At 61.4% G+C, this 57671-nt stretch carries 53 protein-coding genes and 1 pseudogene (2 of these 54 running past the window's edge); 28 read left to right on the forward strand and 26 right to left on the reverse strand.

What is annotated here, in order from left to right:
- Positions 1-1016: the 3' portion of a 4Fe-4S binding protein gene (locus H097_RS17150; RefSeq protein WP_050593400.1), read on the forward strand. It extends 310 nt beyond the left edge of the window; the window shows 1016 of its 1326 coding nt (coding positions 311-1326); its start codon lies off the left edge, out of view; it ends in the stop codon at positions 1014-1016.
- A 33-nt stretch (positions 1017-1049) separates the two neighbouring features.
- Here H097_RS17150 and H097_RS17155 read toward each other — a convergent pair whose 3' ends face one another.
- The 13 genes from H097_RS17155 to H097_RS17215 form a co-directional block, all read right to left on the reverse strand.
- Positions 1050-2669 (reverse strand): methyl-accepting chemotaxis protein, encoded by a 1620-nt coding sequence (locus H097_RS17155; RefSeq protein ID WP_032861241.1) that lies wholly within the window; start codon positions 2667-2669, stop codon positions 1050-1052.
- 99 nt (positions 2670-2768) lie between these two features.
- Positions 2769-3464 (reverse strand): anaerobic ribonucleoside-triphosphate reductase activating protein, encoded by a 696-nt coding sequence (locus tag H097_RS17160; protein ID WP_032861243.1) that lies wholly within the window; start codon positions 3462-3464, stop codon positions 2769-2771.
- The gene (gene nrdD / locus H097_RS17165; RefSeq protein WP_032861245.1) at positions 3461-3616 is read right to left on the reverse strand and encodes an anaerobic ribonucleoside-triphosphate reductase; all 156 of its coding nucleotides are present in this window, start codon (positions 3614-3616) and stop codon (positions 3461-3463) included. The genes H097_RS17160 and nrdD overlap by 4 nt, the downstream gene beginning before the upstream one ends.
- 133 nt (positions 3617-3749) lie before the next feature.
- A complete protein-coding gene (locus H097_RS17170; RefSeq protein ID WP_032861247.1) occupies positions 3750-5750 on the reverse strand; it encodes a ribonucleoside triphosphate reductase in 2001 nt (666 codons plus the stop codon).
- Positions 5751-5846: 96 nt separating this feature from the next.
- Entirely contained in the window at positions 5847-6899 is a 1053-nt protein-coding gene (locus H097_RS17175; RefSeq protein ID WP_032861249.1) for a PDDEXK nuclease domain-containing protein, read from the reverse strand.
- A 133-nt stretch (positions 6900-7032) separates the two neighbouring features.
- Entirely contained in the window at positions 7033-8019 is a 987-nt protein-coding gene (moaA, locus tag H097_RS17180) for a GTP 3',8-cyclase MoaA (RefSeq protein ID WP_032861250.1), read from the reverse strand.
- Between the two features lies 1 nt (position 8020).
- The gene (locus H097_RS17185) at positions 8021-8932 is read right to left on the reverse strand and encodes a peptidylprolyl isomerase (RefSeq protein WP_032861251.1); all 912 of its coding nucleotides are present in this window, start codon (positions 8930-8932) and stop codon (positions 8021-8023) included.
- A gap of 10 nt (positions 8933-8942) precedes the next feature.
- Positions 8943-9620 carry a respiratory nitrate reductase subunit gamma gene (narI, locus tag H097_RS17190; protein ID WP_032861252.1) on the reverse strand — a complete coding sequence of 226 codons (678 nt, stop codon included), beginning with the start codon at positions 9618-9620 and terminating at the stop codon, positions 8943-8945.
- Positions 9613-10368: a nitrate reductase molybdenum cofactor assembly chaperone gene (gene narJ / locus H097_RS17195; protein ID WP_032861255.1), complete on the reverse strand. Its 756-nt coding sequence runs from the start codon at positions 10366-10368 to the stop codon at positions 9613-9615. The genes narI and narJ overlap by 8 nt, the downstream gene beginning before the upstream one ends.
- 3 nt (positions 10369-10371) lie before the next feature.
- Positions 10372-11910: a nitrate reductase subunit beta gene (gene narH / locus H097_RS17200; RefSeq protein ID WP_032861258.1), complete on the reverse strand. Its 1539-nt coding sequence runs from the start codon at positions 11908-11910 to the stop codon at positions 10372-10374.
- A gap of 1 nt (position 11911) precedes the next feature.
- Complete coding sequence (locus H097_RS17205; protein WP_032861259.1) at positions 11912-15685, reverse strand: nitrate reductase subunit alpha; 3774 nt, start codon at positions 15683-15685, stop codon at positions 11912-11914.
- 69 nt (positions 15686-15754) lie between these two features.
- The gene (locus tag H097_RS17210) at positions 15755-17152 is read right to left on the reverse strand and encodes a NarK family nitrate/nitrite MFS transporter (protein WP_032861261.1); all 1398 of its coding nucleotides are present in this window, start codon (positions 17150-17152) and stop codon (positions 15755-15757) included.
- Positions 17149-18414, reverse strand: a complete 1266-nt coding sequence (locus H097_RS17215; protein ID WP_082445629.1) for a nitrate/nitrite transporter — start codon at positions 18412-18414, stop codon at positions 17149-17151. The genes H097_RS17210 and H097_RS17215 overlap by 4 nt, the downstream gene beginning before the upstream one ends.
- A 310-nt stretch (positions 18415-18724) precedes the next feature.
- Between H097_RS17215 and H097_RS17220 the strand changes: the two genes are divergently transcribed.
- The gene (locus H097_RS17220) at positions 18725-20530 is read left to right on the forward strand and encodes a HAMP domain-containing protein (protein ID WP_032861266.1); all 1806 of its coding nucleotides are present in this window, start codon (positions 18725-18727) and stop codon (positions 20528-20530) included.
- Positions 20527-21174 (forward strand): two-component system response regulator NarL, encoded by a 648-nt coding sequence (gene narL / locus H097_RS17225; protein ID WP_032861267.1) that lies wholly within the window; start codon positions 20527-20529, stop codon positions 21172-21174. The genes H097_RS17220 and narL overlap by 4 nt, the downstream gene beginning before the upstream one ends.
- Positions 21175-21912: 738 nt before the next feature.
- Here narL and H097_RS17230 read toward each other — a convergent pair.
- On the reverse strand, positions 21913-22773 hold the full coding sequence (locus tag H097_RS17230) for a DMT family transporter (RefSeq protein WP_050593390.1): 861 nt from the start codon (positions 22771-22773) through the stop codon (positions 21913-21915).
- Between the two features lie 113 nt (positions 22774-22886).
- Between H097_RS17230 and H097_RS17235 the strand changes: the two genes are divergently transcribed.
- From H097_RS17235 to H097_RS17245, 3 genes are read left to right on the forward strand one after another with little or no spacing between them, the layout of a single operon-like run.
- Positions 22887-23774, forward strand: a complete 888-nt coding sequence (locus H097_RS17235) for a LysR substrate-binding domain-containing protein (protein ID WP_032861270.1) — start codon at positions 22887-22889, stop codon at positions 23772-23774.
- A gap of 47 nt (positions 23775-23821) precedes the next feature.
- On the forward strand, positions 23822-24502 hold the full coding sequence (locus tag H097_RS17240) for a Crp/Fnr family transcriptional regulator (protein WP_032861271.1): 681 nt from the start codon (positions 23822-23824) through the stop codon (positions 24500-24502).
- A 49-nt stretch (positions 24503-24551) separates the two neighbouring features.
- Positions 24552-25700 (forward strand): PatB family C-S lyase, encoded by a 1149-nt coding sequence (locus H097_RS17245; RefSeq protein WP_032861273.1) that lies wholly within the window; start codon positions 24552-24554, stop codon positions 25698-25700.
- A 125-nt stretch (positions 25701-25825) separates the two neighbouring features.
- On the opposite strand, the gene H097_RS17250 is transcribed toward H097_RS17245, so the two are convergent.
- The 5 genes from H097_RS17250 to H097_RS17270 all read right to left on the reverse strand — a co-directional run bounded on the left by H097_RS17250 (position 25826) and on the right by H097_RS17270 (position 31244).
- On the reverse strand, positions 25826-26041 hold the full coding sequence (locus tag H097_RS17250; protein WP_003173733.1) for a TOBE domain-containing protein: 216 nt from the start codon (positions 26039-26041) through the stop codon (positions 25826-25828).
- Between the two features lie 117 nt (positions 26042-26158).
- On the reverse strand, positions 26159-28549 hold the full coding sequence (locus H097_RS17255; protein ID WP_032861275.1) for a TonB-dependent siderophore receptor: 2391 nt from the start codon (positions 28547-28549) through the stop codon (positions 26159-26161).
- A gap of 192 nt (positions 28550-28741) precedes the next feature.
- Complete coding sequence (locus H097_RS17260) at positions 28742-29677, reverse strand: FecR domain-containing protein (RefSeq protein WP_032861277.1); 936 nt, start codon at positions 29675-29677, stop codon at positions 28742-28744.
- A complete protein-coding gene (locus H097_RS17265; RefSeq protein ID WP_032861279.1) occupies positions 29674-30192 on the reverse strand; it encodes a sigma-70 family RNA polymerase sigma factor in 519 nt (172 codons plus the stop codon). The genes H097_RS17260 and H097_RS17265 overlap by 4 nt, the downstream gene beginning before the upstream one ends.
- A gap of 107 nt (positions 30193-30299) precedes the next feature.
- Entirely contained in the window at positions 30300-31244 is a 945-nt protein-coding gene (locus H097_RS17270; RefSeq protein ID WP_032861280.1) for a LysR family transcriptional regulator, read from the reverse strand.
- Between the two features lie 122 nt (positions 31245-31366).
- Here H097_RS17270 and H097_RS17275 point away from each other — a divergent pair, with 122 nt between their 5' ends.
- From H097_RS17275 to rhaT, 7 genes are all read left to right on the forward strand, one after another.
- On the forward strand, positions 31367-32662 hold the full coding sequence (locus tag H097_RS17275) for an MFS transporter (RefSeq protein WP_032861281.1): 1296 nt from the start codon (positions 31367-31369) through the stop codon (positions 32660-32662).
- 16 nt (positions 32663-32678) lie between these two features.
- Entirely contained in the window at positions 32679-33863 is a 1185-nt protein-coding gene (rhmD, locus tag H097_RS17280; RefSeq protein ID WP_032861282.1) for an L-rhamnonate dehydratase, read from the forward strand.
- 11 nt (positions 33864-33874) lie between these two features.
- Positions 33875-34675, forward strand: coding sequence for an HpcH/HpaI aldolase/citrate lyase family protein (locus H097_RS17285; RefSeq protein WP_032861283.1), 801 nt, complete (start codon positions 33875-33877; stop codon positions 34673-34675).
- 10 nt (positions 34676-34685) lie between these two features.
- Positions 34686-36119, forward strand: a complete 1434-nt coding sequence (gene aldA / locus H097_RS17290; RefSeq protein ID WP_032861284.1) for an aldehyde dehydrogenase — start codon at positions 34686-34688, stop codon at positions 36117-36119.
- Between the two features lie 68 nt (positions 36120-36187).
- The gene (locus tag H097_RS17295; protein WP_032861285.1) at positions 36188-37072 is read left to right on the forward strand and encodes an amidohydrolase family protein; all 885 of its coding nucleotides are present in this window, start codon (positions 36188-36190) and stop codon (positions 37070-37072) included.
- Complete coding sequence (gene rhaM, locus H097_RS17300; protein WP_174553283.1) at positions 37072-37392, forward strand: L-rhamnose mutarotase; 321 nt, start codon at positions 37072-37074, stop codon at positions 37390-37392. Before H097_RS17295 ends, rhaM begins: the two co-directional genes overlap by 1 nt.
- Positions 37393-37435: 43 nt before the next feature.
- Complete coding sequence (gene rhaT, locus H097_RS17305; RefSeq protein WP_032861287.1) at positions 37436-38494, forward strand: L-rhamnose/proton symporter RhaT; 1059 nt, start codon at positions 37436-37438, stop codon at positions 38492-38494.
- 16 nt (positions 38495-38510) lie between these two features.
- On the opposite strand, the pseudogene H097_RS28820 reads toward rhaT, so the two are convergent.
- Positions 38511-38597: pseudogene (locus H097_RS28820) on the reverse strand (outer membrane lipoprotein carrier protein LolA); the annotation flags it as partial.
- A gap of 44 nt (positions 38598-38641) precedes the next feature.
- Here H097_RS28820 and H097_RS17310 point away from each other — a divergent pair.
- Entirely contained in the window at positions 38642-39412 is a 771-nt protein-coding gene (locus H097_RS17310; protein ID WP_032861288.1) for an SDR family NAD(P)-dependent oxidoreductase, read from the forward strand.
- Between the two features lie 125 nt (positions 39413-39537).
- The gene (locus H097_RS17315) at positions 39538-40860 is read left to right on the forward strand and encodes a carbohydrate porin (RefSeq protein ID WP_050593391.1); all 1323 of its coding nucleotides are present in this window, start codon (positions 39538-39540) and stop codon (positions 40858-40860) included.
- Positions 40861-40949: 89 nt separating this feature from the next.
- Here the strand turns inward: H097_RS17315 and H097_RS17320 are convergent, their stop codons facing one another.
- From H097_RS17320 to H097_RS17330, 3 genes are read right to left on the reverse strand one after another with little or no spacing between them, the layout of a single operon-like run.
- Positions 40950-41147, reverse strand: a complete 198-nt coding sequence (locus tag H097_RS17320; protein WP_275656696.1) for a cytochrome C oxidase subunit IV family protein — start codon at positions 41145-41147, stop codon at positions 40950-40952.
- A gap of 20 nt (positions 41148-41167) precedes the next feature.
- Positions 41168-41734: a cytochrome c oxidase subunit 3 gene (locus H097_RS17325; RefSeq protein WP_032861291.1), complete on the reverse strand. Its 567-nt coding sequence runs from the start codon at positions 41732-41734 to the stop codon at positions 41168-41170.
- Positions 41718-42494, reverse strand: coding sequence for a CbbQ/NirQ/NorQ/GpvN family protein (locus H097_RS17330; RefSeq protein ID WP_032861292.1), 777 nt, complete (start codon positions 42492-42494; stop codon positions 41718-41720). The genes H097_RS17325 and H097_RS17330 overlap by 17 nt, the downstream gene beginning before the upstream one ends.
- Positions 42495-42796: 302 nt before the next feature.
- On the opposite strand from H097_RS17330, the gene nirS reads away from it, so the two are divergent.
- The 11 genes from nirS to H097_RS17385 all read left to right on the forward strand — a co-directional run bounded on the left by nirS (position 42797) and on the right by H097_RS17385 (position 51765).
- Complete coding sequence (gene nirS, locus H097_RS17335) at positions 42797-44365, forward strand: nitrite reductase (protein ID WP_229752279.1); 1569 nt, start codon at positions 42797-42799, stop codon at positions 44363-44365.
- Between the two features lie 24 nt (positions 44366-44389).
- Positions 44390-44704, forward strand: coding sequence for a c-type cytochrome (locus tag H097_RS17340; RefSeq protein ID WP_032861294.1), 315 nt, complete (start codon positions 44390-44392; stop codon positions 44702-44704).
- Between the two features lie 16 nt (positions 44705-44720).
- Positions 44721-45047 carry a cytochrome c gene (locus H097_RS17345; protein ID WP_029291245.1) on the forward strand — a complete coding sequence of 109 codons (327 nt, stop codon included), beginning with the start codon at positions 44721-44723 and terminating at the stop codon, positions 45045-45047.
- Complete coding sequence (locus H097_RS17350) at positions 45044-46216, forward strand: cytochrome D1 domain-containing protein (protein WP_032861295.1); 1173 nt, start codon at positions 45044-45046, stop codon at positions 46214-46216. The genes H097_RS17345 and H097_RS17350 overlap by 4 nt, the downstream gene beginning before the upstream one ends.
- 1 nt (position 46217) lies before the next feature.
- Positions 46218-46676, forward strand: coding sequence for an Lrp/AsnC family transcriptional regulator (locus H097_RS17355; RefSeq protein WP_032861297.1), 459 nt, complete (start codon positions 46218-46220; stop codon positions 46674-46676).
- Positions 46673-47188, forward strand: a complete 516-nt coding sequence (locus H097_RS17360; protein ID WP_032861298.1) for an Lrp/AsnC family transcriptional regulator — start codon at positions 46673-46675, stop codon at positions 47186-47188. The genes H097_RS17355 and H097_RS17360 overlap by 4 nt, the downstream gene beginning before the upstream one ends.
- Positions 47181-47624 carry an AsnC family transcriptional regulator gene (locus tag H097_RS17365; protein ID WP_032861299.1) on the forward strand — a complete coding sequence of 148 codons (444 nt, stop codon included), beginning with the start codon at positions 47181-47183 and terminating at the stop codon, positions 47622-47624. Before H097_RS17360 ends, H097_RS17365 begins: the two co-directional genes overlap by 8 nt.
- Positions 47599-48132, forward strand: a complete 534-nt coding sequence (locus H097_RS17370; protein WP_032861301.1) for an Lrp/AsnC family transcriptional regulator — start codon at positions 47599-47601, stop codon at positions 48130-48132. Before H097_RS17365 ends, H097_RS17370 begins: the two co-directional genes overlap by 26 nt.
- Positions 48133-48228: 96 nt before the next feature.
- A complete protein-coding gene (gene nirJ / locus H097_RS17375; RefSeq protein WP_032861304.1) occupies positions 48229-49407 on the forward strand; it encodes a heme d1 biosynthesis radical SAM protein NirJ in 1179 nt (392 codons plus the stop codon).
- 67 nt (positions 49408-49474) lie between these two features.
- A complete protein-coding gene (gene cobA / locus H097_RS17380; protein ID WP_032861305.1) occupies positions 49475-50308 on the forward strand; it encodes a uroporphyrinogen-III C-methyltransferase in 834 nt (277 codons plus the stop codon).
- Positions 50305-51765 carry a cytochrome D1 domain-containing protein gene (locus H097_RS17385; RefSeq protein WP_032861307.1) on the forward strand — a complete coding sequence of 487 codons (1461 nt, stop codon included), beginning with the start codon at positions 50305-50307 and terminating at the stop codon, positions 51763-51765. Before cobA ends, H097_RS17385 begins: the two co-directional genes overlap by 4 nt.
- A gap of 44 nt (positions 51766-51809) precedes the next feature.
- On the opposite strand, the gene H097_RS17390 is transcribed toward H097_RS17385, so the two are convergent.
- The 3 genes from H097_RS17390 to H097_RS17400 form a co-directional block, all read right to left on the reverse strand.
- Complete coding sequence (locus tag H097_RS17390; RefSeq protein ID WP_032861309.1) at positions 51810-53252, reverse strand: outer membrane protein transport protein; 1443 nt, start codon at positions 53250-53252, stop codon at positions 51810-51812.
- 100 nt (positions 53253-53352) lie between these two features.
- Positions 53353-53862: an alkane oxidation protein activator PraB gene (gene praB, locus H097_RS27860; RefSeq protein ID WP_082445623.1), complete on the reverse strand. Its 510-nt coding sequence runs from the start codon at positions 53860-53862 to the stop codon at positions 53353-53355.
- A gap of 728 nt (positions 53863-54590) precedes the next feature.
- A complete protein-coding gene (locus tag H097_RS17400) occupies positions 54591-56693 on the reverse strand; it encodes an EAL domain-containing protein (RefSeq protein ID WP_032861310.1) in 2103 nt (700 codons plus the stop codon).
- A 408-nt stretch (positions 56694-57101) separates the two neighbouring features.
- On the opposite strand from H097_RS17400, the gene H097_RS17405 reads away from it, so the two are divergent.
- Entirely contained in the window at positions 57102-57329 is a 228-nt protein-coding gene (locus tag H097_RS17405; protein WP_223232678.1) for a hypothetical protein, read from the forward strand.
- A 32-nt stretch (positions 57330-57361) separates the two neighbouring features.
- A protein-coding gene (locus H097_RS17410; protein WP_032861313.1) for a DUF6388 family protein crosses the window boundary here: on the forward strand, positions 57362-57671 show its 5' portion. Its footprint extends 29 nt past the window's final position; 310 of the gene's 339 nt are visible here — the first part of the coding sequence; the start codon lies at positions 57362-57364; its stop codon lies off the right edge, out of view.

A 57671-nucleotide genomic window follows, 5' to 3' on the forward strand; every position in this document is an offset into this window, starting at 1 on the left:
TGGGCTTCTGCCTGACCACCCTCTACGGCCAGTTGATCAGTGTGTACGACTACGCCCAGGCCGCCCTGCTGATCCTCGGCGGCTCGACCGTCGCCGCAGTGCTGGTAGGGCTGCTGTTTGTGCGCGGCAAACGGGTCTGGTGCCGTTACCTGTGCCCGGTCAGCGGCGTCTTCGCCCTGCTCGCACGCCTGGCGCCGGTGCATTTCCAAGTCAACGAACAACGCTGGAAAGCCAACGATGGCCCGCGCCTGCCGTTGCCCAACTGCGCGCCACTGCTGGACATTCGCCGCCTGCAAGGCGCCAGCGATTGCCACGCCTGCGGACGCTGCAGTGGGCAACGCGGCGCGGTGCAATTGATTGCCCGTTCATGCAATAGCGAAATCCTCCAGGCCCCGCGCAAGCCCGCCTTGGTGTGGGATGCACGCTTGTTGCTGTTTGGTGTGATCGGCCTGGCGATGGGCGCCTTCCAGTGGACCGTCAGCCCGTGGTTTATCACGTTCAAACAGTATCTCGCGCAGTGGCTGGTGGAATACGATTGGCTGTGGCCGTTGCAGGACAGCGCGCCCTGGTGGCTGTTGACCCACTATCCCCAGGCCAACGACAGCTTCAGTTGGCTGGATGGTTTTTGCATCGTTGCGTATCTGGGCGCCAGCAGCCTGCTGCTCGGCGGAACCTTGATGGGGCTGGTGCGCCTGGCAGCCAGGTTGAGCGGTGAGCGTGCACGCTATTGGGCCCTGGCCTTGACCTTTACGCCCCTTGGCGGTGCAGGACTGTTCCTGGGGTTGTCGGCAACCACGGTGAAGTTGTTGCGCTATGAGGGATTGTTGCTGGAATGGGTACAACCGGCGCGCGGCATATTGCTGGTCGGGGCTGTTGGCTGGTGTTTGTGGCTGGCGTGGAAACAGCTGGCCGACACACCACTGGCCCAACGTTGCGCTGCCTGGACTTGCCTGCTGCTGGGTAATGGATGGGTGGGATATGGCTGGTGGCTACAATTCTGGGGCTGGAACCTGTAGGAGCCGGCAAGCCGGCGCCTACAGGTATTGAGGTTAGACGCGGAACCTGGCAACCGTCAGGTGCAACTCCCCAGCCATCTGCGCCAGTTCATGCCCCGCCGTATCGGTATGCCGGGCCCCCAGCAACACCTGCTCCGACAGATTGCGAATCCCCACCAGGTTGCGATCCACCTCTCGCGCCACCAATGCCTGCTCTTCGGTGGCGCTGGCAATCATCAGGTTGCGCTCGTTGATCTGCGAGATCGACTGGGTAATCGCTTCCAGTGCCTCGCCCGAACGCTGCGCCACGCTCAAGGTGGTGCGCACCAGGTCGCTGCTGTCCTGCATCGCAGTCACAGCCTGCTCGGTGTCCAGGCGGATATTGCCAATCATCTGCTCGATCTCCTGGGTCGAGGCCTGAGTACGATGGGCCAGGGCCCGCACTTCATCAGCCACCACCGCAAACCCACGGCCGGCATCCCCGGCCCGGGCCGCTTCGATGGCAGCGTTGAGCGCCAGCAGGTTGGTCTGGTCGGCGATGCTGCGGATCACTTCCAGCACGCCGCTGATGTCCTGCACGCGCCCGGCCAGTTGTTGGATCCGTACCGAAGTGCCACTGACGCCGTCTGCCAGGGTGTTGATCGAGGCGACTGTTTCCTGCACCTGATCACGCCCCAATTGGGCCGTCTGTGCAGACAAACGTGAAGCTTCACTGGTGCTCACCGCATTACGCGCCACCTCATCCACGGCCGCCGTCATCTCGTTGACGGCCGTGGCGGCCTGTTCGATTTCCATGCCTTGCAACTGCAGGCTGCTGCTGGTCTGGCTACTGACGGCACTCAACTCCTCGGAAGAACTGGCCACCCGGTCCACCGACATGGCGATCTGGCGCACCATTTCGTTAAGGTTGTGCTGCATTTGCTGCATGTTCTGCATCACGCTGCCGTCGGCACTGCCCGCAGTTGGCACCACGGTGGTCAGGTCGCCCTGGGCAATCTGGCTCAACACCCGCGCGGCCTCATCGGGCTCACCGCCCAGGGGCCGGGTGACGCTGCGGGTGACAATGACCGCAGCAGTTACCACCAGGGCCACGCACAGCAGGAACAACCCGAGCATATTGCGCCGCGCTTCGCGATACAGGGTTTGCGCCGCGTGCTCGCGCTCGGCAAAAATCTGCCCCTGCAAGGCCATCATCGCCTCCAGGCTCTTGAACACCGCCTGCTCGGCCGGTTGCACGTTCTGCTTGAGCTGTGCCACGCCTTGCGCATGGGCGCCCTGGCGGATCAGCGCCTGCACCTGGGTGAAGGCGCTGACATAGGCTTCGCGGTGCTTCTTCAGGTCGGCAAAGGCCGCCTGGCCGGTGGCCGTATCGAACAATGGCTCCAACTGAGTAAAGGCGTCGGTGATGCGTTGGCGGGTGGTGCTGATGGCCTGCTGGGTCGCCTGGTTGTCCTGGTCGATCAGCAAGTCACGGGTGTTGCGGCCGTTGTCGCGCACACCTGTGGCAATCACCATGATCGGGGCAATTTTCGGCCAGTCTTGCTGCACGATCAGCTCCGACTGTTCCTTGAGGGTGCCCAGGTCGTGCAAGGCGTAGAACGCCATGCCGGCCAGGGCCAAAGGTGCGATAGCAAAGCCGATCGCGATACGGCGGGCAGTGGTTAATCGAGTCATGTCATAAGCTCCCTGATGAATACCTGCCCACAAGGGGCAGCATCTTTGATAATCCGGTGGGAGTTCAATCGCCACGCTTGAAAGGGCTCCGCGAAGGGATCAACCCCGTAAAACAAATGCCGGGAACAGTGCCCGCATTTTCTCCCATAGTTCAGGCCGCAAGGCCTGTGCCGAAACACTCGGCAGTTGCTCATCGAGCATGCGTGCCGTGCGTACCAACTGCACGGCGAAGCGCTTGACACCTCGCTCGTGCAAACGCTGGGCCAGCAGCAACAGGCGTTGCGGGTCGATCAGGTGCCAATGCACGGTGGTGCGGCACTCGTAGTCCACGCCGCTGTGCAGCAGCAGGTCGAGGCTGCGCCAATTGGCGGTGCCGCTGCCCTTGACCTGGGTGATCAATTGGCAATCTTCGGCCAGGGCCTTGACGTCGAAACCAACCCAGTCGGCATGCTCCAGGGCATGGGCGAACGCTGCAGGCTTGATACCGGCGCTGTGCAGGCCGATGCGAAAACCCATCTGGCGCACTTCATCCATAGCGCCAGACAAGCCTTCCTGCAAAGTGGGTTCGCCACCGCTGAACACCACGGCGTCCAGCAGGTCCTGGCGCCGTTGCAGAAACAGCAAAACCCGGCGCCAATCCACCTCATCGCTGCCGCGTGGGGGAATCAGGTCCGGGTTATGGCAGTACCGACAACGCCAGGCACAGCCCTGGCAAAACAGCACGCAGGCGAGCATGCCGGGGTAGTCGAGGGTGGTCAGGGGCACCAGGCCCCCGACCCGTAGCGCTCGACTCATTGGCGCCCGGCCGCAGCGGCACTTTCGGTAAAGTGCACGCGCTCACGGTGCTCCGATTGTTTGCCGGGGTTAAAGGCCGAAACCGGTCGGTGGTAACCCATGACACGGGTCCAGACTTCACAGCGTTGGCGTTGTGGCTGGGAGGTTTGCATGGTGAATCTCCTTGGGGTTTGAAAACGGTTGGCTCCTGGGTAGGAGCGAACTTGTTCGCGAAGAACCAGAGGGTGCCGCGCTAAATCTGGATGCCCGCGTTATCGTTGATGTTTTTCGCGAGCAAGCTCGCTCCTACAGGGTGGCGTTAAGGGCCAGGATCTCGTCGCACTTGGGACAGAATTCATGTTCGCCCGCCAGGTAGCCGTGCACCGGGCAGATGGAGAACGTCGGTGTCACCGTCAGGTACGGCAGGCGGAAGCGTCCCAGGGCCTTGCGCACCAATTGCTTGCAGGCCTGGGCCGAGGAAATCTGCTCGGCCATATACAAATGCAGCACCGTGCCGCCGGTGTATTTGCATTGCAGTTCGTCTTGCAGCTCCAGGGCTTCGAATGGGTCTTCGGTGAAGCCCACCGGCAGTTGCGAGGAGTTGGTGTAATACGGCGCGTCAAGGCTGCCGGCCTGGAGGATCGTGGGGAAACGCTTGAGGTCTTCCTTGGCGAACCGGTAAGTGGTGCCTTCAGCCGGCGTGGCTTCCAGGTTGTACAAATGCCCGGTTTCTTCCTGGAACCGCAGCAACGTAGCGCGCACATGATCCAGCACCTGCAACGCAAACTCGCGCCCACGGGCGGTATGGGTACCCTCCTCGTCGGCGGTGAAATTGCGCAGCATCTCGTGCATGCCGTTCAGGCCGATGGTGGAGAAATGATTGCGCAAGGTGCCCAGGTAGCGCTTGGTGTAGGGGTACAAACCGGCATCCATATGGTGCTGGATGACTTTGCGCTTGACCTCCAGGCTTTCCATCGCCAGCTCCATCAGGTGGTCCAGGCGTTGCAGCAGGCCACTGGTATCGCCCTTGAACAGATACCCCAGGCGCGCACAGTTGATGGTCACCACGCCCAATGAGCCGGTCTGCTCTGCCGAACCGAACAACCCGCCGCCACGCTTGAGCAACTCGCGCACGTCCAGCTGCAAGCGGCAGCACATCGAGCGCACCTGATTGGGCTGCATATCGGAGTTGAGGAAGTTCTGGAAATACGGCAGGCCGTAGCGCGCGGTCATTTCGAACAGGCGGTCGGCGTTTTCGCTGTCCCATGGGAAATCATGGGTGATGTTGTAAGTGGGGATCGGGAAGGTAAACACCCGCCCCTTGGCGTCACCCGCCTGCATCACTTCGATATAGGCACGGTTGATCAGCTCCATTTCCGCCTGCAGGTCGCCGTAGGCAAACGGCATCTCTTCGCCGCCGATAATCGGGATCTGCTCGCGCAGGTCTTCGGGGCAAACCCAGTCGAACGTCAGGTTGGTAAACGGCGTCTGGGTGCCCCAGCGCGATGGCACGTTGAGGTTGTAGATGAACTCCTGCACCGCCTGGCGAATCTCGGGAAACGACAGTTGGTCCTTGCGCACAAAGGGCGCCAGGTAGGTGTCGAACGAACTGAAAGCCTGGGCACCGGCCCACTCGTTCTGCAGGGTGCCGAGGAAATTGACCATCTGCCCCAGGGCACTGCCCAGGTGCTTGGGCGGCCCGGCTTCGACGCGGCCGGGCACGCCATTGAGCCCTTCGTGCAGCAACGTGCGCAGGGACCAGCCGGCGCAATAGCCCGCGAGCATGTCCAGGTCATGGATATGCAAATCCGCCTCGCGGTGGGCCTGGCCGATCTCCTGGCTGTAGACCTCGTCCAGCCAGTAATTGGCGGTGACCTTGCCCGACACGTTGAGTACCAGCCCGCCCAGGGAATAACCCTGGTTGGCATTGGCCTGCACGCGCCAGTCTTCACGGTCGAGGTACTCGTTCATCGAGGTGGCGACTTCCACCAGGGTCTTGCGATCACGGCGCAGGCGCCCGTGTTGCTCGCGGTAGACGATATAGGCACGCATCGCCAAAAAGTACCCGGCGTCCATCAGCACCCGCTCGACACTGTCCTGGATCTGCTCCACATCCAACCGGGTGATCCCGCGCAACCTGGCGAGCACCGCCCCTAACAACAGATCGACCTCGGCGTCCTGATACTCGCCGGTGGCGTTACCCGCGGCGATCATCGCCTGGCGGATTTTCTCGGCGTCAAAGGCTACGAGAGTGCCATCGCGCTTGTGTAGACGGGTACTGACCAGCGGGCTTGAGGTGATCTGCATGGGGGCTCCAAAACACTACATATAGATTTAATAGTTCGTATAGACACAAGATGCAGTGATGGTACGCAGTGAAAGGTAGGTTGCAATTGACCAGGGTCAAGTTTGCGCAGAGGTATCGTCACAGGCCAGTTCACGTTCAATCTGTTCGATGCTGGGTAAGCTGGTTTGAAGTTCTGTCGGGAGGGAGGCGACCAACTGGTACTCCGCAACCCCGATGGGTCGAGCGCTGTCACGCAAGGCATATTCAGCCACTATCTTGTTTTTGCTTTTGCACAGCAGCAAACCAATGGTGGGGCTGTCTTGTGGGTGCTTGAGTTGGGCGTCCACTGCTGCGAGGTAAAAACCCAACTGCCCCAGATGCTCTGGCTTGAACTTGCCGGCCTTGAGTTCAATAGCGACGTAACAACGCAGATTCAGGTGATAAAACAGCAGGTCAATGAAGAACTCCTCGCCCCCCACATCGAGCAGGACCTGCTTGCCGACAAAAGCAAAGCCTGCCCCCAACTCCAGCAGAAAGTCGGTGACATGCCTGATCAATGCGCCTTCGATCTCACGCTCCTGCGCGTCCAGGGTCAGCCCCAGAAAATCGAAACGATAGGGATCTTTCAGCGACTCGCGGGCCAAGTCCGACTGGGGTTTGGGCAGCAGGGTTTCGAAGTTGCTGACAGCATTGCCACTGCGCTCCAGCAAACGGGTCTCGATTTGCATGACCAGAATGTTGCGTGACCAGTTGTGTTCAATGGCTTGGGCGGCGTACCAGCGGCGGGTTTCGGGGCCAGGCAGTTTATCGAGCAGTGCTATTTGGTGATACCAAGGCAATTGTGCAAGCACCGCTTGCACAAACTCAGGTTCCGGCCAAGCCTCAGCAAATGCGCGCATGTACTTGAGGTTACGCGGCGAAAAACCTTTCATATCAGGAAAAGCTGAACGCAAATCCCGCGCCAGACGCTCAATGACTTTTGCTCCCCACCCCTGTTGCGCCTGTCGGGTCAAGATGTCCTGGCCAATCTGCCAGTACAGCAGCACAAGCTCACGGTTTACCGCCAGAGATGCACGTTGCTGGGCAGAGTGGATGCGGTTTTTCAGCTCCTTCAACCAGTCGCCATATCCCTCAGGGGGTGTAGTGAAGCCGTCAGCGGATCGATTCATTCCGGGTTCCTTGTCGATATTGCGCGTTGTAGAAACGAGCAATGGTAACGACGGAAAAAAGCCACGCGGGCCAGCGGAATGCCCTTGATACAAAACAACGGGAACTACTGTTCGACAGGGCTCCGGCACTTCCTCACCCCCCACTCATGTTCATAAACCGCACCACCTGCACCTCGCCCTCCCCGGTAAAGTCATGGCGTAACGGTTTACCCCGCAACGCCTTGTGCAGCGCCTCCACCAACGGCCGGTCATCCAACGGATAGCGGCGCACCAACGCACGGAAATCCACCGCGTTGTCCTGCCCCAGGCACAGCAGCAACTGCCCCTCCACCGTCATCCGTACCCGGTTGCAACTGGCACAGAAGTTATGGGAATTGGGCGAGATAAAGCCGATGCGCGTCTGCGGATGCCGGGCCAGGCGTACGTAACGTGCCGGGCCGCCGCTGTTTTCGGTGCTGTCGAGTAAAGCGTGGTGCTCGGCAATCAATGCACGCACCTGCTCGCTGGAACAGAAGGTTTCACCACGCGAGCGCCCCACATCCCCCAGGGGCATCTCTTCGATAAAGCTGATATCGATGCCCTGGTCGATGGCGTACTGCACCAGCGCCGGGACTTCATCGAAGTTGCGCCCCTTCATCACCACGCAGTTGAGCTTGACCCGCTCGAACCTGGCATCCCGTGCGGCCTCGATGCCGTCCAGCACCTGGCGCAGGTCGCCGTTGCGGGTAATCGCGCGAAAACGTTCAGGGTCGAGGCTGTCCAGGCTGATGTTCATGCGCTTGACCCCGGCCTCTACCAGAGGCCGCGCCAACCGGCCCAGTTGCGAACCATTGCTGGTCATCACCAGCTCGCGCAGACCGGGCAATGCGGCGATATGGCGGCACAGCTCGACAATGCCCGGGCGGATCAGCGGCTCACCGCCCGTCAGGCGAATCTTGCGTACGCCCTGGCTGACGAACACCGTCGCCAGCCGTTGCAGCTCCTCCAAGGTCAATACTTGCTGGCGCGGCAGGAAGGTCATGTTTTTTGCCATGCAATACACACAGCGAAAATCACAACGATCAGTCACCGACAGCCGCAGGTAGTCAATGGAACGGCCCACTCCATCCACCAGGCTCATATCACTGCACCAACGGCGAGTCGGCGCCCTGCAACACGATACCGCGCACATCGGCCGCGCCGACCAGGGTTTGCAGGTATTGCACCAGTGCCTTCTGCCACACCCCTTGCTGCAACTGAGTGCGAATCGCCGTGGCTACCACCTCGTACGGCAACGGCTGGCCTTCGATACGTTGATCGACGCAGATCACATGCCAGCCGTAGCGGCTTTCCAGAGGTTTACTGGCCAGGCCTGGCGCCAGGGTAAACAACTGGCGCTCCAGCTCCGGCACGGTCTGGCCCTTGCTGACTTGCCCGAGCGAGCCGCCCTGGGCCTTGGACGGGCACGCCGAGTACTTCAGCGCCAGTTCAGCGAAGGCGCCGGGCGCCTCCTCCAGGCTCAGTAACAGCACTTCGGCCTGGGACAGTGCCTGATGGCGTGCCTCGGCATCGTCCGGCGCACACTCCAGCAAAATGTGCCGTACCGCCAGCAACGGCGCGCTGTGAAAGCGCCCTCGATTGCTTTCGAAGTAGCGTACACAGGTGGCTTCGTCACACTCCGGCACCTTGACTTCACGCTCCAGCAACAGGCGAGTCGCCGCCTCTTCTTCGTTCTCGCCGGCGCCGATTTCCAACTGCACACCCAATTCGCGAATCCGCTGCTGTAACAGCTCGCGGATCACCAAGGCACGGGCGGCGAGGAACACCGCCTCCTCGCGGCTTTCTGCCGGGTGATATTGCAACTCCTGGGCCATATTTTCCGGGGTGATCACCACCCCGTTGACGCTGACAACCGGCCATTCCTGCTCGCTGCTGGCGATCAGTTGCGGCTCAACCGCCACCTCGACCTCGGGCACCACCATGTCCACAGCCTTGGCCGAAGAACTGCAACCGCCACCGCCAGCACCGCCACCACATCCGCATCCTGTAGTCATGACGTTCTCCTCACTTTTGCCGCACGATTTGATAACGACGGCCCAGGTACCAGATCGGCGCGCTGACCATATGCACCAGACGGGTAAACGGGAACAGTACAAACAGGGTCAGGCCCAGCGCCACGTGTGCCTTGTAGATCAGGCTCACCGGGGCAATCGCCGCCGCCGCTTCCACCGGCCGCAGCAACACCACGTTCTGCGCCCAGTCCGCGAGCATCACCATCACCGAACCGTCCATATGCCCGGTCGACGCAACGATAGTCAGCAAACCCAGGACCAACTGCGCCAGCAACACCAGCAAGATCAGGATGTCCGACGGGCTTGATGTGGCCCGTACCCGTGGATCGGTGAGGCGGCGCTTGACCAGCATCACCAGGCCCACCAGACACAGCAGGCCGAAGAAACCACCGGAAACCATCGCCAGCAATTGCTTGTTTTCGGTACTGATCACATGGTGGTAGACCGATGCCGGCGTGAGCAGCCCGACAAAATGCCCGGCCAGCACAAACAGCACACCGATATGGAAGAAATTGCTCGCCACGCGCATGCCACGGTTATTGAGCATCTGGCTGGAGCCGGCCTTCCAGGTGTACTGCGACAGGTCAAAGCGTGCCCAACTGCCCAACAGGCAGATCGCCAGGGCGACATACGGATACACGCCAAATACCAGCAAATTCCACTTAGACATTACCCACCTCCTTGGCTGGCGCGGCGGCCAGCCCTTCGTGCTGAAAATCCACCCAGTGCAACGGCACCGCACTTTCTTCGCGGGCCTTGCCCGGTGCACTGGGCATGGCGCTGCAACGGTCCTGCTGCTCGGCCTGCATAAAGTCCACGGCCTCCTCTTCCCAGACCTTGTCCAGGGCTTCGAGGGAGTCGTCGCGCACTTCGGCGGCCACTTGCTCACGCAACTGGGCAATCGCCTGATGGGGCTCGGCGCCGCTGATCTGCAACAGCGCACGGAAGCAACTGGCGTAGGCGCTTTCGCGCTCGTCCAGGCGCGCCGCCAGCAAGGCCAGCAGGTGCGCCACATCCGCCAGGCCCTCGCGGGCCTCGATGTCTTCGCGGGTGGACAAGAACTCCAGGTACAGCGGGATGTAGTCCGGCAGCTCCTTGACGCCGATAGCGAAGCCCGCCTCCTGGTATTGGGCCATCATGTCGACCATGGCCTGGCCACGGTCCCGCGACTCGCCATGTACATGTTCGAACAACAGCAACGACAGCGAACGGCCCCGGCCAAACAACGCACCGTAGTGCTCCTGGCCATCCATCAGGTCATTGCTGCAGATCAGCTCCAGCAACTCGAACAATGCACCGCGTTGCTTGGGGCTGATTTCCCGCGATTCGATAATCGCCTGCTCCAATTCATCGCGGCCGCTCACCAGGGTCTCGGTGGGATAGTCCAGTAACAGCGAAATCACTTTAAGAATACGCATGGCTCAGTCCTCCCAGATCTGTACGGTTTTCAGTACGTCACGGCGGTTGGCCTTCTTCGCCCCGAACATATTGGTGTCGGAGCTGCCACTGCAGCCGCTGCCGAAGCTGAAACCACAGCCTGAGCGCTCGGCAAACGCATCGCTCATCGCGTCTTCACGGTGGGCGCTGGGCACCACAAAACGGTCTTCGTAGTTGGCAATCGCCAGGTAGCGGTACATCTCTTCGACCTGGGTCACGCTCAGGTCCACGTCGGCCAACACTTGCAGGTCCTCGACGCCATCCACTTGCTGGGAGCGCTTGAAGGCGCGCATGGCCAACAGACGTTTAAGCGCACGCTTGACCGGTTTTTCGTCACCGGCAGTCAGCATGTTCGCCAGGTAGCGCAACGGAATCCGCAGGCTGTCGACATCCGGGATCACCCCGTTCATACCCACGGTGCCCGCAGCCGCCGCGTTCTGGATCGGCGAGAGTGGCGGCACGTACCAGACCATCGGCAAGGTGCGGTATTCCGGGTGCAGCGGCAATGCCAGCTTCCAGTCCACGGCCATTTTGTACACCGGCGAACGCTGGGCCGAGTCGATCACCGACTGCGGTACACCATCGGCCAGGGCCTGGCGAATCACCGCCGGGTCATTCGGGTCGAGGAAAATTTCCAGCTGCTTCTCGTACAGGTCATGCTCGTTGGCAGTGCTGGCCACTTCGCTGATGCGGTCGGCGTCATACAGCAGCACGCCGAGGTAGCGGATTCGCCCGACGCAGGTTTCCGCACAGACGGTGGGCATGCCCGCTTCGATCCGTGGGTAGCAGAAGATGCACTTCTCGGATTTGCCGCTTTTCCAGTTGAAGTAGATTTTCTTGTACGGGCAGCCGCTGATGCACATGCGCCAGCCGCGGCACTTTTCCTGGTCGATCAGGACGATGCCATCCTCTTCACGCTTGTAGATCGCGCCGCTGGGGCACGACGCCGCGCACGCCGGGTTCAGGCAGTGCTCGCACAGGCGCGGCAGGTACATCATGAAGGTGTTTTCGTACTCGCCATAAATGTCGGCCTGGATCTGGTCGAAGTTCTTGTCCTTGCGGCGCTTGGCAAATTCGGTGCCAAGGATTTCTTCCCAGTTGGGGCCCCACTCGATCTTTTCCATGCGTTTGCCCGACACCACCGAGCGCGGGCGCGCAGTGGGTTGGTGCTCGCCCAGAGGCGCGGTGTGCAGGTGCTGGTAATCGAAGTCGAACGGCTCGTAGTAGTCGTCCAGGCTCGGCAGGTCGGGGTTGGCGAAGATATTCGCCAACACGCGGAACTTGCCGCCGATACGTGGGTTGATCGAGCCGTTGGCGTTACGGACCCAGCCGCCCTTCCACTTGTCCTGGTTCTCCCACTCCTTGGGGTAGCCAATGCCCGGCTTGGATTCAACGTTGTTGAACCAGGCGTATTCCATGCCTTCACGGCTGGTCCAGACGTTTTTGCAGGTGATGGAGCAGGTGTGGCAGCCGATGCATTTGTCCAGGTTCAGGACCATGCCGATTTGTGAGCGAATCTTCATCTCAGTTCTCCTCGATATCGGTCGGCAATGGACGCGGCAGATCATCACCGCTGGAACCATCGAGCCAATCGACCTTGACCATCTTGCGCACCACCACGAATTCATCGCGGTTGCAGCCGACCGTGCCGTAATAGTTGAAACCGTAGGCCTGCTGGGCATAGCCGCCGATCATGTGTGTCGGCTTGAGCACCACGCGGGTCACCGAGTTGTGGTGGCCGCCACGGGTCTTGGTGGTCTCCGAGCCGGGCACGTTCACGATGCGTTCCTGGGCGTGGTACATCATCACCATGCCTTCCTTGACCCGCTGGCTGACCACCGCACGGGCGGTCAGGGCGCCGTTGACGTTGAAGCACTCGATCCAGTCGTTGTCCTCGATCCCGGCACGCTTGGCGTCGATTTCCGAGAGCCACACAATCGGGCCGCCACGGCTCAGGGTGAGCATCAGCAGGTTGTCGCTGTAGGTGCTGTGGATCCCCCACTTCTGGTGCGGGGTGATCCAGTTCAGGACGATTTCGGTCTCGCCATTGCTGCGTTTGTCCTTCACGCCTTCGATGGTGCGGGTGTTGACCGGTGGCCGATAGCTCATCAATTGCTCGCCGAAGGCCTGCATCCACGGGTGATCCTGGTAGAACTGCTGGCGGCCGGTGATGGTGCGCCATGGGATGTTTTCATGGACGTTGGTGTAGCCGGCGTTGTAGCTCACATGCTCGTCTTCGAGGCCCGACCAGGTAGGGCTGGAGATGATCTTGCGCGGTTGTGCCTGGATATCGCGGAAGCGGATTGCTTCGTGGGCCTTGGAAATCGCCAGGTGGCTGTGGTCGATACCGGTGAACTCCGACAACGCGGCCCAGGCTTTCAGGGCGACCTTGCCGTTGGTTTCCGGGGCCAGGGACAGGATCACCTCGGCAGCGTCGATTGCCGTGTCGATTTTCGGCCGGCCATGGCTGATGCCCGCGTCGCCTTCATGGTGGTTGAGTTCACCGAGGAACTCGACCTCTTCATCGGTGTTCCAGTTGATGCCCTTGCCGCCGTTGCCGAGTTTTTCCAGCAACGGGCCGAGGGACGAGAACTTCTTGTAGATGTTCGGGTAGTCCCGTTCCACCACCGCCATGTTCGGCGCGTTCTTGCCCGGTACCGGCGCCACACCGGCGCTTTTCCAGTCGGTGCCGCCAAACGGCTGGGCCAGTTCGCCGACGCTGTCATGCATCAGCGGTACGGTGACCAGGTCTTGTTCCACACCCAAGTGGCCGACCGACATGGCCGAGAACGCCTTGGCAATGCCTTTGTAGATTTCCCAGTCCGAACGCGATTCCCACGCCGGATCGATCGCCGCCGACAGCGGGTGAATGAACGGGTGCATGTCCGAGGTGTTCATGTCGTCTTTTTCGTACCAGGTTGCGGTCGGCAACACGATGTCGGAATAGACGCAGGTGGAGGACATCCGGAAGTCCAGGGTGGTCACCAGATCCAGCTTGCCGATGGCGCCGTCTTCGACCCATTCGGCCTCGGTCGGCTTGCATTCGCTGCTGTGGCCGATGTCTTCGTTCATCACCCCGTTCTTGGTACCCAGCAGGTACTTGAGCATGTACTCGTGACCCTTGCCCGACGAACCCAGCAAGTTGGAGCGCCAGATGAACATGTTGCGCGGGAAGTTCACCGGGCTGTCCGGCTGCTCGCAGGCAAAGCGCAAGGTACCGTCCTGCCAGGACTTGACCACGTAGTCTTTCGGGTCCATGCCAGCGGCTGCGGCGTCACGGCAGATATGCAGCGGGTTGGTGTTGAGTTGTGGCGCGCTGGGCAACCAGCCGGCACGTTCGGCGCGGATGTTGTAGTCCAAGGCGTGCTCGGGGAATTGCGACTTGTCGGCCAGCGGCGAGAGGATGTCGTGCATGCTCATCTTCTCGTGGCGCCATTGCGAGCTGTGGCCGTAGAAGAAGCTGGTACCGTTCATCTGGCGTGGCGGACGGTTCCAGTCCAGGCCGAATGCCAGGGGCAACCAACCGCACTGCGGACGCAGTTTTTCCTGGCCCACGTAGTGCGCCCAACCGCCACCGGTCTGGCCGACGCAACCGCAGAGCATGAGCATATTGATCAGCCCGCGGTAGTTCATGTCCATGTGGTACCAGTGGTTCATCGCCGCACCGACGATGATCATCGAGCGACCACGGGTCTTGTCGGCGTTGTCGGCAAACTCACGGGCGATCTGGATCGCCTTCTCACGGCTGACGCCGGTGATTGCTTCCTGCCAGGCCGGCGTACCCGGCACGCTGGCGTCGTTGTAGTCCTTGGCCACGTTGCTGCCGCCCAGGCCACGGTCGATGGCGAGGTTGGCGGCAGACAGGTCGAACACCGTTGCCACTTTGGCTACGGTACCGTCGGCCAGGGTCACGCTGTGGACCGGCACCCGACGGAACTGCACGGCATCGCCAGCCACGTGCTGGAAATAGTCGTGGGCTTCACCGGCAAAGTACGGGAACGCCACTTCGGCGACGTCATCGCCGATCAGGCTCAGTTTCAGGTCGATCTCGCGACCTTCACCGCCCTCTTTGGCGAGGATGTTCCACTTGCCCTTCTCACCCCAGCGATAGCCGATGGCGCCTTGTGGCGAGACCAGTTCGCCGCTCTCGTCGAGGGCGATGGTTTTCCATTCCGGGTTGTTGTCCTGGCCGAGGTTGTCCACCAGGTCCGACGCGCGCAAAAAGCGATCGGGCTGGAAGCCTGCGCCCGGAGCAAAGCCGGTCATGGGTTTGAGCATCACCAGCACCGGCAAGTCGGTGTAGCGCTTGGCATATTCAGTGAAATACGCGCTCGGCTTATCCAGGTGAAATTCCTTGAAGATCACATGGTTGAACGCCTGGGCCAGCGCGGCGTCGGTGCCCTGCTTGGGGTTGAGCCACAGGTCGGTGAGCTTGGCCACTTCCGAATAGTCAGGAGTGATGGCCACGGTCTTGGTGCCCTTGTAGCGCACCTCGGTGAAGAAGTGTGCGTCCGGGGTACGGGTCTGCGGGACGTTGGAGCCCCAGGCAATGATGTAGTTGGAGTTGTACCAGTCGGCCGATTCCGGCACGTCGGTCTGCTCACCCCAGACCATCGGCGAGGCTGGCGGCAGGTCGCAGTACCAGTCGTAGAAGCTCAGGCACACGCCGCCGATCAGCGACAGGTAACGCGAACCTGCGGCGTAGCTGACCATGGACATGGCCGGGATCGGCGAGAAGCCGACGATGCGGTCCGGGCCATATTGCTTGATGGTGTAGACGTTGGACGCGGCGATGATCTCGTTGACTTCATCCCAGTTGGAACGGATGAAGCCGCCCATGCCGCGTTTGCTTTTATAGGAGTCGGCCTTGACCTTGTCCTCGACAATGCTCGCCCAGGCCTCGACCGGCGACAGGGTCAGGCGCGCCTCGCGCCATAGCTTGAGCAGTGGCTTGCGGATCTTCGGGTACTTCAAGCGGTTGGCGCTGTAGATGTACCAGCTGTAACTCGCGCCACGGGGGCAGCCGCGTGGTTCGTGGTTAGGCAAGTCGTTGCGGGTACGCGGGTAATCGGTCTGCTGGGTTTCCCAGGTGATCAGGCCGTTCTTCACGTAGATCTTCCACGAGCACGAGCCGGTGCAGTTCACCCCGTGGGTGGAGCGCACGATCTTGTCGTACTGCCAGCGCGAACGGTAGACGTTTTCCCAGTCGCGGGACTCTTTGCGGGTCTCGCCGTGACCGTCAGAAAACTCGTCTTGCTTGCGATTGAAGAACCGCAGTTGATCCAGTAAATGACTCATGGTGCTTTCCTCAGAGGCTTGCTGCGGGGTTCTGTGCCCCGCCCACGCAAGGTGTGAATTGGGGTCGACTCAGCAGGGGGTCTCGGCGCCTTTGCGCGCATACCACCACCACGTCACGACGATGCAGCTCAGGTAGAAGCCGACAAACATGTAGAAGGCCAATGCCGGGCTGCCGGTGTAGGCCATGGACGAGCCAAAGGTCTTGGGAATGAAGAACGCCCCGAAGGCGCCCATGGCCGAGCTGAAGCCCAGGACTGCCGCTGATTCCTTGCTGGCATCCTTGAGGGCTTGCTCACGCACGGCGACGGGTTTGCCGGCGCTGGCTTTTTCATGCTGGGTGCGGAAGATCACCGGGATCATGCGGAAGGTGGAGCCGTTGCCAATACCGGTGGTGATGAACAGCAGCATGAACATGCCGAGGAAGCCGTAGAAGCTGCCGCCCTCGCCGTTCAGTGGCAGAAAGTGCAAGACGCCAAACACCATCACGATCATCAGCACGAAGTTCCACAGGGTCACCCGCGCACCGCCCAGTTTGTCGGCCAGCCAGCCGCCCAATGGGCGTACCAGGGCGCCTACCAATGGGCCGAGGAAGGCGAATTTCAGGGCGTTGACGTCGGGGAACGAGGTCTTGATCAGCATCGGGAAGGCGGCCGAGAAGCCAATGAAGGAACCGAAGGTCGCCAGGTATAGCCAGCACATCAGCCAGTTGTGCTTGCGCTTGAAGATCACCGCCTGCTCGCTGAACGAAGCGCGGGCGCTGGACAGGTCGTTCATGCCGAACCAGGCGAACAGGGTCACGGTGATGATGAATGGTACCCAGATAAAGCCGGCGTTCTGCAGCCACAACTGGCTACCGTCTTCCAGGGTCTGCGGCTGGCCACCGAGCAGGCCGAACACGCCGAAAGTAATCACCAGCGGCACGCAGAACTGCATCACCGACACCCCCAGGTTACCCAGGCCGGCGTTCAGGCCCAGGGCCGTGCCTTGTTGGGACTTGGGGTAGAAGAAGCTGATGTTGGACATGCTGGAGGCGAAGTTGCCGCCACCAAAACCGCAGAGCAGCGCGATCAATACAAACACGCTGTAGGAGGTACTCGGGTCTTGCACCGCAAACCCCATCCACAGTGATGGAATCAGCAGCGACGCGGTGCTCAGAGCGGTCCAGCGACGACCACCGAAGATTGGCACCATGAACGAATAGAACACGCGCAAGGTGGCGCCGGACAAACCGGGCAAGGCCGCCAGCCAGAACAGTTGGTCAGTGGTGAAGCTGAAGCCGATGGCATTCAGGCGCACGATCACCGTGCTCCACACCATCCATACAGCGAAGGCCAACAGCAGTGCCGGAATCGAGATCCACAGGTTACGGGTCGCGGTCTGCTTGCCGCTGGCGCCCCAGAACGCCGGGTCTTCAGGGCGCCAGTCGTGGATCACCGGGCCCGAGTTGGGCTTTTGCGCGATAGTCATGCGGATTCTCCTTGGAGAGGCTGGGCCGCCGCTTTACCGAGCAGCGGTTGCTTGCGGATTTCGCTGAAGTACATCCAGGTCAGGGATACCCAGACCACGCCGTACATCAACATGAAGCAGGAGGAGCGCACGCCGGTGAGGTCCACCAGGGCGCCGAACATGATCGGCAGCACGAAGCCACCCAGGCCGCCCGCCAGGCCGACGATGCCGGACACCGCGCCCATGTTTTGTGGGTAGTCATTGGCGATGTACTTGAACACCGAGGCCTTGCCGAAGGCGAAGGCGATGCCCATCACAAACAGCAGGATGGTGAAGACGGTGGCGTTGAGGCCGATATGCAAATCCAACGGGCCGTTGACGGTCTGCACCTGCAATTGTGTCTGCGGATAGCTGAGCAGGAACAGGCAGATCCAGCTCACCCACAGCACCCACCAGGTCACGCTTTGTGCGCCCCAGCGGTCAGACATCCAGCCGCCTACGGCGCGCAGCACCCCACCCGGCAGGGAAAAGCAGGCGGCCAGCAGCGCGGCGCTTTGCAAGCTGAAGCCGTATTCCTGCACGTAGTACTTGGTCGCCCACAACGCCAGGGCCACGTAGCCACCGAAGACAATCGAGTAGTACTGGCAGTAGCGCCACACGGCCGGGTCCTTGAGGCACAGCAACTGCTCGCGCAAGGTGGCGCCGCCGGCGCTGCGGTGGGCCTTGTTTTCGCTGGTCAGGAACCAGAACAGCAGCGCGGTGATGAACAGGATCGCGCTGAACACCTTGGGCACCAAGTGCCAGGTGCCCAGGGCAATCAAGGCCGGCGCGAGGAACTTGGTGACTGCCGCCCCCGCGTTACCGGCGCCGAACACGCCCATGGCAAAGCCCTGGTTGTCCTTGTCGAACCATTTGGCGACATAGGCGATGCCCACCGAAAACGAGCCGCCGGCCAGGCCGACAAACAGCCCCAGCACCAGGAACTGCCAGAAGGCGGTGGCGTAGGTGATCAGGTACAGCGGCAGCACGCAGGTGAGCATCAGCACAAAGAACACGATGCGCCCGCCGAAGCGGTCGGTCAGCAGGCCCAGGGGCAGGCGTACCAGAGAGCCAGTCAGCACCGGGGTGGCAGCCAGCAGGCCGAATTGGGTTTCGTTGAGTTGCAGCAGCTCTTTGATCGGCACGCCGAGCACGGCGAACATCATCCAGACCATAAAGCACACGGTGAAGGCCAGCGTACTCATGCCCAGCACCAGGCCTTGTCTTACACGGGGTTGAGTCACGTTTTGCGCTCCCAGAAATGAATCCATGAGCGCAGGTTAGGGGCGACGTCCTCGCAGAACTTGACCCAGATCAACGTCCACCTGGGGGGTATTGGCCTATGCTTGGCCCGTCTACCTCTAAGGAGGTAGGTCAAATAACAAGAGAAAGTCTTTATTTATCAATGGATTGATCTCTTGTGCCGGCTTTTTCCCGTGGGAGGGTGCGCCGGCAACTCTTTAGAGGTAGTGCGCCAGGGAATGCAGAATTCAATACTGTTTCCTATGCCAGGTGCCGCCATGCTGCTGTCCTTACCCCTTCGATTACGCCGTGATGTTTAACTGGCTGCGCAGCTCCCTGCCCGCGCGGGCCGGTGTCGCGGTGATCCTGATTGCGATCCTGGCCCTGGCCAGCTCCCTGAGCGCCGGTTTGATTGCCTGGTTCAGCCAGGGCGACGGCGCGGCCATCAACACCGCAGGCTCGGTGCGCATGGAGACCTACCACCTCAGTTGGAAGCTCGCCGACCATGCCCCGATTGATGAAATCCAGGCCATCACCCAAAGCCTGCAACGGCGCCTGGATAGCCAGTCGTTGAAAGCCGTGCTCGAAGACGGCCCGCACAGCGCCCTGCAACAGAGCTATCGGCAGATCCAGCAACACTGGAACCAGGACCTGCTCCCCGCCATCGAGCGTGGCGACGGCACCTTCTTCCGTGAACGCGCGCCAGCCTTTGTCGAGCAACTCAACCAGTTCGTCAGCCTGTTGCAGCAACAGAGCGAGCACAAACAAGGCTGGCAACAGTTGATCCAGGGCCTGGCGCTGTTCAGTACGCTGATCATCCTGTTGATTGGGCTCTATGAGTTGCAGTACGGCGTGGTCACGCCGCTGAAGGAACTGGTGGACGCCACCCGGCGCTTTCGCGATGGCGACTACACGGCGCGGGTCAACCACCGCTCCCAGGACGAGTTGGGGCAACTGGCCCTGAGCTTCAACACCCTGGCCGAAACCATCGAACAGTCCCACCACACCCTGGAAAGCCAGGTGCAGCACAAGACTCTCAACCTGCAACAGGCCAACGCCGCCCTGGAATTGCTCTATGAGAGCAGCCGCAGCCTGGCCTCGCGCCTGGCCAATGCCGAAGGCCTTGACGAGCTGATCCGCCGCTTCCAGAACCGCCTGCCGGGCCTGCGCCTGTCACTGTGCCTGCAAGGGCACTTCCTCGCCCCGGCGCAACAGATGCTCGCGCTGCATGGAGAAAACAGCCGTAACGTCTGCGCCATCGGTGATTGTGCGACCTGCGAGCGCCATCACGTCGCCCCGCCACAGGTGTTCAGCATCAGTAACCAGGGCGCGGAACTGGGCGAACTCAAGGCGCATTTTGTCGACGGCCATGCGCCCCAGGACTGGGAACAGCAGTTGATCCAGGCCCTGGCCAACCTGATCGGCACCTCGCTTTCACTCAAGCGCCAGCGTGAGCAGGACCACCGCCTGCTGCTGCTGGACGAACGCACCATCATCGCCCGCGAGCTGCATGACTCCCTGGCCCAGGCCTTGTCCTATATGAAGCTGCAAGTCAGCCGCATGCAGACCCTGCTGCGCCGCGACGAGCCCAAGGCCACCCTGGAAACCGTCACCGGCGAACTGCGCGAAGGCTTGAACAACGCCTACCGGCAATTGCGCGAGTTGCTCACCACGTTCCGCCTGCAAATCCACGACGCAGGGCTGGTACAGGAACTCAAGGACACGGCCGAGGAGTTCTCCCGGCGTGGCGAGTTCCAGGTGCATTTACATGTGGATGCGCTGGCCTTCCAGCTGTCGGCCAGTGAGCAGATCCACCTGCTGCAAGTCACCCGTGAAGCGCTGTCCAACTGCCTGCGCCACGCCCATGCGCAGAATGCCTGGCTGCAACTGCGCCAACACGGCGAAACCGTGAGCCTGAGCATTGAAGATGACGGCCGCGGCTTCAGCGAGCCGGTGGACCAACGCGAACACCACGGCCTGACGATCATGGACGAACGCGCCCGCAGCCTGCACGGCCAGCTCGAAATCTCTTCCCGCGAGCCCCAGGGCACGCGGGTGCACTTGCTGTTTCGCCCGGAATTCCTCGGGCACTCTTTACCAGAAGGTAGCTTGTCATGAACACCTCACTGCGCCACGGCATCCTGCTCGTCGACGATCACCCGATGATGCGCCACGGCATGCGCCAGATGCTTGAACTGGAAGACGACCTGCACGTCGTGGGCGAAGCGGGCAATGGTGAGGAAGCGCTAGGCTTGATCGAATCGCTGCAACCGGACCTGGTGCTGCTGGACAACAACATGCCGCAGATGAACGGCCTGGAAACCCTGCGCCGCCTGCGAGCGATGCAATACGCCGGCAAGGTATTACTGTTTACCGTGTCCGATGCCGAAGACGACATCCGCGATGCCCTGCGCCTGGATGCCAATGGTTATCTGCTCAAGGACATGGAGCCTGAGTTGTTGATCCAGTACATCCGCGATGCACTGCACGGTGCGCTGGTGATCAGCCCCGGCCTGACGCGCGTACTGGCCCAGGCACTGCGCTCGCCCCAGCCCCATGCGGCGGTGGAATTGACCGAGCGCGAGCGACAGGTGTTGAAGACCATTGCGGGTGGCTACAGCAACAAAGTGATCGGGCACAAGCTGGGGATTACCGAGGGCACGGTGAAGGTGCATGTGAAGAACCTGCTGCACAAGCTGGGCTTGCGCTCGCGGGTGGAAGCGGCGGTCTGGGCGATGGAGCATTTGCGCCAGGCTGGGTAGGGTTTGATTGTGTGTATTGCCTGTGGGAGTTTGGCTTGCCTGCGATGGCCATGGGTATCTACACAAACTTCTTGGTATGTGTACATATCCGTTGCTGCGGTCATGGCGGCTATGGGTTCCGCCCTTACGGCGGCTCACTTTTGAAGAGCGCAAAAGTAAGCAAAACGCTCTTGCCCCACCACTCGGCACCTCGCCTAGGCTCGGTGTGCCCGTCATCCGACATTGATTTGGGGGGCCGCCGCGATGGGCCATCCATGGCCCAGCGCGGCTAAACCGGCGTCCTGCCGGTTTACCCCCCAAATCAATATCGGATGACGGCCAGCGTGGTTTAACGGGGCGCCTAAGATCAAAATCACAAGCAAAGCGAGGCGGCCTGATAGCCGACCTGATCGTCGAAGCGTGCGCGTACCCCTGTGAGAGCTGGCTTGCCTGCGAAAGCGGTGGTTCAGTCATTGTCTTGGGTGGCTGGTCTCCGGCTATCGCAGGCAAGCCAGCTCCCACATTTGATTGTCGGTGTGACGCAAATTTGTGCCCGGCAAAGATCCCCTGTAGGAGCTGGCTTGCCTGCGATGGTCGTTAACGATGACGTTGGGTATCTGACACCCCGAGGTGTTCTTACTGGCGTGATCGCAGTTCAAGCCAGCTCCTACAGGGGAATGCAGCTGCGCGCTCTGGCGTTGCTGTTGCTCTGCTTTTGATCTTGGGCGCCCCGTTAAACCACGCTGGCCGTAATCCCAATTACCGCACTTTCACCGTCAACGCCCCCACACTCGCCAAAACAATAACCGTCCCCACGATCACCATCACCGAAGGCCGCTGCGCCAATAAAACCCAGGCCAAGACCATTGCAACCGGCGGTATGAGATAAAGCGAAATCGCTGCCCGACTGACTGTACTGTGTGTCAGCACATACGCCCAGGCCAGGTATGCCAGCGCACTGGGAAAGATGCCCAGCACCAGTACTGCCAGGTTCACCGACACCGGAGCCTGGGCCAATTCCTCCGGTAATCCGGGCAGATACACCAGCAGCAACGCCGTACCTGACCATAGGGTGAAGCACACCATCGTCAGCCCGTCATAACGCTGGGCATATCGCTTTTGCAGGGCGAAATACAGGCTCCAGGATGCCGCTGCCAGCAGGATCAACAAGCCGTGCCCATCCAGCTCGCCAAAACCGCGATCCCCAACCGCTACTACCCCCGCACCGAGCAGGCCACCGAGCACACAGCCCCATTGCCAGGTGCTGATCCGCTCCCTGAACACCGTGCTGGCAAGCAACGCGCTGAACAAAGGCGTAGATTGCGCCAGCACACTCGCCGCCCCGGCACTCACACCGCGCTGGCCGTAGTTGAGGGCGATGTGGTGCAGTGTCACCGCAAACAGCCCCAGCACGGTAAACATAGGGAAATCCCGGACCCGAGGCCGTGAAACACCCTTGAACCCAGCCACCCCGGCCATAAAAATCGAAGCAATCACAAACCGCAGTAATGCCAGGTTATCGGGAGCATAAGCCTGCAAGGCGATATGGATGCCGACAGGCGAATACGCCCAGCAGAGGATGACGAAACCGGTTGCCAGGACAACTTTTGCGCGGGACATGAGGGTTCTCAAGAACGTGGCAGCACACAGGCACTGCCTGGCAAAAGTATGAGAAAACCCAAGCCCTGAAAAAAGTGACTTAAACTGAGCCCACCCTTCACTCCAGGTGAATCATGGAACTGTCCCAACTGCGCATGTTCAAGACGGTCTACGAGTTGGGCAGCATTGCCCGTGCTGCCGAACAGTTGCATTGCGTACCGTCCAATATCACAGCAAGGCTCAAGTCCCTGGAGCAAGAACTCGGTATCGCATTGTTTGTTCGAGAAGGCCGGGGCCTGAGGGTCAGCCCCGCCGGCGAAGTGTTTATCGAATACGCGACGAAAATTCTCGACCTGACCGAAGCCTCCCGGCGTGCCGTCGCACCCGGTGGCGCGCCCCATGGGCGTTTGCGTATCGGTGCTATCGAGTCGAGTGCAACCGGGCGCTTGCCGCAGTTGCTGGCGCGCTATCACGCGCTGTATCCCCAGGTAGCGTTGGAGTTGAGCACCGGCACCTGGTCGCAGTTGCTCGATGATATCCAGTACCATCGGCTGGACGCAGCGATTGTCGCCGTGGATGTGCAGCGCCCCGGGCTGGAAAGCACGCTGCTGTATAGCGAAGACCTGGTGCTGATCGCCCCCAAGTCCCTGGGGCCGGTGCGCAGCGTGACGGACCTGCAGGGCCTGACCCTGTTTATGTGGCCGACAGGCTGCCCATATCGCCTGGCCCTGGAGCAATGGTTGTCACGTCACGACCAGGCCGCGTCAATCATCAGCATCGCCAGCTACGGCACGATTATCGGCTGCGTCAGCGCCGGCAACGGCGCCGCGCTGGTCCCGCGTGGGATCTACGAGCAATATCGTCAGGGCGCCAACTGGCAAGGCCACGAGTTCGCGGAACTGACGCGCATCGACAACCTGTTTTACTGGCATGCCAACGCAGGCTGCCATCCGGCGCGGGACGCATTTTCGGCACTGCTGCAGGGCCACTGCCTCCACGGGGTTACCTCCAACGAGGCATAGGCCCCACCGGCCTCACGCTCTACCATGGACGGGAGCGGAGGTACGCCATGCTGACCCATCCATCCATCGTTTTAACCCTGCGCCGACATCATCTGTTCAGCCCGTTGCCGGAGAAGATTTTCCAGGATGTCTGCACCCTGGCCAATCTCAAGCGCCTGCCCGGGCACGCGACCTTGATGCATCAGGGCGATCCTGCCGATCGGTTTTTCCTGCTGGTCAGTGGCCAGGTCAAGTTGCACCGGGTCACCGGCGAAGGCCAGGAGCACCTGGTGGAAGTCATCCGCCCCGGCCAGACCTTTGCCGAAGTCCTGCTGTTCAGCCAGGCCAAGGCGTATCCGGTGAGTGCCACGGCGCTCAAGGACAGCGTGCTGGTGAGCATCGAGGGGCATCACTACCGCAAGGCCCTGGAGGACCAGCCGCAGATCTGCCTGGCGATCCTCGGCACCATGAGCCTGCACTTGCATCAACGCCTCAAGGACATCGACACCCTGACCCTGGCCAATGCCAGCCGCCGGGTCATCAACTTTCTGATCCAGGAGCGCGATGCCGTCAGCGGCGACGTGGTGCTGCAGGTACCCAAGCGTCTGGTGGCGTCAAAACTGGGGATTCAGCCGGAGACGTTTTCGCGGATCCTGCACCGGTTGGTGGACGCTGGCTTGATCGAGGTGCAACGGCGTACGATCCGGATCCTGTGCGAGGAGCAATTGATGACCTATCAGGCCGGCTGACTTAGAATCGACGCCATTCCTCGCCCGCCTTCCTGACACGAGCGCCCCCATGAGCTTTGATTTCGACACGATCCACCCTCGACTCGGCACCGGCAGTACCAAGTGGAGCCGCTACCCCGAAGACGTCTTGCCGATGTGGATTGCCGACATGGATATCGCCGCCCCGCCGGCGATCCTCAAGGCCCTGCACGCGCGCCTGGACCAGCAAATGCTTGGCTACAGCGTCGCCCGCCCGCAAGTGCGCGAGGCGATCATCCGCGACCTGTGGGACAAGTACGCCTGGCGCGTGCAGCCCGATGAATTGCTGTTCCTGCCGGGCGTCGAGCCGGGTTTCAACATGGCCTTGCACGCCTTTGTACAACCGGGCCAACCGGTGGTCTTACAGACCCCCAACTACGCACCGCTGCGCCATGCGGCGGGCAACTGGAACCTGCCAAAGATCGAAGTGCCGTTTGAACTGAGCGACCACGGCGAATACCTCACCCCCCTGCCCGCTTTGCGCCAGGCCTTGCAGGGCGCCGGCGCACTGCTGTTGAGCAACCCCCACAACCCGCTGGGCAAGGTATTCGCCCGCGAAGAGTTGTTGGCCGTGGCCAACGCGTGCCTGGATACGGGTGCGCTGATCATCTCCGATGAAATCCATGCCGAGCTGTGCTTTGACGGGCGCCGGCATATCCCCACCGCCTCGCTGAGTGCAGAAATCGCCCGGCGCACCATTACCCTGATGTCCGCCAGCAAGGCCTACAACGTCGCCGGCCTGAAGACCTGCTTTGCAATTGTCCAGGACCCGCTCATCCGCGAGCGCTTCAACAAGGCCCGCTGCGGCATGGTCGACAGCGTCAGCCCGTTGGGCCTGGAAGCCACCTGGGCGGCGTATAGCCAATGTGGTGAATGGTTGGAAGCGTTGGTCACGTACCTGCAAGGCAACCGCGACTACCTGCTGGACGCGGTGCAAAAACGCCTGCCCGGCATGGTCATGCATGCCCCTCAAGGCACCTACCTGGCATGGCTCGATTGCAACGCCCTGGGCCTGGATGATCCGCAGCGGTTCTTCCTGGAGCAGGCCAAGGTCGGCTTGAGTGCCGGTATTGAGTTTGGCGATGACAGCCAACAGTTCGTACGCTTGAACTTCGGCTGCCCGCGGGCATTGCTGGAAGAAGGTATTTCACGCCTGGAGCGCAGCCTGAATAACCGCTGAACACTCTGCAGGAGCTGGCTTGCCAGCGAAAATCGTCAACGATGACGCGGATTATCTGATACCCCGCAGCGTTCTCAGGTTTTTCGCCGGCAAGCCGGCTCCTACAAAGGTGTGCAGGATTGGTATCAGAGCTTGGCGATGGACACTTCGGTGGATTTGACGAAGGCAATCACTTCGCTGCCCACCTTCAATTCCAGGTCGCGCACCGAGCGGGTGGTGATCACCGAGGTGACAATTCCGGAGGCGGTTTGTACGTCGATCTCAGACACCACTTCGCCCAGCAGGATCTCCTTGATCACGCCCTTGAACTGGTTGCGCACGTTGATCGCTTTGATGGTCATGTCGGTTTTCCTTTCACTGTTGGGTCAATCCGCACGAATGCGCAGGCCCTCAAAATGCGCCATTCACACAGACAACAAAAGGAATAAATAACTATTTATTTATTCCTTAATTGCATATCAAAATCCAACTGTTGCCGATACCAGCCACGTACGCGGCGTAGACAGGGTCAAGCCTGGCGCGCTGTCGCTGGAGGTCGCAGCCGATGCCCAATACGTGGTGTCCAACACGTTCTCCACGGTGGCCCGCAGGGTTACGGGATTGTCCTTGACCTTGAAGGTGTAGCGCGCGCCCAGGTCATAGCGTTCCCAATTGTCGATCTTCTGTTGGTTGGCGGCATCCAGGTACTGCGCACCGGTATGGATCGCGCGGGCGGTCAGGGTCAGGCCTTGCAGGCGTGGTATATCCCATTCGGCGCCCAGATTGACGTTGGCAATCGGCGCGCCAGTACCGCGCTTGCCGTCCGTGAGCCCCTGGGCAGTCTTGGTCTGCTCGCTGTCGAGCAGCATCACCCCGCCAAGCAGGCGTACGCCCGATACAGGCTCGCCAAACACGTTCAATTCCACACCCTGGTTACGCAACTCACCATTGGGTTTGAAGAAGCCCTGGGTGTCGATACCGTAGGACGGCTGCTTGATCCGGAACAGGCTGGCAGTCATGCCAAAGCTGCCCATGTCGTATTTGGCACCCACTTCCACCTGCTTGCTCTTGGTCGGCGGGAAGATCGCGTTTTCGTTGCGCACCCCGCTGGAAGGCGCGGTTTCGCCCTGGCTCAGACCTTCCATGTAGTTGGTGTACAGGGACAACTGATCAGTCACCTTGACCACCAGGCCGAGGGCCGGCGATGTGGCTTGCTCGTCGTACTCAGGCTGGTCTTTTACACCATTGCTCCATGACGTCACCTGGACCTTTTGCAGACGTGCGCCCAAGGTCAACAGCACGCGTTCATCGAAAAAGCTGAGGGTGTCAGCCAGCGCCAGGCTGGTGAAGCGGTTCTCGGTGTGGGTGCTGGTATCCCAGCGCACGGCCTTGCCTGGACGGGGCAAGACCACCGGGTTGTAGAGGTTGCTCTTGCCCGGTGTGTAGCGCTCGCCGGCGTTGTCGAAATCCATATTGAACTGATTGAGGCTGACGTTGAGGGTGTGCCCCACCGGGCCGGTATCGAACCAGCTGCGAGCGCCGACGGTGACGGTCTTCACGTCTTCGTCACGGCGAAAACTGCGCGGCACCACGGTGAAGTCGCCATTGCTCTGGGTCGCCTGCACACCATGACGCAGGAAGTCATAGTTGCCTTTGCGTGCACCGGCAGCGGCGTAGACCATCAACGAATCGCTGATATCAAACTCACCGCGTACGGCACCAAAGGTGTCCTTGGTATGGGAGTAAGTCCAGGACTGGGCGAAATTGTCGCGGATATCCCGGGCCTTGGGCATCACGCTGCCCCTGGCGACTTCCACGCGCTCCTGGGGAGCATCGGCGGTGCGTTCCTGGCGACCAAGGTCAAGGGACAGGCGCACCCGCTCCTTGCGATAGTCGAGCCCGATCACCGTCATTTCCCGGTCAACCTCCTGGTGATCCCACTCGGTATCGCCGGACTGCTTCACCCCATTGAAGCGCACGCCAAACTGCTGCTCGTCGCCAAAGCGCCGACCGATATCCACCGCACCACCAAACTGCCCGGCCGAGGCGTAGCTACCGGTGAACTCGGTGAGCGGTATCTGCGCAGCGCGCTTGGGCTCGATATTGATCCCGCCGCCAACACTGCCCCTAGGTGCAATACCGCCAAGCAAGGCGCCGGGGCCCTTGAGGATATCGACGCGCTCGACCATTTCCATGTCGATGGCGTAGGTCGGCAACACGCCATACAGGCCGCCGTAGGACACGTCGCTATTGAACAGGCTGAAGCCGCGCACCGAAAACTGCTCGAAACGCCCGCCGGAAGGGTTGGTGATGCGCACCGAGGGGTCACTGGCGACCATTTCGCCAAGGGTCCGGGCCTGGAGGTTTTTCACCGCCTTGGCCGTGTAGGACGTGAGGTTGAAGGGCGTGTCCATAAAGTCGTTATCGCCCAACAGGCCCTGGGCGCCTTTGCGCGTGACCTGCTCACCGGCGTAAGTGTCGGCGACAGGTAGGGCCGCAGCCCCCAGGATCGAGGTGGCCGGCAACTGGTAGGCACCGCCCTGTGGCGCGGGGATCAGGGTATAGGCGCCTTCCCCCACCGCCAGCAATTGCAGGCCCGAGCCTTGCAGCAGGCGCGCGAAGCCTTCTTCGACGGCAAACTCGCCGGAAATCCCGGCGCTTTGTTGGCCGCCAACCAGGGCCGGGTCTACCGACAGGTTGACCCCGGCCAGCCCGGCAAAGCGCGTCAAGGCACTGCCCAGGCTGCCGGCAGGCACCTGATAACTGCGCCGGGCGGCGTCCTCGGCCCAGCTCACAGGAATAAACAACGGGCTGGCACTCAGGCTCAGCACCAGACTCAGGCGCAGTAACGATGGCGGGACGACGGGCATTAAAAGGCTCTCTGTTTTCGTTCACTTGCCTTGGATGACAGGCGAGCCGAAAAAAGGGACAGAGAAAAAATGCTGATGTTTGTAGGAGCGAGCTTGCTCGCGAAAAACTTGAGAACGCCGCGATAAACCTGAAGTACTGCGTCATCGTTGACGTCCTTCGCGAGCAAGCTCGCTCCTACCAATGGACCGCCATCAACTGAGGGTTTTACGCGGTGCCAGCGTGACCCAATAACGCGTGCGCAACTGCACCTGCAGCCCATGGGTGGTGGCCAGCAGGCTGAGGATGCGATCGGTGTCGTCCAGGCGGAAACTGCCGGTGACACGCAAGGCTTCCAGGCTCGGGTCCCAGCGCAGGACACCCGGGCGATAGCGATCAAGCTCGCGCAGGAAATCACCCAACAACTGGTTCTGCGCCGTCAACACACCGTCACGCCAGCCCAACTGCAAGATGTCGAAAGGACTCGGTGCAGCAAGCCCCAAGGCTTCTAACCGTGCCTGTTGCCCAGCGTGCATCAAGGTGGTTCGACCGTGCATGTCGAGCACCTGTACCTGGCCCTTGAGCACCGATACCCGACAAGCGTCCGCCAACTGACGCACACAGACCTCGGCCTGGCGGGCAATGACCTGGCCATAACGTGTGTGGACGGTCAGCGCAGTTGCCCCTGGCACGCTCAGTGCCATTTCCCCATCGAGCAGGGTCAGGCGCCGCCGAGCAAGATCCACATCCACCGCGCTGGCGGTGTTCAGTTGCAGGGCGCTGCCATCGGCCAGCGGCAGCTGTTTGCGCTCGCCCGTGGCGGTGCGCAGGTCGGCGCGCCACACGTCGATGGGTAACTGGCGACTGAGCAACCATGCCGCCGGCACCAGTGCTGCCACGCCCAGGGCGCGCTTGAGCACGGCACGCCGACCCGGCTGCGGGCGATCAAGGCTGGCCATGGCCAGGGAGGATGGCAACTCGGCAAAACGCTGGCGCAGCAACTGCGCTTTTTGCCAGGCCTGCTCATGCTGGGGGTGACTGTCGCGCCATTGCTGCAAGCCGGTGTGGTCGCGCTCGCCGGCCGTGCCGGATTCCAGCAGCGCCAGCCATTGCGCCGCCGCCCGCGCCACATCCGGTGCGGTGCCGCTCACAGTTCCACCAGCAGGCAATGTTCATAGGCCTGGGCCATATAGCGTTTGACCGTGCGCTCCGAGACCTTGAGCCGCTCGGCAATCTCCCGGTAGCCCAGGCCTTCGAGCTGGCTCCAGAGAAACGCCCGGCGCACCACCGGCAGTAAGCCGTCGAGCAGTTCATCCAGGGCCTGCAGGGTTTCCAGCAGCAACCAGCGCTGCTCCGGAGAGGGCACGCAGTCTTCGGGCAAGCGTGCCAGGGCATTGAGGTAGGCCTGCTCCAGACTGCGCCGCTGATGAAAGTTGACCAGCAAACGCTTGCCCACCGTCACCAGGTAGGCCCGTGGTTCCTGCAGTTGCGCCACTGGCTGGGCACTGGCCAGCACCCGCAGGAACGTATCCTGGCTCAGGTCGGCGGCATCCCAGGCATTGCCCAGGCGCCGGCGCAACCAGCTTTCCAGCCAACTGCGGTGGTCGCGGTACAAGGTTTTCAGGCTGGGTTCGGAGGTGGTCGTTGGCAATACTGCATCATTCATGGCAAGCGAACCCTGGGCGGCGCGAGTGAGTCTCAAATGAGATTCATTCTATTTAATATCCCTGAGACACACCATGTTCTTTTTGTCAGGTAGACGGGCGGAGGCTGTTAATCAAGCGTCCTGACCTTGCGTCGCAGCAAATCGATAAACAACCCCAACTCCCGGCTCACCGGTTCGCCCTTGCGCAGCAAGATGCCAAATGGCGCAAGCGTCACCTCCAGCTCCACCGGCAACGCCACCACCAGGCCCATTTTCAAGTAATCGCGCAGCGCGCTTTCGGAGAGGACCATGATCGCGTCAGTCAGTTGAATCAACTGCTGCATGGAATACACCGAACTGCATTCGATGATGTCCGCCGGCAGGGGCAAGGCCTGGTGTTGCAACGCTTCGTCAAAGCCTATGCGCGCGGGGCTGCTTTGCGGTTGCAGGATCCACGGCCAGTCGCTGACCAGTTCGGCCAACGGCAAGCTTGCGCGCTGCGCCAGCGGGTGCCCGGCATGCACCACCACCAGCAAGCGCTCGTTGCCCAGCGGCTCGAAGCTGTAGTGCTCACTGTCGGTTGCGGCGTTACGCCGAGCGATGGCCAGGTCGATGCGTCCTTGCTCCAGCAGTTGGATCACCTGGTCACTGGTGTCGCCCATGATGCGGATGCGCAGTTGCGGGTTGAGGGATTTGATCTGCGCAATCGAGTCCATCACCAGGTCCGGCGCAGCGCCCATGATGGTACCGATTGCCAGGTAGCCATAACCGCCCTGCTGGCGCGCCATCAGGTCTTCGGCGCAGCGGTCCAGGCCGCTGAGGGCCGATTCGGCAAAGCGGATCAACTCCTTGCCCAGCGCCGTGGGGCGCATGCCACGGGGCAGGCGCTCGAACAGGTCGCAGGCAAACATGTCCTCGATTTCGCGCAGCATGCGGGTGGCCGCCGGTTGCGACATGTTCAAGGCCTGGGAGGCGCGGTGCAGATTCTGACTGGAACTCAAGGCCACCAGCATATGCAAATGCTTGTAGCGCAGGCGGTTGAACAGGCTGCGGGAGATCAGCGGACTACTCATTTTTTTCCTTGTTATCGATACCTTGAGGGTATCGGTTGTAAGCGAGATTCGATTTGTAGCGCATTGCTCGGCCGCCGTACAGTCCGGCCCATAAGAACAAAGCCTTACAAAAGGATTTCGAGATGACCACACTGCCCGCGCCCCTGCTCGCCAAGATTTCCTGGCGACTGCTGCCCTTCCTGCTGCTGATGTACATCATGGCCTTCCTCGACCGCGCCAACGTCGGGTTCGCCAAACAAGCCTTCCAGGCCGACACTGGCCTGAGCGATGCCGCCTTCGCCTTTGGCGCCGGGGTGTTTTTCGTCGGCTATGCGTTGCTGGAAGTGCCAAGCAACCTGATCTTGCATCGCGTCGGCGCCCGTCTGTGGATGTGCCGGATCATGGTCAGTTGGGGCCTGGTTTCAGCGGCAATGGTGTTTGCCCACAACGAAACCAGCTTCTACATCCTGCGCTTTCTGCTGGGCGTGGCCGAAGCCGGGTTCTTCCCCGGCGTGATTCTTTACCTCACCTATTGGTTTCCCCAGGCCGCGCGTGGCAAGGCCATGGGATTCTTCTACTTTGGCGCCCCCCTGGCCTTTATTTTCGGTAGCCCGCTGTCTGGCCTGCTCCTGGAAATGGACGGCTTCGTCGGCCTGCATGGCTGGCAATGGCTGTTCGCCGTGGAAGGCCTGATGGCTTCGGCGGTGGGCATCTGGGCTTATTGGTACCTGGACAATCGCCCCGCCGACGCCAAGTGGCTGAGCGTTGAAGAGCGCCGCCAGATCCAGGACCTGCTCGATGCCGAAGACCAGCACAAAGGCTCCCATGGCCGCAGCCTGCTCAGCGTGCTGTGCCAGCCGTCGGTGCTGTATCTGTGCCTGGTCTACCTGCTGATCCAGGCCAGTGTCTACGGCGTGGTGTTTTACCTGCCAACCCAGGTCGGTGGCCTGCTCGGCACCAAGGTCGGGCTGATGGTCGGGCTGGTCTCGGCGATTCCCTGGGTGTGCGCGCTGTTCGCCGCGTGGTGGATCCCCGGTTATTCCGACCGCAGCGGCGAGCGCCGGCGCACTGCTTCCTTGACCCTGTTGATGGCCGCCGCCGGCATCGCCTGCTCGGTCACCTTCGCCAACCCGTGGCTGGGCATGCTCGCCCTGTGCTTCGCCGCCTCCGGTTTCATCGCCGTGCAGCCAGTGTTCTGGACCTTTCCCTCCAGCTACCTGGCGGGCAGCGCGGCGGCGGCCGGCATCGCCTTGATCAACTCCTTTGGCGCACTCGGCGGGTTCATCGCGCCGGTCCTGAAAAACTGGGCGGAAAACGCCTTCCACTCCCCGGCAGCCGGCCTGTACCTGCTGTCCGCCACCACGGTACTGGCTGCGTTGCTGGTGCTGGGTATCCATTCTCCCGGCCAAAAAGCGTCGAACACGCCGGCCACTGTTTAACTCCAGGAGTTACACCATGGGCAACATCACCATCAAACACGTGCGCGCTTTTGTCTTGCGTGGCGGCGGCGCGGATTATCACGACCAGCCCGACGGCCACTGGATCGACGACCATATTTCCACGCCCATGAGCAAATACCCCGAGTACCGCCAGAGCCGCCGCAGCTTCGGGATCAATGTGCTCGGCACCCTGGTGGTAGAGATTGAAGCCAGCGACGGCACCGTCGGTTTTGCCGTCACCACCGGAGGCGAGCCTGCTGCCTATATCGTCGAGAAACACTTGGCGCGCTTCCTTGAAGGTGCACGAGTCACTGATATCGAGAAGATCTGGGACCAGATGTACCAGTCCACCCTGTATTACGGGCGCAAGGGTTTGGTGATCAACACCATTTCCGGCGTGGACCTGGCGCTGTGGGACCTGCTCGGCAAGATCCGCCAGGAACCGGTGCACCAATTGCTCGGCGGTGCGGTGCGCGATGAATTGCAGTTCTACGCTACCGGCGCGCGCCCGGACCTGGCGCAGAAGATGGGTTTTATCGGCGGCAAGATGCCCCTGCACCACGGCCCCGCCGAAGGTGAAGAAGGATTGCGCAAGAACCTTGAAGAGCTGGCGACCATGCGTGAACGGGTCGGCCCGGACTTCTGGCTGATGCTCGACTGCTGGATGAGCCTGGACCTCAACTACGCCACCAAACTGGCGATTGGCGCCCATGAACACGGCTTGAAATGGATTGAAGAAGCACTGTCCCCCGATGATTACTGGGGTTACGCAGCCCTGCGCAACAACGTACCCAAAGGCATGCTGGTCACCACCGGCGAACACGAAGCCACTCGCTGGGGTTTCCGTATGCTCCTGGAAATGGGCTGCTGCGACATTATCCAGCCGGATGTCGGCTGGTGCGGCGGCTTGACCGAACTGGTGAAAATCTCCGCCCTGGCCGATGCGCACAACGCCATGGTGGTGCCACATGGCTCCTCGGTCTACAGCTACCACTTCGTCGCCACCCGGCAGAACAGCCCGTTTGCCGAATTCCTGATGATGGCGCCCAAGGCCGACGAAGTGGTGCCGATGTTCCACCCGCAACTGCTGGGCGAGCCGGTACCGGTCAATGGTCGCATGCGCCTGTCAGTGCTGGACAAGCCAGGCTTCGGCGTGGACCTGAACCCCGATTGCCAACTGCATCGTCCGTATAACCGCTAAGGAGTCTCGCCATGCAAATGCCTCATAACGCGTTCAAGGCCGGCCTGCGCCAGGGCGCCAGCCAATACGGGATCTGGGCCGGCTTCGCCACCGGCTACGCTGCGGAAATCGTCGCCAGCACCGGTTACGACTGGATGTTGATCGACGGCGAGCACGCACCCAATACCGTGCCCAGTGTGCTCAACCAATTGCAGGCGGTAGCGCCCTATAGCACCGCGCCCGTGGTACGCGCGGTCAACGGCGATGCCAACCTGATCAAGCAACTGCTGGATATCGGCGCGCAGACCCTGATGATCCCCATGGTCGAAACCGCCGAGCAGGCCCAGGCCCTGGTGCGCGCCATGCGTTATCCACCCCATGGCATCCGTGGCGTGGGTGGCGGCCTGACCCGCGCCACGCGCTGGGATGGCGTGGACAACTATCTCAATACGGCCCATCAAGAGCTGTGCCTGATCGTGCAGGTGGAGTCGCGCCTGGGTGTGGACAACGTCGAGGCCATCGCTGCCGTCGAAGGGGTGGACGCGGTCTTTATCGGCCCCGCCGACCTGTCCATCGGCCTCGGCCATGCGGGCAACCCCAGCCACCCCGAAGTGCAGGAGCGTATCCAGCACGCGGTCAACGCCACCCTCGCGGCGGGCAAGGCTTGCGGCATCCTCGCCCCCAATGAAGAAGATGCACGCCGCTACCAGGCCTGGGGCTGCCGCTTCATTGCGGTGGCGATCGATATCAGCCTGCTACGCCAGAGCGCCCTGAGCACCCTTGCCCGCTACCGCCCTGCTGCCGACGCGAAAGCGCCGTCGCGCACTTACTGAGGAGCCTGTCATGTCATCCGTTCCGGTTTACCAGAACTTTATCAACGGCCGCTTCACCCCAAGCAGCGCCCATATCGACGTGCTCAACCCGGCCACCGGTGCGCTGCTGTCCAAGGTGCCGGCCGCCACCGCCGAGGATGTCGACCAGGCCCTGGCCGCCGCCCGTGCCGCGCAACAGGGCTGGGCACGCAAGCCGGCCATCGAGCGCGCCGGGCACTTGCGCCGGATCGCCGCCAAACTGCGGGAAAACGTCGCCCACCTGGCTCGCACCATTACCCTGGAACAGGGCAAGATCAGCAGCCTGGCTGAGGTTGAAGTCAACTTCACCGCCGACTACCTCGACTACATGGCCGAATGGGCGCGCCGCATTGAAGGCGAAATCATCACCAGCGACCGGCCCAACGAAAACATCTTCCTGTTCCGCAAGCCCCTGGGCGTAGTGGCGGGGATCCTGCCGTGGAATTTCCCGTTCTTCCTCATCGCACGCAAGATGGCCCCGGCGCTGTTGACCGGCAACACCATCGTGATCAAGCCCAGCGAAGAAACGCCGAACAACTGCTTTGAATTCACCCGCCTGGTGGCCGAGACCGACCTGCCGGCCGGGGTCTTCAACGTGGTCTGCGGCGACGGTCAGGTCGGCGCGGCCCTCACCGCCCACAAGGGCGTGGACATGATCAGCTTCACCGGCAGTGTCGCGACCGGCTCGCGGATCATGACCGCGGCGGCACCAAATATCACCAAGCTCAACCTGGAACTGGGCGGCAAGGCGCCGGCGATTGTCCTGGCCGATGCCGACCTTACACTTGCGGTCAAGGCCATCCGTGATTCGCGGATCATCAACAGCGGCCAGGTGTGCAACTGCGCCGAGCGGGTGTATGTGCAACGCAGCGTCGCCGACCAGTTTATCGAGCGCATCAGCGCGGCGATGGCCGCCACCCGCTACGGCGACCCACTGGCCCAGGCCGATGTAGAGATGGGCCCGCTGATCAACCGCCAGGGCCTGGACAGCGTCAACCGCAAGGTGCGCACCGCCCTCGCCCAGGGCGCAACCCTGGTCACGGGCGGGCAGATTGCCGACCTCGGCGCAGGCTTTCACTTCCAGCCCACGGTATTGGCCGGTGGTCGCGCCGACATGGATATCATGCGCGAAGAAATTTTCGGCCCGGTGCTACCGATCCAGATTATCGACGACCTCGACGAAGCCATCGCCCTGGCCAACGACTGCGACTATGGCCTGACCTCCTCGATCTATACCCGCGACCTGAGCAAGGCCATGCATGCGGTGCGCGAGCTGGACTTTGGCGAAACCTACGTCAACCGCGAGAACTTCGAGGCGATGCAGGGCTTCCATGCCGGCGTGCGCAAGTCCGGAATCGGCGGTGCCGATGGCAAGCACGGCCTGTACGAGTACACCCATACCCACGTGGTGTACCTGCAGGGCTGAAGTGGTGCAACGGGCGCTGGCACGCGAGTGCCGGCCCTTACAACAACCCTGCCAACAAGGATTGCGCAATGAGCATTGCCAACCTCTACAACGGACCGATCATCGACAGCCACCTGCACCTGTTCGACCCACACCGCCCCCAGGGCATCCCGTGGCCCGAACCGGGCAACCACCTGTATGCCGCGCATTTACCCCAGGATTACTGGGCACTGGCAGCCGAACACCAGGTGATCGGCGCGATTGCCGTGGAAGCCAGCCCCTGGCGCGACGACAACCATTGGTTGCTGGAAACCCTGCGCAGCGATGCGCGCATGCTCGGTTTTGTCGGCAATCTCGACCCGTTGCACCCGCAGTTTGCCGTCGACCTTGCAGCGCTCGCCTACGAACCGCTGTTCCTTGGGCTGCGCTACGGCAACCTGTGGCAGCGTGATTTGCTGGAGGACCAAACGCGCCCCGGGTTTATCGACGGCCTGCGCCAGCTCGCCGATTGCGGCCGCTGCCTGGACAGCGCCAACCCCGACCCACGGTTGGTCAAGGGCCTGCTGCACCTGAGCGATGCCCTGCCCGAGTTGCGCATCATTGTCGATCACCTGCCCAACGCCCAGGTCCCTGCGGGCCTGGAAGCGGCCTACCGCGCCGACCTGTTGCGCCTGGCTGAACGGCCCAATGTGTTCGCCAAGCTGGCAGAAATCCCACAGCACGGACCTGCCGGTTTGATCGTCGACACCGCGTTCTACAACGACCGCCTGGCCGTGCTGTGGGAGGCCTTTGGCGAAGACCGCTGCTTCTTTGGCAGCGACTGGCCCAACAGCGATCACCTCGCCGATTTCGCCGCCACCCTGGGCCTGGTCAAACGCTGCATGGCTGATCAGCCACAGGCCGTCCAGGAAAAATTCTTCCTGCATAACGCCGTGTGCATCTACAGCCCGACACTGCCCCCTGGAGGCCTCTGATGCCGACCCGTGCCTTTCGCATGAACCTCAACCCCGGCATGGCCGCCGAGTACCGCCGGCGCCATGCACAGATCTGGCCGGAACTGGCCCAGGCCCTGCGCGATGCCGGCGTGCTGGACTATCGGATCTTCCTCGACGAGTCCACCCATGCGCTGTTCGCGGTGTTGACCCATACAGACAAGCATGGCCTGGATGCCCTGCCCGGCACCGCGCTGATGCAACGCTGGTGGCAGTACATGCAAGACATCATGCCCAGCCACCCGGATAACTCGCCGGTCAGCGTGGATCTTGAACCGATGTTCAGCCTCACGCCCGACTGAGCCATTGGCCCCTTCACCACAACAATAAAAAGGATTCGAACACGTGGAAATCATTCTCCTCGGTGTGATTCTGCATTTCATCGGTGGCTTCGCCTCCGGCAGTTTCTACATCCCCTACAAAAAGGTCGGTGGCTGGGCCTGGGAAAGCTACTGGATCACCGGCGGCCTGGTGTCATGGTTGATCGTACCGTTGATTGCCGCGCAACTGACCGTGCCCGGCTGGATCGAGATCCTGCGCAACGCCGACACCAGCACCCTGCTCTGGACCTATCTGTTCGGTGTGCTGTGGGGTATTGGCGGGCTGACGTTCGGCCTGACCATGCGCTACCTGGGGCTGTCCCTGGGTATGTCGCTGATCATGGGCCTGACCTCGGCCCTTGGCGCCTTGATGCCCGCCTTGTACCGCGACCTGTTCACCCACGAGACAGAGGGCACCCTGACTTCGATGCTTGCTTCACAAGGCGGGCATTGGGTGCTGTGGGGTGTGGCGGTGTCGCTGATCGGTATTGCGGTGTGCGGCAAGGCCGGGTTGATCAAGGAACGGGAAGTGTCCCAGGCAGTGAAGTTCGCCAGCGTCAGCGAGTTTGCCCTGGGCAAGGGCATGCTAGTGGCGGTGATTTCCGGGGTGTTGAGCGCGTGCTTCAGCTACGGCATTTCCGCCGGGCGCCCACTGGCCGCAGCAGCGGTGGAACATGGCGCCAACAGCCTGTTCCAGAACAACGTGACGTTCATGGTGATCATGTGGGGCGGCCTGACCACCAACGGTATCTGGTGCCTATGGCTGAACTGGCGCAACCGCACGTTCCACAACTACACCGACCGCAGCACCCCGCTGTTGCGCAATTACCTGCTGGTGGCGTGCGCCGGGACCCTGTGGTTCCTACAATTTTTCTTCTACGGCATGGGCGAAAGCCGCCTGCAGAACGACGCCAGTTCGTGGGTGCTGCACATGTCCTTCATCATCATTGTGTCCAATTGCTGGGGCCTGTATTTGCGCGAATGGCACGGCACCAGCGCGGCCAACAAAGGCGTGCTGATGGCCGGGATCGCGGTGATCCTCGGCGCCATCGCGATGGTTGGCTACGGTAATTACCTCGGCTGAGGCCGCAATGCTTTTTGGTAGGAGCGAGCTTGCTCGCGAAGAGCCTGAGGGCGCCGCGTTTAGCCGCTAAGCCCGCGTTATCGTTGACGTTTTTCGCGAGCAAGCTCGCTCCTACAACAGCGTTACATTTTTTTCAGGAGATTTCCCATGTTGCTAGCAGACAAAACCGTGATCATCACCGGCGCCTCCCGTGGCATCGGCCGCGCCGCCGCCCGCGAATGTGCACGCCAGGGCGCCCGCGTGGTGATCGGCCATAGCGCCAGCGAGCAAGGCACCCAAGCCGCTCTGTCGTTGATCGAAGAGATCCGCGCCTTCGGCGGCCAGGCCATTGAAGTGGGTGGCGATGCCGCCGACCCGGACACCGGCGACACGTTGGTGGCCGCTGCGGTCAAGGCCTTTGGCAGTGTCGATGTGTTCGTCAATAACGCCGGTATCTGCCCGTTCCACTCGTTCCTCGACATGCCGCGCGAGGTGTACCTGAAGACGGTCAATACCAACCTCAATGGCGCGTACTTCGCCGTGCAGGCAGCCGCCAACCAGATGAAGAACCAGGGCCGTGGCGGTGCAATCATTGCCGTCAGTTCCATCAGCGCCCTGGTGGGCGGCGGCATGCAGACCCACTACACGCCGACCAAGGCCGGCCTGCATTCGTTGATGCAGTCCTGCGCCATCGCCCTCGGGCCGTATGGCATTCGCTGCAACTCGGTATTGCCGGGGACCATCGCCACCGACATCAACAAGGAAGACCTGGCTGACGAGGAAAAACTCGCCTACATGACCTCGCGCACACCCCTGGGCCGTTTGGGCGAACCGGACGACGTCGCCGGGCCGATCGTGTTCCTGGCCTCGGACATGGCGCGCTATGTAACCGGCGCGTCGTTGCTGGTGGACGGCGGGTTGTTCGTCAACTTGCAGTAACTCCGCCCGCCCACACGCCACTGATCCAGTGTGGGAGCGGGCTTGCTCGCTCCCACAAGGGGTCTCTGTGTGCCTGAAATTTGTGTTTTACCCCTGATAAAAACAATAAGACCCAAGGAGCACCCATGCGCATCAACCTCCCCCTGGCCCTGCTGTGCTGCACGGTTTCCACCTGCACCCTGAGCGCCGGCCTGCTCGCCCCCAACTCCCCCGCCATGTTCGGCGACTGGAACGGCCTACGCCCGCAACTTGCCGAGCAAGGCTATGACTTCACCCTCAAATACGTCGGCGAAGTGGGCTCCAACCTCGGCGGCGGCTACGACTCCCATATGACCGCCCGCTGGAGCGATCAGTTGATCCTCGGCGTAACCATGGACCTGCAAAAACTCTGGGGCTGGCAGGATGCGAGCTTTCGCATCGGTATCGGCGAACGCCATGGCAAAGACATCACCAACGACCGCGTGCATCACCCCGACGCCACCGGCCTGACTTCTACCATGGAAGTGTTCGGCGGCGGCAATGCCTGGCGCCTGTCGCAGTTCTGGTACGAGCAGAAGTTCTTCGAGCGCAAGCTGGCCGTGAAACTGGGGCGCTTCGGCCATGGTGAAGACTTTGACCAGTTCCCTTGCGAGTTCCAGAACGTCACCCTGTGCGGCTCCCAGGAGGGCAACTGGAATGGCGTGTGGAACAGTTTCCCCATCAGCCAGTGGGCGGTGCGCGCCAAGTATCAGTTCACCGATGAGTTCGCAATGCAGGTGGGGGCCTATGACAAAAACCCTGGAAACGCCGAGGCGAGCAATGGCTTCAAGCCGTTTATCAGTGGCTCCCAAGGCACCAGTTTCCCCATCGAAGCCATCTGGAAGGGACGGATCGGCGGACTGAGTTCGGAGTACCACGCCGGTTACTACTACGCCAATGCCGACACCAAGGACATGCTCAAGGACGCCGACGGCAACTATGCGGCCAACAGCCAGAAACCCTACCGGATGTATTCGAGCAATGCCGGCTGGTGGTTGTCGGGCCAACAGCAACTGACCACGGTCGATGGCAACAACAAACGTGGGCTTAACGTGTTTGCCAACCTGACCATGAACGATCCAGACAAGAGCGTGATCAAGAGCCTGATCCAAGTGGGCATGATCTACCGGGGGCCCTTCGACGTACGGCCGGATGACACCTTTGGCATCGGTGCATCGAAGTTGCAGGTCAGCGACCGCTACACCGACAACACCCGGGCGCTAAACGCGCGCAATGGTGTGGCTGGCATGGATGATCCGCTGTATGTACCTGAGCAACGGCGCGAATACAGCTACGAGATCAACTACGGCGTACAGGCCACAAAATGGCTGATGGTGCGGCCCAACCTGCAATACGTGAAATACCCCGGTGGCCTAACTCAAACCAGTGGCGCAGTGGTGGGCGGCGTGCAGTTTATTGCGGACTTCTGAGCCCGCTCAGAACGTGGTGCCCGGCCAGCGGTGCTCAAGCATTTTGCGCTCCGCTGGCAGGCCTCTCCAGGTTGGGGGAATTCGGACCATCAACGCATTGCCACAATCGTTCCCACCAACACCACCGGCCACGCCAACATCGCCGCACGCCATCCCCAGGGCGCGTGCCGCAGTTCCATAAACCCATCGGCAATCACCCAGGCCTTGGCCACCGCTGCCAACACCACCACCCACCACCATCCCGCAGCGCCGGACATGACGGTGCCCACACTCAGCAGTAGCAGCACGACCCAGCACGCCAGCAGCCTCACAACACGTACACCAACGGAAACAGCACCACCCACACCAGATCCACCATATGCCAATACAACGCCCCGGACTCAAACCCCGACTGACGCCCCGGACCATAGGCCCGCTGCCAGCAGCGCAACGCCAGCCACGCCAGAATCAGCATGCCCAACAGCACATGCAAAAAATGAAATCCGGTCAAAATCCAGTACAGGGTAAAGAATGTGCTGTGCTCCAGGCCCAGCCCGGCAGCGGCCAGGTGTCCGTACTCGCTGAGTTTGATCCACACATAGACAAGCGCCACCAACAACCCCAGCACTAACAACCCGGCCGCCCACCGCGAGCGGCCGGCAAGTACCTGTTGCTGCGCCAACGCCGCCAGCAGTCCTGCGGTCAGCAGGCTCAAGGTCATCGCCAGGCCGGTGGAGGTGTCCAGCTGTGCGCGGCCCTCGGCAAAGGCCTCGGGTCGTAGCGCCTGGGTCACAGCAAAGGCAAGGATCAGAATCGCAAACACCGAGAGTTCGGCGAGGATAAAGAACCACATCGCCAGGTCACCCGGTAGGCGCCGCTCAACTGAAATGAACATCGACCACGTCCATCAGGGCCGCGACGGTTTGCGGGTCATCGCTCAGCGCTTCTGCCAGGCAAGCCATGCAGGCTTCGCGCGGGGGCATGCCGGCGGCAATCAGGCGGGCGGTGAAGATCAGCAAGCGGGTGGATGCCACTTCTTCCAGGTCATGCTGGTCAAGCCGGCGCAAGGCTTGCCCCAGGCGCACCACCTGGGCCGCCAAAGCGCTATCCACCTGGGCTTCGCGGGCGACAATGCGCTCTTCTTCCACTGTTGATGGATAACCAAAGCGCATCGCCACAAAACGCTGGCGGGTGCTGGGTTTCATGCCCTTGAGCAGGTTCTGGTAACCGGGGTTATAGGACACCACCAACATGAACGACGGCGGCGCCTTGAGGACTTCGCCGGTGCGCTCCAGGAACAACTCGCGACGGTCATCGGCCACCGGGTGCAGGACCACGGCAGTGTCCTGCCGTGCCTCGACCACTTCATCCAGGTAGCAAATGCCCCCTTCACGCACCGCCCGGGTCAACGGGCCATCCTGCCACCAGGTGCCCTGGGCGCCGATCAGGTGGCGGCCAATCAGGTCGGCGGCGCTGAGGTCGTCGTGGCAGGCCACGGTGTACAGCGGCAATTGCAGACGGTGGGCCATGTGCTGGACGAAACGGGTCTTGCCGCAACCGGTGGGGCCCTTGATCAGCACCGGCATGCGGTGGCGCCAGGCGTGTTCGAACAACTCGTGTTCGTTGTTGACGGCTTGGTAGAAGGGTTCAGTCATGGCACACCTTGCATGGACAGCGGGTTTGACCGCCACGCTACGGGGGCCTGCGACAACCTGGCAAGCCGTACTCAAGGCAAACTTGATCGCCGTCAAGCGGTCATTCACCCACCCCGACATAGTCTCTGCTGGCACTAAGAACCTGCGCTCTACCCGGATCGCAAAGGTCTTGCCTGAGGAGATATGGAATGCTGACTCGCAACAAAACACCCTTCGTACTGACGCTGGCCAGGCTCAGCTGCGCGCTGGCCCTGGCCCTCTCAACCCAGGCCTTCGCGGCTGCACCCGCACCGGCTACAGCCATGGTCAAGAGCCCCGGCGCGCCCGACTTGAGCCAAGCCGAGTTCGATGCCTCGAAGCAGATCTACTTTGAGCGCTGTGCCGGTTGCCACGGTGTGTTGCGCAAGGGCGCCACCGGCAAGCCGCTGACCCCGGACATCACCCAGGCCCGGGGCCAGGCGTATCTGGAGGCCTTGATCACCTATGGCTCCCCCGCCGGCATGCCAAACTGGGGCACCTCCAATGCGCTGACCAAGGCGCAGATCACCAGCATGGCGACCTTCATCCAGCACACTGCGCCAACGCCGCCGGAATGGGGCATGGCCGAGACCCTCAAGACCTGGAAGGTACTGGTCAAGCCCGAAGACCGTCCGAAGAAGCAACTGAACACGCTCAACCTGGAAAACCTGTTCTCCGTCACCCTGCGTGACGACGGCAAAATCGCCCTGATCGACGGCGACAGCAAGAAAATCGTCAAGCTCATCGACACCGGCTACGCCGTGCATATCTCGCGGATTTCCGCTTCGGGCCGCTACCTGCTGGTGATCGGCCGTGACGCCAAGATCGACATGATTGACCTGTGGCCCGCCGAGCCGACCAAAGTCGCCGAGATCAAGGTGGGCATCGAAGCCCGCTCGGTCGAGACCTCCAAGTTCAAGGGCTATGAAGACAAGTACGCGATCGCCGGTTCCTACTGGCCGCCGCAGTTCACCATCATGGACGGCGAAACCCTGGAGCCCAAGCAGATCGTGTCCACCCGTGGCATGACCGTGGACAAGCAGGAGTACCACCCGGAGCCGCGTGTGGCGGCGATCATTGCTTCCCACGAATGGCCAGAGTTCATCGTCAACGTCAAGGAAACCGGCAAGGTCATGCTGGTCAACTACCAGGACATCAAGAACCTCACCATCACCACCATCGACGCCGCACCGTTCCTGCATGACGGTGGCTGGGACAGCACCCACCGTTATTTCATGACGGCGGCGAACAACTCCAACAAGGTCGCGGTAATCGACTCCAAGGAGCGCAAGCTCACCGCCTTGGTGGATGTGGGCAAAACCCCGCACCCCGGCCGTGGCGCCAACTTTGTACACCCGCAATACGGTCCGGTGTGGGCCACCAGTCACTTGGGTGACGGCGGTATTTCGGTGATTGGCACCGACCCGGTCAAGCATCCGCAGTACGCCTGGAAGCAAGTGGAATCGCTCAACGGCCAGGGCGGTGGCTCGCTGTTTATCAAGACCCACCCCAACTCGCGGCACCTGTACGTCGACACCACCCTCAACCCCGACACCAAGCTCAGCCAGTCGGTAGCCGTGTTCAACATCGACAAGCTCGACGCCGGCTACACCGTGCTGCCGATTGCCCAGTGGTCGGGCATCAAGCAAGGCGCCCTGCGCGTGGTGCAGCCGGAATACAACAAGGCCGGCGATGAAGTGTGGTTCTCGGTGTGGAACGGCCAGGAAGAGGAATCCGCGCTGGTGGTGGTCGATGACAAGACCCTCAAGCTCAAGAACGTGATCAAGGACAAGCGCCTGATTACCCCGACCGGCAAGTTCAATGTCTACAACACCCAATTCGACATTTATTGAGCTTCATCAACAAGAGGCAACCGAATGAAAAATATCCTGCTCGCACTGATCGCCCTGGGCTCGGCATTGAGCCTGTCCAGCGCAATCGCCGACGACGGCGCGGCGCTGTTCAAGAGCAAACCCTGCGCCGCCTGCCACACCATCGACAGCAAGATGGTGGGGCCGGCGCTCAAGGAAGTCGCAGCGAAGAACGCCGGGGTCAAGGACGCAGACAAGACTCTGGCCGACCACATCAAGAACGGCACCCAGGGTAACTGGGGACCGATCCCGATGCCTCCAAACCAAGTCACCGATGCACAAGCCCTGACCCTCGCCCAATGGGTGTTGAGCCTCAAATAAGCACAAGGAGCACGCCATGCAAGTCTCGATGATCGGTTCGGCCATGGCGCTGCTTTTCCTCATTCCTGCGCCGGTGCATGGAGCACCGGCGCCTGCGCGTCAGGTCCAGTTGGAACACCTGCTGACCCAGGATTGCGGCGCCTGCCACGGCCTGCACCTGACCGGCGGCCTGGGACCGGCGCTGACCCCGCAAGCCCTGGCCGGGCAGACCCGCGACACCTTGATTGCCACCGTGACGTATGGCCGCCCTGCCCTGGCGATGCCCGGCTGGGCGCCATTGCTCAATGCCGGCGAGATTGCCTGGCTGGTGGACCGCCTCCTGCAAGGAACCCCTGCGCCATGATCCGCCCCCTGCTTGCCTGTATTGCCAGCCTGTTGCTCACGGCTTGTGCCCAACCACCGTTACGGGGTACCGGCGACCTGGGCCTGGTGGTGGAACGTGCCACCGGCAGCCTGCTGATTATCGACAGCAGCCATCAGGCCCGGCTGGGCCGGGTCGAGGGACTGGGTGACTTGTCCCATGCCTCGGCGGTGTTTTCCCGCGACCAGCGCTACGCCTACCTGTTTGGCCGTGACGGCGGGCTGACCAAGGTTGACCTGCTGACCCAGCGCATCGACAAACGCCTGATCCAGGGCGGCAATAGCATCGGCGGTGCGATCAGCCAGGATGGGCGCTTGATTGCCGTGTCCAACTACCAGCCCGGCGGGGTCAAGGTGTTCGACGCCGTGACCCTGCGCCAAGTGGCGGACATCCCGGCCACGCCCCTGGCCAATGGCAAGCGCTCGCGGGTGGTGGGACTGGTGGATGCGCCGGGGCAGCGCTTTGTGTTCAGCCTGTTCGATACCGACGAGATCTGGAGCGCTGATTTCAGCCAGGGCAATACCCCGGCCATCACCCGCTTCACCGGCATTGGTCGCCAACCCTATGACGCCTTGATCACTGCCGATGGCCGCTACTACATGGCCGGTCTGTTTGGCGAGGATGGCATGGCCCAGCTCGACCTGTGGCACCCCGAGCATGGGGTCAAGCGCGTGCTCGCCGACTACGGGCGCGGCCAGGAAAAACTGCCGGTGTACAAGATGCCGCACCTGGAAGGCTGGGCCGTGGCTGACAACCAGGCCTTCGTGCCCGCCGTGGGCCGCCACCAGGTGCTGGTGATGGACGCGCGCACCTGGCAACAGACCGCTGCCATCACCGTGGCCGGCCAACCGATTTTTGTCACCGCACGGCCTGACGGGCGCCAGTTGTGGGTCAACTTTGCCTACCCGGACAACGACCGGGTGCAGGTACTCGACAGTGAAACCCACCGGGTGGTCGCCGACCTGCGCCCCGGCCCCGGTGTGCTGCACATGGAATTCACCGGGCGCGGTGAGCAGCTGTGGTTGTCGGTTCGCGACGGCCAGCAGGTGCAGGTCTGGGACCCTTATCGCCTGACCTTGCTCAAGACCCTGCCGGCCGACAGCCCCAGCGGCATCTTCTTCAGCAACCGCGCACAAAAAATGGGGTACTGAGATGGAACTTGATGAACTGACCGCACGCCTGATCGACCGCTATCAACACGGCATGCCACTGTGCGCCGAGCCTTATGTGGAAATGGCGCAAGACCTGGGTTGCAGCGAGCGCGAGCTGATGGCCTGCCTGCAACGCCTGGAACTGGCGGGGGCGCTGTCGCGGATCGGGCCGGTGTTCGATCACTGCCGTGCCGGCGCCAGTACCCTCGCCGCCCTGGCGGTGCCCGCCGAACGTCTGGAGCAGGTGGCGGCGCGCATCAGCCGCTACCCCGAGGTCAATCACAACTACGCCCGCGAGCATCACTACAACCTGTGGTTTGTGCTGACCGGGCCCAATCGTCGCCATCTGGAACAGATTCTCGACGAGCTGGAGAAGGACACCGGCCTGATCCCCCTGGACCTGCCGATGCTCACCGCTTACCGCATTGACCTGGGTTTTGCCCTGGGAGTCCATCCGTGATCGCCCCGCTGAACCATGAACAATTGCTCGACCTGCGCCAGTGCCTGGAGCGCGGGCTGCCGCTCGTTTCGCGCCCCTATGAAAACCTCGCAGAGCAGATCGGCGCCCATCACCTGCAGGTGTTGCAACAGATGCAACAGTGGCAGGAGCAAGGCCTGTTTCGCCGCGTGGGCCTGGTGCTCAACCACCGCGCCCTGGGTTTTGTCGCCAATGCGATGCTGGTGCTGGATGTGCCCGACGCACTGATCGATGAAGTCGGCCAGCGCCTGGGCCGCGCCCCGGGGGTCACGCTCTGCTATCAGCGGCCACGGCGCCTGCCGCACTGGCGCTACAACCTGTTCTGCATGGTTCACGGCCGTGAGCGCGAAGCGGTACAGGCGCAGATCCAGGCGCTGCTGGAGCAGCATCTGCTCAGCGACCTGCCCCACCACCTGCTATTCAGCACACGCATGTTCAAGCAATGCGGCGGACGTTTTGCGCCGCCGCCGTCACAGGTATGGGCCCATGGATGAACTCGACCGGCAGTTGATCAACCGCCTGCAACGCGGCCTGCCTCTGGTGCGTCACCCATGGCAGGCGGTGGCTGGCGAGCTGCACAGCACGCCCGACGAGCTGCTCGACCGCCTGCACCTGCTGCTCGAAGACGGCGTGCTCACGCGCTTCGGGCCGATGTTCGATATCGAGCGCCTGGGCGGCGCGTTCACCCTGGCCGCCCTGGCAGTGCCCGAATCACGCTTTGAACAAGTGGCAGCGCAACTCAACGATCTGCCGCAAGTGGCCCACAACTACCGACGCGAGCATCACTGGAACATGTGGTTTGTCCTGGCCTGCGCTACCGGCGAGGACCTCGACCAGACCCTGTCGCATATCCACACCATTACCGGGCTTGAGGTGCTTAACCTGCCCAAGGAGCAAACCTACCATGTCGGTCTGTACTTCCCGGTTTGACGAGACCCTGGCCCAGCGCTTGATTCATTTGACCGAGGCCGGCCTGCCCCTGGTTGAAGATCCCTGGACCTGGCTCACCGAACAACTGGGCATCAGCGTCGAATCCACCCTCGACCTGCTCAAGCGCTTACAGGGCGAAGGCGCGATCCGCCGGATCGCCGCCGTGCCCAATCACTATCGCCTGGGCTACCGCCACAACGGCATGACCGTGTGGGATGTGTGCGATGAACAGATGCCGCGCCTGGGTGAGCTGATCGGCGCCCAGCCATTTGTCAGCCACTGCTATCGCCGGCCCCGGCGCGGGGATTGGCCCTACAACCTGTTCGCCATGGTGCATGGCCGCAGTCGTGAAGAAATCGACAGTTACCGTGAACACCTGCGTTTCTTGCTGGGCGATGCCAGCCGGGCGGACGAGATGCTGGTGAGCAGTCGCATCCTGAAAAAAACCGGCCTGCGCTTGGCCCCTCCTCGCTCCTGTAGGAGCTGGCTTGCCAGCGAAGATCGTTAACGATAACGCGGGCATCCTGGATGAACGTGTCGCCGGGGCGTTTTTCGTCGGAACGCCGCCCAGAGACAAGCTCGCTCCTACAACAAGGAACATCTTATGCTTAGGATCAGTCATTACCTGCGCACCCTGGCCGGCCAATGCCCACCACCGCGCAGCGCCAAACCGGGCAGCCCGCGCGCGCCGGTGGTGATCTGGAACCTGCTGCGCCGCTGCAACCTGACCTGCAAGCACTGCTATGCCACCAGCGCCGACAGTGTGTTCCGCGATGAACTGGACACCGAGGCAGCGCTGAAGGTGATTGATGATCTGCACGAGGCCGGGGTCAAGGTGTTGATCCTCTCGGGCGGCGAGCCACTGCTGCGCGAAGACCTGTTCCAACTCAGCGCCTATGCCCGCGCCAAGGGCTTTTTCGTGGCGCTGTCGAGCAATGGCACGCTGATTGATGAAGGCAATATCCAGCAGATCGCCGCCGCACGTTTTGACTATGTGGGCATCAGTATCGATGGCTTGAAGGCGACCCACGATGCCTTCCGCCAGAGCGAGGGCAGTTTCGAGCGCTCGATGCATGCCATCAGGCTGTGCCGCCAGGCAGGGATCCGCGTGGGCCTGCGCACCACCCTGACCCAGGAAAACCATGCACAGCTACCGCAACTGCTGGCTTTAATGCGTGAATACGATGTGCAGAAGTTCTACCTCTCACACCTCAACTACAGCGGACGCGGCAAGCGCAGCCGGCAACTGGACGCCCATCAACAGATGAGCCGCGACGCCATGCTGATGATTTTCCAGCAGGCCTGGAGCGACATCCAGAACGGCGTACCCAGCGATTTTGTCAGCGGCAACAACGACGCCGACGCCGTGTTGTTGCTGCAATGGGTGCACCAGCACTTGCCGGAACACTACCCGCAACTCGAACACCTGCTGCATGTCTGGGGCGGCAATGCCTCGGGCAGCGGTATCGCCAATATCGACAACACCGGCGAAGTACACCCGGACACGTACTGGTGGCAACACTCGGTGGGCAATGTGCGCCGCACCTCGTTTCGCGAAATCTGGCTAGAGCGCCCCGATCCACTGCTACTGCGCCTGCGCCAACACCCACGCGAGATCGGTGGCCGTTGCACCGAGTGCCACTGGCTGGGCATCTGCAACGGCAACACGCGCACCCGCGCCTGGGCCGGCGGCGACCTCTGGGGCCCGGACCCCGGTTGTTACCTCAGCGACGCAGAAATCGCCCATTCGCCGCCCACTTTGATTCCTTGCTCGGCACGCTGAACCACCGGCCGGTCACCTGGTGAAACAACCGGGGGCCGCCAACCTGATGATGAACCAAGGAAGTCTCATGCACTCATCCCACGCGTTACCCTCGGTGCTGCACAGCCCTTTCCACCCCGGCGAAGTCGCCTTGGTTGGCGCCGGCCCCGGTGACCCACGACTATTGACCCTGCGCGCCTGGAGCCTGCTGATGCAGGCCGATGCCGTGGTGTTCGACCGCCTGATCAGCGCTGAATTGCTGACCCTGATCCCACTGACCTGTGCCCGGCATTACGTGGGCAAGGCCAGCGGTTATCACAGCCTGCCTCAGGATCAGATCAACGAGTTGCTGGCTGCACTGGCCCAACAGGGGCAGCGGGTGGTGCGGCTCAAAGGCGGCGATCCATTCGTCTTTGGCCGCGGTGCCGAAGAGCTGGAATACCTGCTGGCGCAAGGTGTGTCGTGCCAGGTGGTACCGGGCATCACGGCGGCCTCCGGCTGCAGTGCCTATGCGGGTATCCCGCTGACCCACCGTGACCTGGTCAACTCGTGTCGCTTCGTCACCGGGCATTTGCAGCGCGACGGCGAATTGAAGTTGCCGTGGGACAGCCTCGCCGACAGCAGCCAGACCCTGGTGTTCTACATGGGCCTGTCGAACCTGGCGATGATCGCCGAACGCCTGATCGATGCCGGCCTACCCGCAGACACCCCGGCGGCGTTGATCTGCAATGGCGCCCGCACCGACCAGCAGGTGCATCGCGGCACCCTGCGCCTGCTGCCCGCCCTGGCCTTGATGTGCGAGCCCGGTGTGCCGACCTTGACGGTGATCGGGCATGTGGTCGATCTGTTTGCCGATGCGGCCCTGCACTACCCCGCCAGCCTCGCCCCCGGTCACTTGTCAGTGTCCAGGGTGGCGGTATGAAACGCCTGTGGCTGCTGCCGCTGTTGTGGGCCAGCGCGGCCCACGGCGCACCGGATGCCGCCGCCGATTACCAGCAGCATTGCCAAAGCTGTCACGGCATCAACCGGGTCGGCAGCAGCGGCCCGGCGTTGTTGCCCGAGAGCCTGGGGCGGATCAAGCCGGCCGAGATTCGCCAGGTGATCGAACAAGGCCGCCCGGCCAGCCAGATGGCCGCATTCGCTCCGCTGCTGACAGCGCAACAGATCGACGGCCTGGTGAGTTTCCTGCAACAGCCGCCCGCCACGCCCGCGACCTGGAACGAGCAGGATATGCGCAGCAGCCACCGCCAGTTAGCCGACCTCAGTCAACTGCCCAGCACCCCACAACATCGTGCCGACCCGCTGAACCTGTTTGTGGTGGTGGAGTCCGGCGACCATCACATCGACATTCTCGACGGTGATCGCTTTGAAGTGCTCGATCGCTTTGCCTCGCACTTTGCCGTACACGGCGGGCCGAAGTTTTCCCCGGACGGGCGCTTTGTGTACTTTGCTTCGCGCGACGGCTGGATCAGCCTGTACGACCTGCACAACCTCATGCTGATCGCCGAGATCCGCGCCGGCCTCAATACCCGCAACCTGGCGGTGAGCAAGGACGGGCGCTGGGTGCTGGTGGGCAATTACCTGCCGGGCAACCTGGTGGTGCTGGATGCGCGCGACCTGTCGCTGGTCAAGACCCTGCCTACGGGCTCGCGGGTCAGCGCGGTGTATACGGCGCCGCCGCGCCAGAGTTTTATCGTCGCCCTCAAGGATGTGAATGAGGTCTGGGAGTTGTCCTACGCGCCAGCCCTCCCGAACTTCGAGCCCCGGCGCATCCAGGCCCAGGATGTGCTGGATGACTTTTCCTTTTCCCCCGACTACCGCCAACTGCTCGCCACCTCGCGCAAGGCCGGCGGCGGGCAAGTGATCGACCTCGATTCCGGGCAGGTGGTCACCAACATCGCGCTGGCGGGCATGCCCCACCTGGGTTCGGGGACTTACTGGCAACGCAACGGGCAGTGGGTGTTTGCCACGCCGAATATCAGCAAGGGGCAAATTTCGGTACTAGACCTCAAGACCTGGAAGCTGATCAAACAGATCCCTACCCTCGGGCCGGGGTTCTTTATGCGCAGCCACAGCAACTCGCGCTATGTGTGGAGTGATGTGTTTTTTGGCCCGGACAATGACGCGATCCACTTGATCGACAAGCAGACCCTGGAGATCGCCCATACGCTGCGGCCCATGCCGGGCAAAACGGCGGCGCACGTGGAGTTCACCCGGGATGGGCGCTATCTGCTGTTGAGCATTTGGGATCGCGAAGGTGCGTTGATCGTCTATGACAGCCAGACGTTGCAGGAGGTCAAGCGCATTCCCATGAACAAGCCTTCGGGTAAATACAACGTGGGGAATAAGATCGAGTTTGCGGAGGGGACTTCGCATTGATGCAAGCCCGCTCCCACAGGGGATCTCATCAATGCAGGGATCGATCAGAAGGCGTAGGTCGCACCCAGACTGATCACTTCTCCCTTGATCTCGGTTTTACCCTCCAGCGATGCTGCGCCAAGACGATCAATGTTCTTGGTCTTGAGCTTGACGGTTTCCACAAACTGTCGCGAATAGGCGCCGTCGATACTCAAGCCTGGAATCGCCCGGATGTTGTAGCCAAAGCCCAGGGACGCAAATACCCGATCACCATCCGGGATCCGCGGGTCACGGGTGGAGTTGGGGGTTGGCGTCTGGTCAAAGGCCACCCCCGTGCGCACGGTCAAGTCATCCGTGAGTTTGTAGTCACCGCCGAGGGAGTACATCCAGGTGTTCTTGTAGTTATAGGGAATCGATACCAGGGTGCTGCCATCCGACTTCAAGGTCAGCGCCTTGAACGATGACCATTGGGTCCACGTAGCACTCAGGCCCAGGGTCAAGCGGTCAGAGAACTGGTGTACCCAGTCCAGGGACGCATTGGCCGGGATATCCATCTGCGCCGAGGCATTTGCACCGCCGGGATACAGGTGCAGGTCGGGGTAGGCCAGTTCGACCAGGGTCTTGCCATCGAACACCGGGGTGGTCATCAGGTCTCTGGAAAGTGTATCGGCGTGGATATTGTATTTACCCTCCAGCTTGTTGTTGATTTTGGCGTGGTAGTTCAGGCCGAAGGTGTCTTGCAACGTCGGTTTCCAGGCCATGCCGGCAAACCAGCCCAGGGAGGTGTTGTCGACCTTGACCCGCATCAAGGCCAAACCCTGGCCTGTGGGAAATGGAATGTAGCCCAGGTCCGGCGACTGTGCGGCGGCGGCATACAGGTCAACGTTCTGGCTCACGAAGCCTTTGGTGTGCTGCACAATGGCACCACCACCAATGGAAAACTGATCATTGACTTTGAACGACAGCGAGCCGGTCAGGCCCACGGTTTCAACTTTAGTGTCTACCGCAAAGTCACGGCCTTTCCAGTCCTCATCCCATGTCGTGCGGGCGCCCATGGGCACCACCTGGCTCAGGCCGAAGGCCAAGCGATCGTTGATCGGCGTAACCATGAAGCCCGTTGGTGCCCATGCCTCAAACCCGCCCTGACCACCGCCACCCGTGCGGGGTGTCGAGGTAGGGAGGCCGGTGTCTGGATCGAGGACCGTACTGGACGCGGGATTGCCTGCGTAGTCATACGCAGCACCTTTGTACTTGATGTCGATATTGGCGTAGTTGAGGGTGAACTGCGAAACGCTCTTGTCGATAAAGGCCATGGCCGCCGGGTTGTTGAAGGCCGCCGACGGATCGTTCTTGAACATCGAACCACCACCGAACGCCCGGCCCCAGCCTGCGGTATTGGCGGTCGGCGTCATGAACCCGCCGGCCTGGACTGGGCAGGCCACGACCGTCAGCCCACCCAACACCGCCAGGGCAAGGAATGCCAGGGCCTGCTGCTTGTTGTGTCGCATGCTCCACTCCGTCTCATTGTTACCCAACCCAACAGGTACCTCTAGTGAGGCACCTGTCTTTCATGGGTGATCAGCCCTTTGCACTAGGGAGCGGGACAGCTCAAGGCACCACGCTCAGGTTCGGTACTTTGACGGTCAGGGATTGGACGGCACAGTTGCCGGACAGCGGCTGGTTTTTACCGGTCAGGGTGCGAGTCGCCTGGTTCCACTCGCCACTGACGGTACCCGCGCCGCAGTTGGAGGGTGGGAAAGCCACCGTCCAGCCCACATTTGACACGGTACCGTTGCCGATTCCGGTGCTCGCGTTAAAGCTGGTCGCAGTCAGCACCCACCCCGGAGCCGGAACGTTTTTCAGCTTCGGCAAATTACACAGGCCACCGCCGGTAAGTGTTGCCGAAGTGATGGTGGCTACGCCTGCGGAGACATTGCCGCCGAAAGTGATGCCACAGGTAATGGGAACCCCAGCCGAAGATGGCGACGTTACAACAATGGTGCCTGCCTCAGTGGTAAACGGACCTTCCGGGGTAATCGACACGGCGCTGGCCATGGAAGCCGCACCGAACAACAGAGCAAATGAACTTACACAAACGAGGGCTTTCAAACTTTTCATTATTTTTCCTCACATGTATGGCGAACTATTTCGCCAGGGCAATGGCCTTCAACAGAAGTTCACAACAAAGTTGCGACACCTCCCTCTCAAGCCAAATATCAACTCAATTAACCGCATTAACCCGCCTATTTACCCGATAGACTTATTGAACTTACAAAAGTCCGAACAGACAAATCTCAGGCAATAAAGGTCTGCGAGCCACATAGACTCCGAACTCCCTACAACATTTAGATCAAGCCAGGTGATACTGATAACGCAGCCCGCCTAATATTTCCGGGCTTCCTACTGGGTTGGCATTGACTGAAGATTCTTCAAGCAATAGTGCCAAACTTGATTATCTATACGCTGACGCTATTCATAATTAAGCATGGACATAGAACAGCATCCATATTGAGTAAACTTCCAAGCACGCACTAAGAAACTCACTGCGTAATGGCGCTTTGATCAACGCAGGCAAAACAACCATACGCATACCCCCGCAACCAAAGTCTTTTTTTTCACAATCTGTATTAAACAATCTACCTGAAAACACCAATTGCGCCAGAGGACATTATTTATTTGCGAGAAATCCTACGTAACAGCTTTATACCCGCAGAAAATATAAACAATTAGAAATACTGAGCCACTCCAGCAGCAGCGCCAGCACATGGGAAGTAGAGGCTCAATATATAGCGGAATTATTTGAAGGACTTATCTGTAGGAACAATACGATGTCATTATAGAAGTGGCTAAGCACCCGCCTCATCATTCACTTTGACCGCTCGCTCACGAACAAACCCTTGCACCGCGTCACCGGGCAGCGCTTTACTGAAATACCAACCCTGAATGATCAGTTCTGCCCCCGAGTGTCCCCGGCCCGACTGAAGAAACGCCAATTGCTCAGCCGTTTCCACGCCCTCCACCACTACCCCCAGGTTCAGCGCTTCACAAAAGCGCAGCATGCCGGTCAATACCTGCGCCCCCTTGGGGTCTTGCTGGGCAACCACAAAACTGCGGTCGATCTTGATGAAGTCCACCGGGAACTGGTGCAAGTAACTCAGCGCAGAAAACCCGGTGCCGAAGTCGTCGATGTACACCTTGGCACCAATGGCCTGCAGCTTTTCGATCATCTGCCGCGTCACCTGGATATCACCCACCAGCGCATCCTCGGTGATCTCCACCGACACATGACCGTTGGCCTGGGACAGGATCTGCACCAGTTGCCTGCCGTACGCCGGGGTCGTCAGGGTGGCGCTGGAGACATTGATGGTGATTGGCAGTGCAAAGCCGGTTTTCTGCCATTTCTGGTATTGGTGCACGGCCTGGGAGGCAACCCACAAGTCTACGTCCGGCATCAACCGGGCTTGAGCCAGCCACTGGAGGAACTCCCATGGCGAGTGCACTTTGCCTTCGCCATCCCGTGCCCGCATCAGCGCCTCGCAACCCGTGCACAAGCCAGTCAAGGAGGACACCTGGGGCTGAAATTCCAGGTAGAACTCGTAGTCGCTGATCTGCTGGATCCTGCTCAACTCAAGAGCCTGTCGTGCCAGCGCCTTGTGCGACGTCAGCACCGGATCCATTTCCAGCAGACGGCCTTTTTCCTCAAGCCCGCGAAAGGTCGTGTCGAAAGACTTGAGGTAAACCGTACCGCCCTCCACGGCCTGCCGGTGGATTGCACGGACATAGGGTGCATAGATCAGCGTCCCCAACCCCAGCAGCACCAGTTGCAACGCCACCGCCGCCAAATCCCCCTGGGTACTCAGGTAGGCATTGAGCAGCACCGGCGCGGTAAAGGGCACACTGGCGACCGCCGGCGAGACCCAGCCAGCCTGCACCACGATCAACGCCAGCAGAGTGTTGATCACCGGGACGGCTAAAAAGGGAATAAACAGGCGCGGATTGAGGATGATCGGCAAGCCGAACAACAACACCTCGCTGACGTTGAACAACGACAGCGGCAGGCTGGCCACCGCCAGCAAACGCATGGACTGGCTCTTGGAAAACAGCAGAATCGCCAGCAACAGACACAGGGAACCGCCAGACCCACCAATAAAGGCAAAGCACCCCAGCAGGCCGGCATTCAACACGTATTGAATGGGCTCTCCCGCCGCCAGCGCCGCACCGTTGAGTACCACCGCCTGGTCCAATGCGTCAAACAGCGGCTGGATCGCATACACGCCATGAATGCCAAAAAACCACAGCAGCGAATTGATCGCCGTGACAAACACCCCGCTGCCATAAGGCGACTGAAGCGCATCGAGCATATCAGGCCCCTGGAACTGCACCACATGAGGAACCTGCAACAGCAGCGACAACGTCACCACCAGCAGCAGTGCGGTGATTGCCCCCGGCACGACCATGTTGATGGTGCCCTTGAGGTTGTGCCCCACCAGGTCTTCGTTGACCAGGCGGGTCCAGCGATACCGATGCAACCTGGCAATCGCCGGGACATTGATCAGCGGCGAAGCGATGGCAATAAACAACACAAAGGTCGCCGACGCACGTGGATAGTCCCGCAGGACAAAAGTGGCAATGACCACGTGCGCCAGGCACAGGAAGGCCACTGGCAGCTGTGGCAATCGGTGCTGGATCGCCAGCATATAGCCGATGGAGGCTGCTACCAGCAACGGGATGACAGAACTGATCTTGGCATGCAGACCCGCCAGGAATGCCACAAGCGGCGACGGAAAATTCAGGACCCGAGCGCATTCGGACAACAGCAGAAAACCTGCCGAGACCAGCAGGCACGGCAAGATCCATAACAGGCCTTCACGGATGGCCCGCAACGACTCTGTGCTTGCCAGGGCAGCCAGGCGCTGGGTGAAGAAGAGCTTGAACAGCGTTTGCGCCATGATTGTCTCCCTGCCCCGCGTTTCCTGGCCCTTGGCCGTCGCACCGGAGGGGCGGCCTTCAACAGGGGTTAACGCTACACGCCCAGGCTCAGAGAGTGAAAGGTTTTTGCCCCGCCGGACCGCGATAAATCGCCTTAAAGTACCCGCAGATACGTTGGCGAGGGTGTAGTATCCTGCACTTTTTGAAACAATAGCGCGCGTCAGGGTTGTACTGCCCAGGGGCGAACCGCTGGTTTTCGGAACCAACAGCGACCCACAAAGGTCATGAGCTGGACAGGTCTACCAACCCACAGGCTGGTAGATCCGCAGACCACCGTTACCCCACAGGTCTCGGCACACCAACTGACCCAGCGTTCTCAGGGAGATGTATTCGACATGCAAGGCAGGCTTTCAAATCGCGCACGACCTTTGGCTTTCACGACAGTGCTCTGGCTGTGTGGGGTCGCCGTACTGTTCTCTATCAAAGCCGCCGTCGAAGCGGTGGAAGGACCTATCAGCAAGACTTGGGTCGACTTGACCCTGGTACTCGCCGCCTACCTGTTTTTTTTCTTGCTGGATCCCCTGCAACAGTGGACTGCCAATCGGCTGCGTAAACGCGCCCGACGTAAAAGCCGTTACGAACAAACCTCATCCTGAGGTCGCGCAACCTATGCTCCGGGAGTAACCCCTTGTCTGAACCTGGCGAAAATCATCGGCTGGCCCTGGACATCTTCTTGAGCCAGCATCCCGAGTTGCGCGCCGAACTGGATACGCTGAACCCTCTGGCCGCCCAGGCCAAGCGCGAAACCATGGCGCAATACCGTGCCGAACGCCTGCACGAAGCCTTCGAGGCGCAGGCAGAGTCCCAGAACCTGTTTGCCTGGGAGTTGACGCTGCAACTGATCAGCCAGTCGCCACAGGAGTTCGAGGCCAACCGCCTGGAAGTGCATAAGGAAGTGGCCCAAATGGCAGGCCTGGCGTGGGATGAATACTGTCAGC

This window comes from Pseudomonas sp. FH4 (genome assembly GCF_000510915.2).
GTDB classification, from domain to species: domain Bacteria; phylum Pseudomonadota; class Gammaproteobacteria; order Pseudomonadales; family Pseudomonadaceae; genus Aquipseudomonas; species Aquipseudomonas brenneri.

Coding starts and splice junctions, on each gene's coding strand:
- rhmD (WP_032861282.1), top strand. CDS start 32,679: ATGGGCAACATCACCATCAAACACGTGCGCGCTTTTGTCTTGCGTGGC.
- H097_RS17325 (WP_032861291.1), bottom strand. CDS start 41,734: ATGTTCATTTCAGTTGAGCGGCGCCTACCGGGTGACCTGGCGATGTGG.
- H097_RS17310 (WP_032861288.1), top strand. CDS start 38,642: ATGTTGCTAGCAGACAAAACCGTGATCATCACCGGCGCCTCCCGTGGC.
- H097_RS17265 (WP_032861279.1), bottom strand. CDS start 30,192: ATGAATGATGCAGTATTGCCAACGACCACCTCCGAACCCAGCCTGAAA.
- narJ (WP_032861255.1), bottom strand. CDS start 10,368: ATGCGTATTCTTAAAGTGATTTCGCTGTTACTGGACTATCCCACCGAG.
- cobA (WP_032861305.1), top strand. CDS start 49,475: ATGCACTCATCCCACGCGTTACCCTCGGTGCTGCACAGCCCTTTCCAC.
- H097_RS17390 (WP_032861309.1), bottom strand. CDS start 53,252: ATGCGACACAACAAGCAGCAGGCCCTGGCATTCCTTGCCCTGGCGGTG.
- nirS (WP_229752279.1), top strand. CDS start 42,797: ATGGTCAAGAGCCCCGGCGCGCCCGACTTGAGCCAAGCCGAGTTCGAT.
- rhaM (WP_174553283.1), top strand. CDS start 37,072: ATGCCGACCCGTGCCTTTCGCATGAACCTCAACCCCGGCATGGCCGCC.
- H097_RS17240 (WP_032861271.1), top strand. CDS start 23,822: ATGCTGACCCATCCATCCATCGTTTTAACCCTGCGCCGACATCATCTG.
- H097_RS17275 (WP_032861281.1), top strand. CDS start 31,367: ATGACCACACTGCCCGCGCCCCTGCTCGCCAAGATTTCCTGGCGACTG.
- H097_RS17350 (WP_032861295.1), top strand. CDS start 45,044: ATGATCCGCCCCCTGCTTGCCTGTATTGCCAGCCTGTTGCTCACGGCT.
- H097_RS17155 (WP_032861241.1), bottom strand. CDS start 2,669: ATGACTCGATTAACCACTGCCCGCCGTATCGCGATCGGCTTTGCTATC.
- narH (WP_032861258.1), bottom strand. CDS start 11,910: ATGAAGATTCGCTCACAAATCGGCATGGTCCTGAACCTGGACAAATGC.
- H097_RS17295 (WP_032861285.1), top strand. CDS start 36,188: ATGAGCATTGCCAACCTCTACAACGGACCGATCATCGACAGCCACCTG.
- nirJ (WP_032861304.1), top strand. CDS start 48,229: ATGCTTAGGATCAGTCATTACCTGCGCACCCTGGCCGGCCAATGCCCA.
- H097_RS17205 (WP_032861259.1), bottom strand. CDS start 15,685: ATGAGTCATTTACTGGATCAACTGCGGTTCTTCAATCGCAAGCAAGAC.
- H097_RS17340 (WP_032861294.1), top strand. CDS start 44,390: ATGAAAAATATCCTGCTCGCACTGATCGCCCTGGGCTCGGCATTGAGC.
- H097_RS17355 (WP_032861297.1), top strand. CDS start 46,218: ATGGAACTTGATGAACTGACCGCACGCCTGATCGACCGCTATCAACAC.
- H097_RS17285 (WP_032861283.1), top strand. CDS start 33,875: ATGCAAATGCCTCATAACGCGTTCAAGGCCGGCCTGCGCCAGGGCGCC.
- narI (WP_032861252.1), bottom strand. CDS start 9,620: ATGTCTAAGTGGAATTTGCTGGTATTTGGCGTGTATCCGTATGTCGCC.
- H097_RS17330 (WP_032861292.1), bottom strand. CDS start 42,494: ATGACTGAACCCTTCTACCAAGCCGTCAACAACGAACACGAGTTGTTC.
- H097_RS17210 (WP_032861261.1), bottom strand. CDS start 17,152: ATGACTATCGCGCAAAAGCCCAACTCGGGCCCGGTGATCCACGACTGG.
- H097_RS17270 (WP_032861280.1), bottom strand. CDS start 31,244: ATGAGTAGTCCGCTGATCTCCCGCAGCCTGTTCAACCGCCTGCGCTAC.
- H097_RS17235 (WP_032861270.1), top strand. CDS start 22,887: ATGGAACTGTCCCAACTGCGCATGTTCAAGACGGTCTACGAGTTGGGC.
- praB (WP_082445623.1), bottom strand. CDS start 53,862: ATGAAAAGTTTGAAAGCCCTCGTTTGTGTAAGTTCATTTGCTCTGTTG.
- H097_RS17230 (WP_050593390.1), bottom strand. CDS start 22,773: ATGTCCCGCGCAAAAGTTGTCCTGGCAACCGGTTTCGTCATCCTCTGC.
- H097_RS17245 (WP_032861273.1), top strand. CDS start 24,552: ATGAGCTTTGATTTCGACACGATCCACCCTCGACTCGGCACCGGCAGT.
- H097_RS17185 (WP_032861251.1), bottom strand. CDS start 8,932: ATGACTACAGGATGCGGATGTGGTGGCGGTGCTGGCGGTGGCGGTTGC.
- nrdD (WP_032861245.1), bottom strand. CDS start 3,616: ATGCAAACCTCCCAGCCACAACGCCAACGCTGTGAAGTCTGGACCCGT.
- H097_RS17170 (WP_032861247.1), bottom strand. CDS start 5,750: ATGCAGATCACCTCAAGCCCGCTGGTCAGTACCCGTCTACACAAGCGC.
- H097_RS17370 (WP_032861301.1), top strand. CDS start 47,599: ATGTCGGTCTGTACTTCCCGGTTTGACGAGACCCTGGCCCAGCGCTTG.
- H097_RS17365 (WP_032861299.1), top strand. CDS start 47,181: ATGGATGAACTCGACCGGCAGTTGATCAACCGCCTGCAACGCGGCCTG.
- H097_RS17175 (WP_032861249.1), bottom strand. CDS start 6,899: ATGAATCGATCCGCTGACGGCTTCACTACACCCCCTGAGGGATATGGC.
- H097_RS17315 (WP_050593391.1), top strand. CDS start 39,538: ATGCGCATCAACCTCCCCCTGGCCCTGCTGTGCTGCACGGTTTCCACC.
- H097_RS17220 (WP_032861266.1), top strand. CDS start 18,725: ATGTTTAACTGGCTGCGCAGCTCCCTGCCCGCGCGGGCCGGTGTCGCG.
- H097_RS17385 (WP_032861307.1), top strand. CDS start 50,305: ATGAAACGCCTGTGGCTGCTGCCGCTGTTGTGGGCCAGCGCGGCCCAC.
- H097_RS17255 (WP_032861275.1), bottom strand. CDS start 28,549: ATGCCCGTCGTCCCGCCATCGTTACTGCGCCTGAGTCTGGTGCTGAGC.
- moaA (WP_032861250.1), bottom strand. CDS start 8,019: ATGAGCCTGGTGGATGGAGTGGGCCGTTCCATTGACTACCTGCGGCTG.
- H097_RS17400 (WP_032861310.1), bottom strand. CDS start 56,693: ATGGCGCAAACGCTGTTCAAGCTCTTCTTCACCCAGCGCCTGGCTGCC.
- H097_RS17250 (WP_003173733.1), bottom strand. CDS start 26,041: ATGACCATCAAAGCGATCAACGTGCGCAACCAGTTCAAGGGCGTGATC.
- aldA (WP_032861284.1), top strand. CDS start 34,686: ATGTCATCCGTTCCGGTTTACCAGAACTTTATCAACGGCCGCTTCACC.
- H097_RS17345 (WP_029291245.1), top strand. CDS start 44,721: ATGCAAGTCTCGATGATCGGTTCGGCCATGGCGCTGCTTTTCCTCATT.
- narL (WP_032861267.1), top strand. CDS start 20,527: ATGAACACCTCACTGCGCCACGGCATCCTGCTCGTCGACGATCACCCG.
- H097_RS17160 (WP_032861243.1), bottom strand. CDS start 3,464: ATGAGTCGAGCGCTACGGGTCGGGGGCCTGGTGCCCCTGACCACCCTC.